This is a genomic window from Rathayibacter sp. AY1H2, assembly GCF_002931985.1.
GTDB lineage: Bacteria > Actinomycetota > Actinomycetes > Actinomycetales > Microbacteriaceae > Rathayibacter.
The window spans coordinates 1-55279 of sequence record NZ_PSUV01000007.1 but is presented as its reverse complement, the minus strand read 5'-3'; the positions used below and the strand labels follow the sequence as shown (position 1 = coordinate 55279).

The window sequence follows — 55279 nt, the reverse complement described above, 5'->3', positions numbered from 1 at the left end:
ACCGCCACCGACTCCCAGCCGGTCGCGCCGTCGGCGATGTCGATCCGGTAGATCTCGGCGACGCCCAGGCCGTTCAGCACGGTGGCGATCGGGAGGAGGAAGGGGTCGGCCGCCGGGGCCGCGAAGCGCAGCACGACGTGCACGGCGAGCACGAGCGCCGAGAGGCCGGCGCCCAGCGAGACCAGCGTGGTGTCGATCGAGCCGAGGGCGCCGAGCTGCACGAGCACGATCGCGCCGGCATCGATGAGGCACGCGCCGATCAGGAGCAGGAGCTCGAGATTGCGCAGCTTCTGGCGGAAGAAGCCCTGCCGCTCGGGGGCGGGGCGGGCGGTGGCCGTGGCGGCGTCCGTCATGGTGCTCCGTTCGCGTCCGTGAGGCGCTCGACGATGTCGACCGCGCCGGCGTAGGAGTCGGCGCTGATCGTCTGCTCCAGCTGCTCGACGTCGTAGGCGCGGAGGGAGTCGAGCGGGATGCCCGTGTCCTCCTTCACCTCCGAGAGCGAGAGCGGGCCGACCGACTGCTGGATGCCCTGGTAGATGATCACGGTGTCCCCGTCGGTGCCGACGTAGAAGCGCGACTGCGTCCAGTCGTAGGCGAAGAGGATCCCGAGGAATCCGATGATGAGCACGAGGGACAGGCCGACGAGCCAGGTGATGCGGCGGCGCAGGTGCCGGCGGCGGTCCTCCTCGATCAGCTCGTCGAGGTAGTCCTCGGACGCGGGCTCGAAGTGGGTGGGGCCCTGCGCGGCGGGAGCCCGGGTGTGCAGGCGGAGGCCGGGGATCCGGACGCGGTTCTGCGAGTCGTCGGTGCTGAAAGGCGTGGGCGCGGCGGCGGATCCGACGACCACCGGCTCCTCCACGGGGGCGAGGATGCGCGCGGTGTCGCCCGCCCCGGGGATGTCGAGGACGACGACGGTGACGTTGTCCGGGGCGCCGTGCGAGAGGCTGTCGCGGATCAGGCGGTCGGCCACCTCCTGCGCGGTCTCGTCGCGGCTGAGCTCCTTGAGGATCTCGTCGTGCGGGACGACGCCGGAGAGGCCGTCGGAGCAGATCAGCCAGCGGTCGTGCGGCTCGGTCTCGAGCGTGAGCGTGTCGATCTCGGGGTTGGTGTGCACGTCGCCGAGGACCCGCATCAGGACGGAGCGGCGCGGATGCGTCATCGCCTCCTCCTCCGTGATGCGGCCGGAGTCGACCAGGCGCTGCACGAAGGTGTGGTCGGTCGTGACCTGCTCGAGCCGGCCGTCGCGGAGGACGTAGATGCGGGAGTCGCCGATGTGCGCGATCGCCACCGACTCGCCGACGCGGGCGATGGCGCTGACGGTGGTGCCCATGCCGGTGAGCTCGGGGTGGTCGACCACGGCGTCGGCCAGCAGGGTGTTGGCCGCCAGCAGGGTGCGCTTGAGCTCGTCCTCGGCCTCGTAGGTGGAGGCGTAGACGCGGTCCGCCTCCGCGATGCGCTTGATCGCGATGGAGGAGGCGACGTCGCCGCCCGCGTGGCCGCCCATGCCGTCGGCGACGACGAAGAGCTGCCGGCCCGCGTAGCCGGAGTCCTGGTTGTTCGAGCGGATCCTGCCGACGTGCGAGACGGCGGCGCTCTCGCGCACCGCGCCGTGGCCGGAGCCGTTCTCCGGAGTGGGGGCCACGCGCTACGACCGCCGCAGTTCGAAGGTGGTGGTGCCGACCTTCACGGGCGTGTCCAGCGGCACCTTGGTGGGCGCGCCGACGCGGCGGCCGTCGAGGAAGGTGCCGTTGGTGGAGTCGAGGTCCTGGATCATCCACTCGTCGTTCCAGAGGAGCAGGCGCGCGTGGTGGGTCGAGGTGTAGTCGTCGCGGATGACCAGCGTCGACTCCGCGGAGCGGCCGATCGTCAGCGGGTCGCCGGTCAGCTCGAGCTCGGTGCCCCGCTTGGGGCCCGAGGTGATCACGAGGCGCTGCGCCGTGTGGACCGTGGCGGCGCCTCCCTGCTCGGCGCGCTCGGCGGCGGCCTCTCGGCTCCTCCGGGCCGAGGGGGCCGACGGAGAGGCGGGCTGCGCGGGCGTGGGAGCCGCGGCGGCCGCGGCGACCACGGGCTGGGCCGCCGTCACGAACGGGGCCTCGGGGGACGCGGCCTGCGCGCCGGGCGGCAGCTTGCGCACGCGCTGCCCGAACAGGTCGGAGCGCAGCGCGTAGACGATGCCGAACACGAAGAACCACAGCAGCGCGAGGAACGCGATGCGCAGGAGGAAGAGAGTGAGCTCGCTCATAGCCGGTCGTCCCAGAATCCCTCGGAGCCGCGTCCGGCTGCCCTGCCGGACGACGGGCGGTCGGTGCGTGCGGGCGCGGAGCCCTGCACGACGCGGTAGACGATCGAGGTGCGCCCGATCGTGATGGTCTGCTCGGGGGCCAGGGGCGCCTGCGTGACGGGCCGGCCGTCGAGCTTGGAGCCGTTCGTGGACCCGAGGTCGTGCACCTGGGCGCGGGAGCCGTCCCAGAGGATCTCGACGTGCTTGCGGGACGTGCCCGAGTCGTCGACGGTGATGTCGGCGTCACTGCCGCGGCCGATGACGGTGCGCGCCTTCGTGATCGGGTGGCGCCGGCCGTCGATGTCGAGGACGGGCGTGTAGGCGACGGTGCCCTTCACGCTGCGGGAGTCGACCTCGACCATGCCGTCGCTGAGCGCCGGATCGACGGCGAGGGAGATGTCGATCGGGCCGGGGAAGCGGAAGCCCTGCTTGGTGGCGTGCTCGGTGGCGACCGTGGTGAGCTCGTCGATCAGCGTGGCGCCGAGGCGCTGCATCCGGTCGAGGTCGGTCGCGGACATCCGCAGGACCAGGCTGTTGGGGACGAGGATGCGGTCGCGGCTGACCACGGCGGCGGTGGTGTCGAGCTCCCGGCGGAGGGCGGAGGCGAGCTCGACCGGCTGCAGACCCGACTTGAAGGTCCGCGCGAACGCGCCGTTGACGACGCGCTCGAGTCCCTTCTCGAAGTTGTCCAGTATGCCCACAGTCTTCCGATCTTCCGGTTCTTCGCCTTCTCGGCGGTCGCGCACGGATCGAGATGTCTGCGCGCCCGTCGCCGCTTCCTCTTCTTGGTCTGCGCCGCGCACGGCTACGGGCATGTTACTGGGATGGTCTGGATGCGCGATCCTCCGCAGTGGTTTCGCGGCAGGAGTGCCGTGTGCGCGCTCTCACCGGGGCGGCTCGGCGGCGGCTCCCGGGGGAGCGGCGGCCCGGGACGGTGAGCGCCGGTTCGGCTCGGGGGCCGGGGGATGCTACGATTTCTCGTCGGCGCTTCGGTGCCGCTGGTGAGCGCGAGTGGCGGAATAGGCAGACGCGCACGGTTCAGGTCCGTGTGCCCGAAAGGGCGTGGGGGTTCAACTCCCCCCTCGCGCACCAGAGTTCACGAGAACCGGAGTTCGAGAGAACCGGGTTCGAGAGAACCAGAGGAGAAGCCCCCGATCGGATGTCCGGTCGGGGGCTTCTCCCGTTCCCGTGTGCGGTGCGCCGCGGGGCGGGCTCCTGTCGTGTCGTTCTCGCGGACGGCGTCCCGCGGAGGCGCGGTGTTCACCGGGAGGTCGGCCGGAGGTCGTCCGGCGCGGGCACGCTCGCGGAGTGATCGCCCTCCGTGCCGACGTGTCCGCCCTCGATCCGCGGGCGCTGCCCGAGCTGCTCCGACGCCTCCGCCGGCACCGGAGCGTGCAGGTGGGGGAGCGCCAGTGGATCGCGGTGCTGCCCGGATCGGGCCCGGTGCTGCTGACCTCCGGCGACCGGCTGGTGCTCGAGCTGCTGATCGAGCGGCGCGCGCTGCTCCCCGTGGTGATCGACGCGCTCGAGGCGGAGCTGCGCAGCGGCGGCTTCCGCGAGCGGATCGCGCTGCGCTGGAGCACGCCGGACACGGTGCCCGTGCCGCTGCGCTGACGAGCCGCGGTCAGCGGCGGGTGAGCTCCACGACGGGGATGGTGCGGGTGGTGCGCTTCTCGTAGTCGAGGAAGCCGGCGGAGGCGGTGGTGAAGCGTGCCCAGCCGGCGTCGCGCTCCTCCCCGGCGAGGACGCGGGCCCGGACGTCGACGGTGCCGTCGTCGGGGGTCTCGATCGCCAGGTCCGGCTGGGCGATCATGTTGTGGAACCAGGCGGGGTGCTTCGGCGCACCGGCGGCGGACGCGGCGAGCAGCCAGACGTCGTCGGAGGGGTGCAGCGCCATCAGCGGAGTCACGCGCTCCTGACCGGAGCGGGCGCCGCGGTGGTGCACCAGCACGAGGCTCCTCCCGAAGCCGCCCGTGGTCACGGTCCCGCCGTTCGCGCGGAACTCCTCGATGATCGTGTCGTTCCAGTCGGCCATGCTCGTCCTCCTCGACGCGGTGCCGGCACTCGAGTGCCGGGGTCAGGCGCGGGCGCCCAGGGCGTCCTCGCGGCTGCTGCTCCCACCCGGCGGCTGCGCGCCCCCGGTGACGGCGGCGGGATCCGCCAGCGCCCGCCGCCAGGGTAGCTCCGCGGCGCCGACGAGTTCCAGCCTCGAGCGCAGGGCGGCCCGCTCGATCCGCACGCCGCGCGCGAGGTCGCTCAGGGCCCGGGCGGAGACGCGGGCGGCGAGGCGCTCGCGGTCGACGGTGAGCAGCGAGCCGAGGAAGCCGCCCAGCACGACCGCGGTGGGGTTGAAGAGGTTGATGTAGGTGGACAGGCCCTCCGAGAGCAGGTCGACCTGGCGGGCGACCTCGCCGAGGACGGCGGGGTCGCGGGAGGTGCCCAGGGCGATGTCGAGCTCGTCCTGGTCGAGGACGCGGGCGCCGAGGACGTCGAGGAGGGAGCGCATCCGGACCTCGGCCTCGAGGCAGCCGCGCCGGCCGCAGCCGCAGAGGCGGCCGTTCGTGGCGACGAGGGTGTGGCCCAGCTCGGCCGCGAACCCCGAGGAGCCCTGGAGCGGGACGCCGCCGATGATGACTCCTCCGCCGATGCCGCCCGCGCCGCCGGTGACGTAGACGACGTCGGCCACGCCGTGCGCGGCTCCGAAGAGGGACTCGCCGATGGCGCCGAGGGTCGCGTCGTTGCCGACGGCGACCGGGAGGTCGAGGGCGCGGCTCAGCTGGGTGGCGAGGTCGACGTCGCGCCAGCCCAGGTGCGGGGCGCGGTGGACGAAGCCGGAGTCGGCCTGGACGAGGCCGGGGACGGCGACGCCCGCGCCGACCAGCGTGCGGAGCGACTCCCGCTCGGAGCGGAAGCCCTCGACGATCCCGGTGACGACGCGGACCACCGTGGCCGGGCTCGCGGGCTTGGGGGTGTCGAAGCGGACGCGGCGCAGCAGCTCGCCGTGCAGCCCGACCAGGCCGACGATGATCGCATCGGTGTCGAGGTGGACGCCCACGGCCGCGAACCGGTCGCCGGGGACGACGGTGGCGCTGGGGCGGCCGATGCGGCCGTCCGGTGCGGTGGTCTCCTCCGCCACCCAGCCGAGCTCGCTCAGCTCGCCGACCAGGTTCGCGACGGCGGAGCGGTTCAGCCCGGTGAGGCGGCCGAGCTCGGCGCGGCTGGTGGGACCGGAGCGGTGCACCAGGGTCGCGAGGCTCGCGAGGTTCGTGCGGCGCAGCAGCGCGTTGCTGGAGGCTCCGACTGCTCCTGCCATGATCGCCTGCCTGTCGCTGGACCCCGACGGGTCTCGGATGCACTCGGGCGCGGCTCCCCCGAGGAGAAGCCGCGCCCGAGAACTGTAGAAGAGAAGGACGAGGAGCGCTGCTGGGCGGCGCCCGGCGTTCGCCTAGCGGCCGCCGGCGCGGCGCTTGTTGAAGATGTCGAACGCCACCGCGAGCAGGAGCACGAAGCCCTTGATCGCCATCTGCCAGGCCGCGTCGACCGAGAGGATGGACAGGCCCATGTTGAGCACGCCCATCACGAGTCCGCCGATGACGGCTCCGACGACGGTGCCCACGCCTCCCTGGACGGCGGCGCCGCCGATGAAGACCGCGGCGATCGCGTCCAGCTCGTAGTTCTGTCCGGCCGAGGCGACCGCACCGCCGGCGCGGGCGGTGCTGACGATGCCCGCGACTCCGGCCAGTGCGCCCATGTTGACGAAGATGAAGAAGTTGACCCACTTCGTCTTGACGCCGGACATCATCGCGGCGAACAGGTTGCCGCCCATCGCGTAGATGTGGCGGCCGAAGACCGTCCGGCCGAGCACGAAGCTGTAGGCGAGGATCAGCACGGCGAGCACGATCAGGATGATCGGGGTTCCGCTGTAGCCGGCGAGCAGCCAGGAGAGGGCCATGATCGCGATGACGGCGATGGCCGACTTCGCCACCAGCGAGCCGATGGGCTCGCGGGGCAGCTCGAGGCGGCGGAGGGTCGCACGGCTGCGGAGCTGCTGGGCCACGAGGACGACGCAGACGATCAGGCCGAGGACCAGGGTGAGCGCGTCGCGCCCGGCGATGCCGCCGAGGACGCCCGGGAGCCAGCCGGCGCCGATCGCGGTGAACTCGGTGGGGAGGCCGTTGATCGTTCCGCCGGTGAGGAGGACGAGGGTGAAGCCGCGGAAGATCAGCATGCCAGCGAGGGTCACGATGAATGCCGGTATGCCGACGAAGGCGACCCAGAAGCCCTGCCATGCTCCGACGGCGGCGCCGGTGACGAGGGCGACGACGACGGCCGCCCACCAGGGCAGGCCCCAGTTGTTCATCGCGATCGCCGAGATGGCGCCGACCATCGCCACGACCGAGCCGACCGAGAGGTCGATGTGGCCGGCGATGATGACCATCACCATGCCGATCGCGAGGATCAGCACGTAGGCGTTCTGCTGGATCAGGTTGTTGACGTTGCCGGGCAGGAGCAGGCGCCCGCCGGTCAGCACCTGGAAGAGCAGGATGATGATGGCCAGCGCGGCGAGGATGCCGTACTGCCGGAGGTTGATGTTCAGCCGGCGCGAGCGCTTGGGCGGGGTGGAGGGCGTGTTGGCGGGCGTGTCCGCCGGCGCTGTGGTGGTCGTGGCGCTCATCGGGCCTGTTCCTTTCCGGCGGTCATGTAGTGCATGAGGTGCTCCTGGGTGGCGTCGGCGCGATCGATCTCGCCCGTGATCCGTCCCTCGGAGATGGTGTAGATGCGGTCGGCGAGGCCGATCAGCTCGGGCAGCTCGGACGAGATGACGACGACCGCCTTGCCCTGGGCCGCGAGCTCGTTGATGATCCCGTAGATCTCGTACTTGGCTCCCACGTCGATGCCGCGGGTGGGCTCGTCGAGGATCAGCACGTCGGGACCGGAGAAGATCCACTTCGAGAGGACGACCTTCTGCTGGTTGCCGCCGGAGAGCTTCCCCGTGACGGCCGAGACGGTCGGCGCCTTGATGTTCATCTTCGATCGGTACGAGTCGGCGACCTTGTACTCGCGGTGCTTGTCGATCACGCCGAGCCGGGCCAGGCGCGAGAGCGCGGCGGCCGAGACGTTGACGGTGATGTCGCCGATGAGGTTGAGCCCGTAGCGCTTGCGGTCCTCGGTCGCGTAGGCGAGGCCGTTGCGGATCGCCTCGTCGACGGTGCGGGTCTGGATCTCCTCGCCGTCCTTGTAGACGCGGCCGGAGATGCCGGTGCCGTAGCTCCTCCCGAAGATGCTCATCGCGAGCTCGGTGCGTCCGGCGCCCATCAGGCCCGCGAAGCCGACGATCTCGCCGGCGCGGACGGTGAAGGAGGCGTCGTCGACGACCACGCGGTTGATGTCGACGGGGTGGTGGACCGTCCAGTTCTCGACGCGCAGCTTCTCCTCGCCGATCTGCGGGTCGCGCGGCGGGAACATGCTGTTGAGGTCGCGGCCGACCATCGCGCGGATGATCCGGCTCTCGGACGCCTCCTCGCCGGCCATCGGGAAGCTCTCGATGGTGCGGCCGTCGCGGATGATCGTGACGGTGTCCGCGATGGCGCGGATCTCCTTCAGCTTGTGGCTGATGATGATGCAGGTGATGCCCTGCTTGCGGAGCTGGTCGATCAGGCCGAGCAGGTGGTCGCTGTCCTCATCGTTGAGGGCGGCGGTGGGCTCGTCGAGGATGAGGAGCTTCACCTCCTTGGCGAGGGCCTTGGCGATCTCGACGAGCTGCTGCTTGCCGACGCCGAGCTCGAGGATCTTGGTCGCGGGGCTCTCGGCGAGGCCGACGCGGGCGAGCAGCTTGGCCGCCTCCGCGTTGGTCGCGTTCCAGTTGATGACGCCGCGGGTCGACTTCTCGTTGCCGAGGAAGATGTTCTCGGCGATGGAGAGGTAGGGGCTGAGGGCGAGCTCCTGGTGGATGATCACGATGCCGTCGGCCTCGCTGTCGTTGATCGACCGGTACTGCGCCTCCTCGCCCTCGAACTCGATGGTGCCCTCGAAGCTGCCGTACGGGTACACGCCGGAGAGGACTTTCATCAGGGTCGACTTGCCGGCGCCGTTCTCGCCGCAGATGGCGTGGACCTCGCCGGGCTGGACCGAGAGCGAGACGCCGTCGAGGGCGCGGACGCCGCCGCCGAACTCCTTGACGATGTCGCGCATGATGAGGATGGGACTGGCCAACAGGGCCTCACTTCGTTGGGGGGGAGTGGTGTGCGGACGGGGAGGCGGGGGCGGGGAGGATCGCTCCTCCCCGCCCCCGCCCGACGGATCAGAGTCCGACGTCGCCGGCCTTGAGGAAGCCGGAGTCGACGAGGACCGACTGGACGTCGTCCTTCGTGACGACCTGCGGCTCCAGCAGGTAGGACGGGACGACCTTCTCGCCGTTGTCGTAGGTCTCGGTGTCGTTGACCTCGGGCTCCTCGCCCGCGACGATCGACTGCACCATCTGGAAGACGCGGTCGCCGAGGGTGCGGGTGTCCTTCCAGACCGTCATGGACTGCTCGTCGGCGAGGATCGCCTTGACGTTGGCCTTGTCGGCGTCCTGGCCGGTGATGACCGGGTAGTCGGCGCCGGGGGTGTAGCCGGCCGACTTCAGCGAGGCCTCGATGCCGATGGCCAGGCTGTCGTTGGGGGAGAGCACGACGTCGACCTTCTGGCCTCCGGTGTAGAAGGACGAGAGGCGGTTGTCCATCTCGGACTGCGCCTTGTCGGAGGCCCAGCCCTGGATGCCGATCGAGGCCCAGTCGTCGTCCGATGCGGGCGACTTGCCCGAGGGGACGGTGAGCTTGCCGCTCTCGATGTAGGGCTGCAGGACGTCCCACGCGCCGGAGAAGAAGAACTTCGCGTTGTTGTCGTCGGGGCTGCCGGCGAAGGGCTCGAGGGTGAAGGGACCCGCGGCGTTCTTCAGGTCGAGGGTCGACTCGATGTACTGGCCCTGGAGCTGGCCGACCTTGTAGTTGTCGAAGGTCGCGTAGTAGTCGACGTCCGCGGTGCCGTTGATGAGACGGTCGTAGGCGATGACGGTGGCGTTCTGCTTCTTCGCCTCGGCGAGGACGGGCGCGAGCGCCTCGCCGTCGATCGCGGCGATGACCAGGATCTTGGAGCCGCCGGCGATCTGGTTCTGGATCTGCGAGATCTGCTGATCGGTCTTGTTGTCGGCGTACTGGAGGTCGACGGTGCAGCCGTCGCCCTCGAGCTGCGACTGGAGGCCTTCGCCGTCGTTGATCCAGCGCTCGAGACTGCGCGTGGGCATCGAGATGCCGACGGTGCAGTCGCCTTCCGCGCCGGCGCCGGCAGCGGCGCCTCCGGAGTTGGCGGGGCTCGCGGAACAGGCCGCGAGGCCGAGGGAGATGATGCCGGCGGCGGCCAGCGTGGTGATGCCGCGGGAGAACTTCATGGAGTGCATTCCTCTCTGAAAGCAGTGTCCGAGGGAGAGGACGACAAGAGGCGTGCACGTGTGGCGCACGTCGTCGTGTCGTCGCCCGGGAGGGCGGGAGAGCCCCGAGGGGCTTTGTCCACGGAGAGAACATATTCCCTTCGATCGGGGGGAGTAAAGCGCGGGCGGCGAATTTGTCCAGGCGATGCCGAAATGTGATCTTCGGGACGTCGACCCCCGCCGTTGCTGGGGGAGAACGCTCTCACCGCTCGGCTCCCGCCCGGCTCGCGCTCCTCCGCCGGGCGCCCGCCGCCGTCCGCGTGAGGGAAACGCGAGGACTCCGGGCCGGGCCGTAGGGGAACCGTGAGGACCGCTCCGAGGGGCCCCCGCGAGGTGTTGCATCGCTTCCTGTGCCGCTTCCCGGCAGGCGTCCGGTCCCGGGCGTCGTCCGCTCCCCGGATGGAGTCCTCCGTGCTCGACCTCGCCTACCTCCTCGGCGTGCTCGCCCTCTTCTCGCTCATCGCTCTCGCCGCGAAGGGGGTCGAGCGGCTGGGCGGACCGCCCCCCTCGGCGACCCGCGGGACCCGCGAGAAGGAGGCGGGCCGGTGATCGTCTTCGACGCCCTCGCGGCCGTGCTGGCGCTCGCCGCCGTCGTCTACCTCGTCGCGGCCCTGATCCGACCGGAGCGCTTCTGATGGATCCGCTCCTCGCCGTCCTCCAGGTCGCGACCGTCGGCCTGGCCGTCGCCCTCCTCCACCGCCCCCTCGGCGACCACATGTTCCGCGTCTACACCTCGACGCGCGACCTCGCCCTCGAGCGCGGCGTCTACCGCCTCATCGGCGTCGACTCCGCGGGCGAGCAGAGCTGGCGCGCCTACCTCCGGGCCGTGCTGGCCTTCTCTCTCGTCGGCGTGCTCCTGCTCTACGGGATGCAGCGCCTCCAGGCGGTCCTGCCCGGCTCCCTCGGCCTGCCCGCGGTGCCGGAGGGGCTGGCGTTCAACACCGCCGTCTCGTTCGTCACCAACACCAACTGGCAGTCCTACTCCCCGGAGGCGACCCTCGGCTTCGCGGTGCAGCTCGGCGGCCTCGCCGTGCAGAACTTCGTCTCGGCGGCCGTGGGCCTGGCCGTGGCGGTGGCGCTGATCCGCGGATTCGCGCGCCGCTCCTCCGGAACGCTCGGCAACTTCTGGGTCGACCTCGTGCGCGGCACGCTGCGCCTCCTGCTGCCCCTCGCGGTGGTGGCGGCGGTGGTGATGATCGCGGGCGGCGTGATCCAGAACCTGAACGGCCCGCTGACGGTGACCACGCTCACCGGCGGCGAGCAGAGCATCCCGGGCGGCGCGGTGGCCTCGCAGGAGGCGATCAAGCTGCTCGGCACCAACGGCGGCGGCTACTTCAACGCCAACTCCGCGCATCCGTTCGAGAACCCCTCGGCGTGGGTGTCGCTGCTGCAGATCGTGCTGATCCTCGCGATCCCGTTCTCGCTGCCGCGCACCTTCGGCCGGATGGTCGGCGACGTGCGGCAGGGCCGCGCGATCCTCGCGGCGATGGCGACGATCTTCGTCGTGTCGCTCGCGGCCCTCACCGCGCTGGAGGCGGCGGGCGGAGGATCCGCGGCACAGGCCGCCGGAGCCGCGATGGAGGGCAAGGAGACGCGCTTCGGCATCGCCGGCTCCGCCCTCTACGCGACCGCCTCGACGCTCACCTCGACCGGCGCCGTCAACGCGATGCACGACTCCTTCACCGCGCTCGGCGGCATGCTGCCGATGCTCAACATGATGCTCGGGGAGGTCGCCCCCGGCGGCGTCGGCTCGGGCCTCTACGGGATGCTCGTGCTCGCGGTGCTGGCCGTGTTCGTCGGCGGGCTGCTGGTCGGCCGGACGCCCGAGTACCTGGGCAAGAAGCTCGGCCCGCGCGAGATCAAGCTCGCGAGCCTCTACATCCTCGTGACGCCGACGCTCGTGCTGGCCGGCACGGCCCTGAGCTTCGCGATCCCGGCGGTGCGGGAGGACGTGGAGAGCACGTCGATCCTGAACCCCGGGCTGCACGGGCTCTCGGAGGTGCTCTACGCCTTCACCTCCGCGTCCAACAACAACGGCTCGGCGTTCGCGGGGCTGACGGCGAACACGCCCTGGCTCAACACGGCGCTCGGCGTCGCGATGCTCCTCGGCCGCTTCCTCCCGATCCTGCTGGTGCTCGCCCTGGCCGGCTCGCTCGCGGCGCAGTCGCCGGTGCCCTCCAGCGCCGGCACGCTGCCCACCCACCGGCCGCAGTTCGTCGGCCTCCTCGTGGGCGTCACGGTCGTCGTGACCGCGCTCACCTACTTCCCCGTACTCGCGCTGGGCCCCCTGGCGGAAGGACTGCGACTCCGATGACCACTGCACTCACCGAGGCCCCCGCGGAACCCGCGCGCCCCACCCGCGCCGCCCTCGGGCCGCGCCAGCTCGCCGCCGCCCTCCCCGGAGCGCTGCGCAAGCTCGATCCGCGCCTGATGTGGCGCAACCCCGTGATGTTCATCGTCGAGGTCGGCGCCGTGCTGACCACGGTGCTGGCGATCGCCGAGCCGTTCCTCGGGGGGCCGGAGGAGTCGGGCGGATCGACGGTGCCCGTCACCTTCACGGGCGGCATCGCGATCTGGCTCTGGCTCACCGTGGTGTTCGCGAACCTCGCGGAGTCGGTGGCCGAGGGCCGCGGCAAGGCGCAGGCCGAGAGCCTGCGCGCCACCCGGACCAGCACTCCGGCCCGGCGCGTGGCCGACTACGACCCCGCGGACCCCTCCGCCCTGTCGGCCCGCCTGGTCGAGGTCTCCTCGGCCGAGCTGCAGCTGGGCGACGTGGTCGTGGCGGAGGCGGGCGACCTCGTCCCCGGCGACGGCGACATCGTCTGGGGCATCGCCTCCATCGACGAGTCGGCGATCACGGGCGAGTCGGCGCCGGTCGTCCGCGAGAGCGGGGGCGACCGCAGCGCGGTGACGGGCGGCACGCGAGTGCTCTCGGACCGGATCGTGGTGCGCATCACCTCGCGGCCGGGCGAGACCTTCGTCGACCGGATGATCGGCCTGGTCGAGGGCGCGTCGCGGCAGAAGACGCCGAACGAGATCGCGCTCGACATCCTCCTGGCGAGCCTCTCGATCGTGTTCGTCGTGGTCGTGCTGACCCTGAACCCGATCGCGTCGTTCGCGGGAGCCTCCGTGAGCGTCCCGGTGCTGGTCGCCCTGCTCGTCTGCCTCATCCCGACCACCATCGGCGCCCTCCTCTCGGCCATCGGCATCGCCGGCATGGACCGGCTCGTGCAGCGCAACGTGCTCGCGATGTCCGGCCGGGCGGTGGAGGCGGCGGGCGACGTCACGACGCTCCTGCTCGACAAGACGGGGACCATCACCTACGGCAACCGCCGCGCGGTGGCGTTCCTCCCCCTCGACGGAGTGGCGCAGGCCGCCCTCGTCGACGCGGCCGCCTCCTCCTCGCTCAGCGACCCGACGCCCGAGGGGAAGTCGATCGTCGACCTCGCGGGCGACTCGGGCCGCCCCGCCGTCGAGCCCGCTCAGGCCGCCGTGGTGCCGTTCACCGCGCAGACCCGGATGAGCGGGCTCGACCTCCCCGACGGCTCCTCCATCCGCAAGGGCGCCGGCTCGGCCGTGCGCGCCTGGGTGGAGGAGGAGGGGCCGCTGCCGTCCGCGGTCGCGGCGCGCCTCACGGTGCTCGTCGACGGTGTCTCGGAGAGCGGCGGCACGCCCCTGGTCGTCGCGGTGAAGGACGCCCACGGCGCCCGCCTGCTCGGCGTCGTGCACCTGAAGGACGTGGTGAAGGACGGGCTCGTCGAGCGCTTCTCGGAGCTGCGCGCGATGGGCATCCGCACCGTGATGATCACGGGCGACAACCCGCTGACCGCGAAGGCGATCGCGGCGGAGGCGGGAGTCGACGACTACCTCGCCGAGGCGACCCCCGAGGACAAGCTCGCCCTGATCCGGCGCGAGCAGGAGGGCGGCGCGCTGGTCGCGATGACCGGCGACGGCACCAACGACGCCCCGGCCCTCGCGCAGGCCGACGTGGGCGTGGCGATGAACACCGGCACCTCGGCGGCGAAGGAGGCGGGCAACATGGTCGACCTCGACTCCGACCCCACCAAGCTCATCGACATCGTGCGGATCGGCAAGCAGCTGCTGATCACCCGCGGCGCGCTCACCACGTTCTCGATCGCGAACGACGTGGCGAAGTACTTCGCGATCATCCCGGCGATGTTCGCGGGGGTCTTCCCCGGGCTCGCGGTGCTGAACGTGATGCAGCTGCACTCGCCGGCCTCGGCGATCCTCTCGGCGATCGTGTTCAACGCGCTGGTGATCGTCGTGCTGATCCCGCTCGCGCTGCGCGGAGTGGCGTACCGCCCGGTCGCCGCCTCGCGCATCCTCAGCCGCAACCTCCTGGTCTACGGGCTGGGCGGAGTGATCGCTCCGTTCCTCGGGATCAAGCTCGTCGACCTGATCGTCGCCGCGATCCCCGGCTTCTGACCCACCCGTCCCGACCACTGAAGACAGAGAGAAGAGACCATGTTCCGTCCCTACGGTGTCGCGCTGCGCGCGATGATCGTGCTCACCGTGCTGCTGGGAGCGGCGTACCCGCTCGCGGTGCTCGGGATCGGGCAGCTCGCCCTGCCCGCCCAGGCGAACGGCTCGCTGCTGCGCCAGGACGGCGCGGTGATCGGCTCGTCGCTGATCGGCCAGTCGTTCACGGACGCCGACGGAGCGCCCCTGCCGGAGTGGTTCCAGTCGCGTCCCTCCGCCGCGGGCTACGACGCCGCGGCCTCGACCGGCAGCAACCTCGGCCCCGAGAACGCCGACCTGGTCGCGTCCGTCGAGGAGCGCCGGGCCGCGATCGCGGCCTTCGAGGGCGTCGACCCGGCCGCGGTTCCGGCCGATGCGCTGACCGCCTCCGCCTCGGGGCTCGACCCCGCGATCAGCCCCGCCTACGCGCAGCTGCAGGCGCCCCGCGTCGCCGCCGCCCGCGGGCTCGACGTGAGCGCCGTGCGCGCGCTGGTCGACGAGCACACCGCGGGCCGCGAGCTCGGGTACCTCGGCGAGCCGACGGTGGACGTGCTCGAGCTCAACGCCGCTCTCGCGCGGCTGTGACCGCTCCGGTGGCGCCTCCGGCTCGTAGAATCGCGATCGGCTCGTCGGGACCGTCCGATCGAGCGGATCGACGCCGGACCCGCGAGCCCGGGACGCCCCGGAGCCGCGAGCACGAGGGGAGGCCGGGAGCATGACGAAGGGCCGCCTGCGCGTGCTCCTCGGAGCCGCGCCCGGAGTGGGCAAGACCTACACGATGCTCGAGGAGGGCCGCCGGCTCGCCGCCGAGGGTCGCGACGTCGTGGTGGCCGTGGTCGAGACGCACGGCCGCTCCGCCACCGCCGCGATGGTCGAGGGGCTGGAGGTCGTGCCGAGGAGGGCCGTCGAGCACCGCGGCGTGCTGCTCGACGAGATGGACCTCGACGCGGTGCTGGCCCGCCGGCCCGACGTCGCGCTGGTCGACGAGCTCGCGCACACCAACGCCCCCGGCTCCCGGCACGAGAAGCGCTGGGAGGACGTGCGGACGCTCCTCGACGCCGGCATCACCGTCTTCTCGACCGTGAACATCCAGCACATCGAGTCGCTCAACGACGTCGTGCACGCGATCACCGGAGCGCCGCAGCGCGAGACGATCCCGGACGCGGTCCTCCGCGCCGCCGACCAGATCGAGGTCGTCGACCTGGCGCCCCAGGCGCTGCGCGACCGCCTCGCCGACGGCCGCGTCTACCCGCCCGAGCGCATCGACGCGGCGCTGTCCAACTACTTCCGGCTCGGCAACCTGACCGCCCTGCGCGAGCTCGCGCTGCTCTGGCTCGCCGACGAGGTCGACAGCGCGCTCCGCGACTACCGCGTCGAGCACGGCATCGACAGCACCTGGGAGGCGCGCGAGCGCGTGGTCGTGACCCTCACCGGCGGCCCGGAGGGGGAGACCCTGCTGCGGCGCGGCGCGCGGATCGCGGCCCGCGCCTCCGGGGGCGACCTGCTCGCCGTGCACGTGGTGACCCCCGACGGCCTCCGCACTCCCCGGCCGCACGTGCTCGAGGCGCAGCGGGTGCTGGTCGAGAAGCTCGGCGGCAGCTACCACCAGGTGGTCGGCGAGGACGTGCCGCGCACGCTGGTCGAGTTCGCACGCTCGGTGAACGCGACGCAGCTGGTGATCGGCGTGAGCAGGCGGAGCCGCCTCGCCTCGGCGCTGACGCCCGGCACCGCGTCGACGGTGATCCGCGAGTCCGGCAACATCGACGTGCACATCGTCAGCCACTCCGCCGCCGGGCGCACCGCGGTGCTGCCGAGGCTCGACGGGGCCCTGACGCTGCGGCGCCGCCTCCTGGGACTGGCCCTCGCCCTCGTGGGCGGCCCGCTGGTGACCTGGCTGCTCTCGACCCTCCGCAGCGACGAGTCGATCACGAGCGACGTGCTCTCGTACCAGCTGCTGGTGGTGGTGGTCGCGCTGGTCGGCGGGCTCTGGCCGGCCCTCTTCGCGGCCGTGCTCTCGGGGCTGACCCTCGACTTCTTCTTCGTCGATCCGCTCTACACGATCACCGTCGACGAGCCTCTGCACGCGCTGGCGCTGGTGCTCTACGTGCTCAACGCGGCGCTCGTCAGCGCCGTGGTCGACCGCGCGGCCCGGCGGGCGCGGGCCGCCAAGCGGTCGGGGGCGGAGTCGGAGCTGCTGGCGACGATCGCGGGCGGCGTGATCCGCGGGCAGGGGGCGCTGCAGGCGATCCTCGAGCGCTCTCGCGAGGCGTTCGGGCTGACCGGCGTGCGGCTGCTGCGCGGCGGCGAGCTCGTCGCGGCCGACGGCGAGCCGCAGCCGGAGGGCGATCCCGCGCGCATCGCGGTGGGCGAGGGCGCGGTGCTCGAGCTGCACGGCCGCGAGCTGGAGGGGAGCGAGCGGCGGCTGCTCCAGGTCGTCGCCGCCCAGCTGGACTCGGTGCTCGAGAACGCGGCTCTCAGCGAGACGGCCAGCTCCCTCGCTCCGCTGGCCGAGACCGACCGGGTGCGCAGCGCCCTGCTCTCGGCCGTCAGCCACGACCTGCGCCGGCCCCTCGCCGCGGCCACCGCGGCCGTCAGCGGACTGCGCTCGCCCGAGGTGGTCTGGAGCGAGCGCGACCGGGAGGAGCTGCTCGCCACCGCCGACGAGAGCCTCACCGTGCTCGCCGCGCTGGTCACCGACCTGCTCGACGTGACGCGGCTGGAGGCGGGGGCGCTCGCCGTGGCGCTCGCTCCGCTCGACGCCGCCGACGTGGTGCTCCCCGCGCTCGACGAGCTCGGGCTCGGTCCCGGCGAGGTCGACCTCGACCTCGATCCGGAGGGCCCGGCGCTGCTCGCCGACGCCGTGCTGCTGCAGCGCGTCGTGGTCAACCTGCTCGCGAACGCCGTCCGCTACGCGCCGTCCGGCACCCGGGTGCGCGTGGCCGCCAGCGCCTTCGGCGGGAGCGCGCAGCTGCGGATCGTCGACCACGGCCCCGGGGTGCCCGAGGAGCGCCGCGCCGAGATCTTCGTGCCGTTCCAGCGACTCGGCGACGACGACAACCTCACGGGCCTGGGCCTCGGCCTCGCGCTCTCGAAGGGGTTCACGGAGGGGATGGGCGGCACGCTCGAGACGGAGGACACTCCGGGGGGCGGGCTGACGATGGTGGTGACGCTGCCGCTGGCGAAGGAGACTGCTGCCGCTGCTCCTGCGGCTCACGTCGCTCCTGCCGCCCCGCACGACGGCGGGTCGGGCGCCGCCCCGCACGAGGACTCCGGAGGAGCCGCATGAAGATCCTGATCGCCGACGACGACCCGCAGATCCTGCGCGCCCTGCGCATCACGCTCACCGCCCGCGGATACGACGTGGTGACGGCCGGCGACGGCACCGAGGCGATCAACCGCGCGGTGGACGAGCATCCGGACCTCTACATGATCGACCTCGGCATGCCACGGCTCGACGGGGTCGAGGTCATCCACGGACTGCGCGGCTGGACGAGCGCGCCGATCCTGGTGGTGTCGGGACGGACGGGCGCGGCCGACAAGGTGGGCGCGCTCGACGCCGGCGCGGACGACTACGTCACCAAGCCGTTCTCGATGGACGAGGTGCTCGCGCGCATCCGGGCCCTCTCGCGGCGGGTGCAGCCGGCCGACGGCGAGCCGCTGGTCGTGATCGGCGAGGTGACCGTGGACCTGGTGGCCAAGAGCGCGACGCGGGACGGCGTCTCCGTGCGGCTGACTCCGACGGAGTGGCAGGTGCTCGAGATCCTCATCCGCAACGCGGGCAAGCTGGTCACCCGCCGCTCGCTGCTGGCCGAGATCTGGGGCCCCGCGCACGTCACCGACACCGGCTACCTGCGGCTCTACCTCGCGCAGCTGCGCAAGAAGCTCGAGCCCGACCCCGCGCATCCGCGGCACCTGCTGACCGAGGCGGGCATGGGCTACCGCTTCGTGCCCTGACCGGCCTGTGCTCGGCGGGGGGAACCCTGGACCGTCGAGGGGGCCCGCTGGCCGTGGCTCCGGCGACGGTCCGGGATCGCCTCGGCGGAGGGGGGCAGGTCACCAGTCGTGGACGGTGCCGTCGGCGAGTCGGTTGAAGGGCAGGTACGCGCGCACGTAGGGGTACTTCCCGGCGGCGTCGACGTCGAGCTCCACGCCCAGACCGGGGGCGTCGCCCGGGTGCAGCCGTCCCTCGCTCCAGGTGAACGACTGCTGGAAGACGCTGTCGGTCCGCTCGCCGTGCTTCATGTACTCCTGGATCCCGAAGTTGTGGATCGCCAGGCCGAGGTGCATCGCGGCCGCCATGCCCACCGGGGAGACGTCGGTGGGTCCGTGCATCCCGGACTTGATCTGGTACTGCGCGGCGTGGTCGAGGATCCTCCGGAGGTGGGAGACGCCTCCGGTGTGCGTGACCGCGCTCCGGATGTAGTCGATCAGCTGCTCGCGGATGAGGAGCTGGTAGTCCCAGACGGTGTTGAAGACCTCGCCGATCGCCAGGGGCGTGGTGGTGTGCTGCCGGACGAGGCGGAGGGCCTCCTGGTTCTCGGCGGGCGTGCAGTCCTCGAGCCAGAAGAGGTCGTACGGCTCGAGGGACTTGCCGAGGGCCGCGGCCTGGATCGGTGTCATCCGGTGGTGGCCGTCGTGGAGGAGGGGGAGCCCCGGCCCGAACTCGTTGCGGACGGCCTCGAAGACGCGGGGGACGTGGCGCAGGTAGGCGCGGGTGTCCCAGTCCTCCTCGGTCGGCAGGCCGCCGCGCTGCGCCGGTTCGTGGTCGTAGCGCACACCGGCGTTGCCCTCGAGGACGGCGTTGGAGGCGATGCCGTAGATCGAGGTCAGCCCCGGCACCGCGGTCTGCACGCGGATCGCGCGGTACCCCTGCTCCTGGTGCTCGCGGATGCTGTCGAACAGCTCCGCGTCCGTCCGCCCGGACGCGTGGCCGTAGGCGAGCAGGCCGGTACGGGACGCGCCTCCGAGCAGCTGGTAGAGCGGCATGCCGGCGGCCTTGCCCTTGATGTCCCAGAGGGCGGTGTCGACCGCCGCGATCGCCGCCATCGTGACCGGCCCGCGGCGCCAGTAGGACGACCGGTAGAGGAACTGCCAGGTGTCCTCGATGCGCGAGGCGTCGCGACCGAGGAGCAGCGGCACGACGTGGTCGGCGAGATAGGAGACCACGGCGAGCTCGCGGCCGTTGAGGGTCGCGTCGCCGAGGCCGGTCAGCCCGTCGTCGGTCGTGAGCTTGAGGGTGACGAAGTTGCGGTCGGGACTGGTGACGACGACCTCGGCCTTGTCGATCTTCATGGGATGCCTTTCGTGGTGGGGGATCGGGTCAGGGGTTCCGGCCGGGAGCGCGGTCCATCGAGAACGCGGCGGTCGAGAGGCCGGGCGCCACGGGCGCGGCCTGTCCCGTGCTCTCGCGGCGCTCGGCTATTTCGGCGACGATCTGCGCGTGCCGGCGGTCGGTCAGCGGGTAGAACGCCATGATCAGCACCGCGAGCAGGGCCGCGACGGCCGGGATGAGGCCGGCGGCGGCGCGGATGCCCCACTCGGCGTGCTCGCTCTGCTCCGCGGCCCCGGCCACGTAGCCGCCCCAGGCCAGCGCGTACGCGGCGAGGGCGCCTCCGACCGCCTGGCCGGTCTTGCGGGTGAAGGAGAACAGGGCGTAGATCGTGCCCTCGGAGCGGATGCCGGTCTTCCACTCCCCGTACTCGACGGTGTCCGCCTCGATCGCCCAGACGAGCATGTTGACGAGCTGAATGCCGACGTAGGCGAGGACCAGTCCGCCGAAGCCGACCGCCACCGCGTCGCCCGGGGCGAGGAAGACGACCGTTCCGCCGCTGATCAGGACCCCGACTCCGGCCATGTAGGCGTTGCGCTTGCCGAACCGCCGCACGATCGTCGGGACGAGGGCGGCCAGGCCGAAGGTCAGGGCGAGCTGGATCAGCGACATCGCGGCGTAGAGCTGGACCGATCCGAGCACGTCGCGCAGGTAGTAGAGCTGCACGGTCTGGAGCGCGAGCGTCCCGGTGAGGAACAGGAACGAGCTGAGGCAGAGGAAGAGCAGCGGCCGGTTGGAGCGGAGGGTCGTCATGCTCTGACGGAACGTGACGTGCGCGACGTCGCGCTGGACCCGCTCCTTCGCGGTCAGGATCGTGAAGAGGTAGAGCGCGGAGCCGACGACGACGAAGCTCAGCGTGACGATCGAGAAGAGCGACTGCAGATGGGCGCCGGGGACGACCAGCGGGGCCATGAAGGTGCCGAGCCCGGCCCCCACGATCGCGCCGCCGATGGCGCGGGCGCTGGCGAGCTTCGCGCGCTCGGTGCCGACCTGCGTCATCGCTCCGGCGAGCGAGCCGTAGGGGATGTTGACGAGGCTGTAGGCGAGGCCGAGCGCGGCATAGCTCAGGTAGGCGTAGAGCAGGGTTCCGCTCTCGCCGATCTGCGGGACGGAGAAGGTCGCGGCCGAGAGCAGCAGGAGCGGGACCGACCCGAACATCAGGAAGGGCCGGAACTTGCCGAAGCGCCTGCTGTAGGTGCGGTCCACGACCCGGCCGGCGAAGACGTCGGCGAACGCGTCGAAGATCCGCACGACGAGCAGCAGCGTGCCCGCCGCGGCCGCGGAGATCCCGGCGACGTCGGTGTAGTAGACGAGCAGGAACATCGTGGCGGTGGTGAAGGCGAGGTTGTTCGCCGTGTCGCCGGCGCCGTAGCCCACGATGCTCAGCTTCGAGAGCTTCTCAGCGGCGGGCGCTCCGGGCGCGGTGGTGCGGGGGGTCATGCGGGCTCCTTTACCCGGGCGCGGACCCGTCGGGGATCCGCGCCGCATCGAGACGGTGCGAGGGTGGCAATCGGTTGCCGACGGCGCCGGAAGGCGCCGCGCGGAGGGGCGGGGTGGAGGTCTAGGCCGCCTGAGCGGCGACCGCGGCGACGAGGGCCGGGTCGTCGGCGAGGCGCGTATCGACGAGCCGCAGCAGCGCCTCGACGGGTCGGGCGGAGCCGAGGGCGCGGTCGAGGGCGGGGCGCTGCGCGTCGGGCAGGCGGTCGCCCTGGAGCAGCAGTGCGATCCAGTCGGCGACGGCACGGAGGGAGGCGGCTCCGTCGTGTCCGCCCGCGCGCTCCGCGAGGAGCACGGGCGCGATCCGGATGCGGAGCTTGGCGGTCGCGTCGGCGCCGATCTGCTCGAGGCGGTGCTCGATCCGGGGGTTGCCGAAGCGCCCGAGGAGGGCGGCGCAGTAGGCGTCCGCGTCGAGACCGGCGGGGAGGCCGGCCGCCGCCTCCGCCCAGAACGCCTCGACGGCGCTCCGGCAGGCGGGGTCGGCGATCGCCTCCGCGACGGTGGCGAGACCCCGCCGGCGGCCGGTGGCGGCGAGGAGCGTGTGCGCGCCGTTGAGGAGTCGCAGCTTGCGCCGCTCGAAGGGCTCGATGTCGTCCACGAAGCGGGCTCCGGCGCGCTCCCAGGCGGGCCGACCGGCGGGGAAGCCGCCGCAGAGGACCCAGTCGCGGAACGGCTCGGTCACGACGGACGCGGCGTCGCTGATGCCGGTGAGCTCGGCTGCCGCCTCCCGGTCCGCCGCCGTGGTCGCCGGGGTGATCCGGTCGACGGAGGTCGACACGAACGAGACGGTGCGGTCGATCCAGTCGGCGAGCGACGGGTCGAGCCGCTCGGCGAGCAGGAGCAGTCCACGGCGCACGAGAGGGCCGTTGCCGGAGAGGTTGTCGCAGGGGACGACGGCGAGCGGGCCGGAGCCGGCGTCGCGCCGGGCCGCGAGGCCGAGGAGGAGGCGGCCGAGCGCGGTCGCCGGCGCTCCTCCCGATCGGAGGGCGGCGAGGTCGCTCCGGACGGCGGGGTCGTCCAGGTCGGGGCCGCCGTCCGCGGCGAGACGGTACCCGGCCTCCGTGATCGTCAGCGTGACGATCGCCGTCGCCGGAGCCGCGACGAGCTCGACGAGACGCGCGACCTCCGCGCCGTCGACCGCCTCGACGATGCTGCCCACGACCGTCGCCGAGTCGCCCTCCGGTCCGCGCTCGATCAGCGTGAACAGGCCGTCCTGCGCGGCGAGCTCCTCGGCCGCGCGGGGGCTCCGGCCGGTGAATGCGGCGATGCCCCACTCGTGGTCGTCGTCGACGGCGTGCGTGTACCAGGCCTGGTGCGCTCGGTGGAAGGCGCCGAGGCCGAGGTGGACGATGCGGACGGGAGCCGCCGGCAGGCCCGCGGACGCGCGATCGAGACCGCCTCCTCCGCCGTGCCCGCTCACAGCTTGAAGACCTTCCGCGGCTGGGCGTCGACGAGGTCCAGGATGACGGCGCTCGCCGTCTCGGAGTCGATGCGCCCCTCGGCGACCAGGCGCGCGAGGAACGCGGCGTCCAGCCTCCGCGCCATGTCGTGACGGGCCGGGATGGAGAGGAACGCGCGGGTGTCGTCGATGAAGCCGGAGCTCCGCGAGAAGCCGGCGGTCTCCGTCACGGCGGCGCGGAAGCGCAGCACCGCGTCGGGCGCGTCGAGGAACCACCACGGCGCTCCGAGGAACACCGACGGGTAGTAGCCGGCGAGGGGAGCGAGCTCGCGCGAGTGGGTGCTCTCGTCGATCCCGAAGAGGACGAGGTGGAAGCCCGGTGCGTTGCCGAGCTCCTGCAGCAGCGGGCGGAGGGGCTCGGCGAACCGGGTCGCGACGGGGATGTCGTGGCCGGTGTCGGGACCGAAGCGCTCGAAGGTCGGCCGATCGTGGTTGCGCAGCACGCCGGCGTGGACGGTCATCACCAGGCCGTCGTCGACGCTCATGCGGGCGGACTGCAGCAGCAGGTGGGCGGCGAGGACGCGGCTGCCCTCGGCGTCGATCGTGCCGGCGCGGGCGCGGGCGAAGAGGGACTGCGCCTCGGCGGGGTCGAGGTCGACGGTCAGCGGCTCCAGCACTCCGTGGTCGGCGGAGACGGCGCCGTGGTCGAGGAAGTGCCGGCGCCGGGCGCGGAGGGCCTCGAGGAATCCGGGGAAGCTGGACTCCTTCGTTCCGGTGGCGGCGGCCAGGGCGGCGACGCGCTCGGGCCAGCCGGGGGCGGAGGGATCGAGGTAGGCGTCGGGGCGGAAGGTCGGCAGCACGCGGCCCGGGAACGCCGGATCCTCCGCCAGAGCCCGGTGGACGGCCAGGTCGTCCAGCGGATCGTCGGTCGTCGCCAGCACCTCGATCCCGAACCGCTCGAAGAGCGCCCGCGGGCGGAAGGCGGCGGACGACAGCCGGGCCCCGATCGCCGCGAAGAGGGCGTCGGCGGTGGAGGCGTCGGGCTGCTCGGTGATGCCGAACTGCTCGGCGAGGATCGACTGGAGCCAGTAGCCCGAGGCGGTTCCCGCGAAGATCCGCCAGTGCGCGCAGAACGTGCGCCACACCTCCTCCGGGCCGGCGAGGCGCTCGCCTCCGGGGATGCCGAGATCGCCGAGGTCGATCCCGGCGGAGTGGAGCAGCCGGGTGACGTAGTGGTCGTGCCGGAGGAAGAGCTCGGATGCGTCGGCGAAGGGGCGGTCCTCGAGCAGGAGGCGCGGATCCACGTGCCCGTGCGGGGAGAGGATCGGCAGGTCGGCGACGCTCGCGTGGAGATCGCGGGCGATCGCCCGGGTCGTCGGGTCGATCGGCAGGAGTCGGTCGGGATCGTTCAGCAGCTTCGTCGGCACGGGGCCATCCAAGTATGGGTGCCGAGAAGTGTCAACCGATTGCCAGAGGTGTCGCACCGGATGGCGCGCCAGGCGCGGACCGGGGTCAGGAGTCGCGGCGGGGCCCCGTTGAGGCGCGCGGGACGAACTCCGTCGGCAGGTCGTCGGCCCGCTCCGGAGGCTCCTCGTCGCCGAGCACCCGGCGGACCGCCCGCTCGCCCATCCGGCCCAGCGGTGCGCTGATGGTCGACAGTGGCGGCGAGGTGAAGTCGCTCCCGAAGATGTCGTCGAAGCCGATGATGCTGAGCTGCTCCGGGATCGCGACGCCCGACTCCTGAGCCGCGCGCATCAGTCCGATGGCGACCAGGTCGTTGTAGGCGATCACCGCGCCGACGCCGGAGGCGGTCACCCTCGCGAGCGCGCTCCTCCCGCCCTCGAGGGTCGAGACGCCCGGCCCGATCTCGACGACCGTCATGCCCCGCTGCGGAGCGCGGTCGAGGAGGAGCTCCCATCGCGCGGCGCTCATCCACGAGTCGGGCGGACCGGCGATGAAGGCGAGGGAGCGGTGGCCGAGGGCCGCGAGGTGGTCGAGCGCGGCGTCGATCCCGGGGGCGAGATCGGGCACGATCCCCGCGACGCCGGGGACCACGCGGTTGAGGACGACGACCGGGATGCGCCCGGCCAGCGCGATGATCTCCTCGTCGCTGAGGCGGGTGCTGACGAGGACGAGCCCGTCGGTGGAGGCGGCGATGCGGTCGGCCGCCTCGGCCTCGCGCTCCCCGGACTCCTGCGACTCGGCGAGGATCATCGTGAAGCCGCGGAGCGACGCCGCCCGCTCCGCTCCGCGCACGGCGGGGAAGAAGGCCGGGTTGGTGATGTCGGCCACCAGCAGCCCGAGGGTCGAGGTGCGGCCCGTCGGCAGCGCGCGCGCCATCGGGTTGAGCCGGTAGCCCAGCTCCTTCGCGGCGGCGCGGATCCGCTGCTCGGTCGCGGCGTTCAGCCGTCCGGGCGTGCTCAGTCCGCGGGAGACGGTGGAGGGGGCGACGCCGGCGAGTCGGGCGACGTCGTAGATCGTCGTCGCGGAGCGGCCGCGGCGTCTCCCGGCGGAGGGGCCGGTGGGCGCGTCTTCGCTGGGCACGATCGCGGTCTTCTCTCGAGGGGCACGGCGGCGGACGGGGCGCCGTCCGCCGCCCATGCTGCCACAGGGCCGAGAAGCCCGCCCGGCCCGTCGCTCGCGTCCGGGTCGCGCCGGATCGGGGAGCCCGCGCTCCGGGAGGCCGCCGTCGCCGGCCGGCCGCCCACCGCTCCGGTCCCGTCCAGCGCGGCTCCGCGCGGCTCCGCCCCGTCAGCTCCGCTCCGGGAACGCCCCCTCCTCGCGGATGCGCTCGTTGAGCGCCGCCAGGAACACGCCCTCGTCGAGGTCGAGCGGTACCTCGCGTCCCGTCCAGCTCGAGTAGTGGATGGCGTTGGCGAGCCGGACCCCGAGGATCCCCTCCGCCCCGGGTGCGAGCAGCGGCGTGCCGTGCAGGATGCTGTCCGCGAAGTCCTGCAGGACGGCCGTGTGCTGCTCGCCCCAGACCGACGCCGACTCGATCCGCTCCGTCGTGGAGAGGCCCGCGGTGTCGTAGCGACCGCTGAGCAGGAGGCCCACGTCCTCGGCGCTGAGGGCGGCGCTGACCTCGCGCTCGGGGGCGTTCAGCCGGGTGATGGTTGCGACCCGGGAGTCGTCGACGACGATCCGGCCGCGGTCGCCGACGATCTCGAGGCGGTCGGTGCCGATCGGGTCGTGCGTCGTGGTGACCAGCACTCCGGTCGTGCCCCCGCCGAAGTCGGCGAGCACCGTCACCTCGTCCTCCACCGCGATGTCGCGGCACCGCCCGTAGCCGGCCTTGGCGACCACCGACTCCGGCACTCCGCACAGCCACTGCCACAGGTCGAGCTGGTGGGGCGCCTGGTTGACCAGGACGCCTCCGCCCTCGCCTCCCCAGGTCGCGCGCCACGCGCTCTGGTCGAAGTAGGCCTGCGGCCGCCACCAGGTCGTGATGATCCAGTTCGAGCGCAGGATCCGGCCGATCCCGCCCTCGTCGACGACCTCCTTGAGCCGGCGGTAGAGCGGGTTCGCCCGCTGGTTGAACATGATCGCGAAGCGCTGACCGGGACGGGCGGCGGCGGCCTCGTTCAGCTCCGCGACCTGCGCGGCGTAGACGCCCGCCGGCTTGTCGACCAGCACGTGCAGCCCGTGCTCGAGAGCGTCGATGCCGATCCCGGGGTGGAGGTAGTGCGGAGTGCAGACGACGACGGCGTCGACCTCCCCGCTCGCGAGGAGGGAGCGGTGGTCGGCGTGGAAGGACGCTCCGTGTGCGAGCGCGGCGGCCGCCGCCTCCCGGGCGGGGTCGACGTCGGCGACGGCGGTGACGACGAGGTCGCGCACTCTGCCGTCGGCGAGGAAGCGGGCGTAGGAGGAGCCCTGGGCGCCGAATCCGATGATGCCGAGGCGGACGGTGGTCATGGGAGGAGTCCTTCGTTCGGGGTGGAGTGGGGGATCCGCGCGGGCGCGCTCGGGGCGTAGGCGGCCTGGACGATCGCGAGCGACCTCGCCGCCTCGCGGGGCGAGATCCAGAAGGGCTCGTCCTCGCCGAGGCGGGCGTAGAAGTCGTGCACGAGCAGCTCGTGCGAGGCGCCCCAGTACGACCGCCCGCCGGATCGGCGCTCCGTGTCCGGGACGACCTCGACGGATCCGTCGTCGCGCCGCACGGTGAGGGCACCGCGCAGCGAGACGGTGGCGCGCTCGGTGCGCAGGCGGAGCTCGACCGGCTCGTCCCACGCGTTCGCCACGGTCGCGTAGAGGACGCTGCGCGCGCCGGAGGCGTGGGTGAGCACCAGGTCGGCGGTGTCCTCGACCTCGATCGGAAGCAGGCGCGTGGAGGCGGAGCCGCTCACCGCGACCACCTCGCCGAGGAGCCACTGCAGGAGGTCGACGGTGTGGATCGCCTGGTTCATCAGCATCCCGCCGCCGCCCTCGGCCCGCATCCCGCGCCAGGGGCGGTCGAGGTAGTAGCCGGGAGTGCGGTGCCAGAGCACGGTCGCGGCCGCACCTGTCACGGCGCCCAGGGAGCCGGACACCAGCAGCTCGCGGAGGCGCTGCACGGGCGGGTTGTAGCGGTTCTGGAAGCAGACGCCGATGCGCGCCCCGCCCCGCTCGGCCGCGGCGATCACCTGCTCGCCCTCGGCGACGGAGGAGGCGAGCGGCTTCTCGAGGAGCACCGCGACGCCGCGGTCCAGGGCCGCGACCGCCAGCGCGGCGTGCGTGCTGTGCGGAGTGCAGACGTGCACGACGTCAGGGCGGACGGAGTCGAGCATCCGGACCGCCTCGGGGAAGCCCGGCACCGCGTGCCTCTCGGCGGCCGCGGCGAGCCGGCCCGGGTCGGTGTCGCAGACCGCCACCAGCTCCGCGCCGGGTGCGGTGCCGATCGCCGCGAGGTGGACGGAGGAGATGTCGCCGCAGCCGATCACCGCCGCGCGGACGGTCATCGCAGGTCGATCCCGAGCGAGGAGGCGAGCCCCCGGAAGGCCCGAGCGGCCACTCCGAACGACTCGGGGCCGGAGAATCCGCCGAGGGCGTCCGTGATCGCGAGGTGCGGCTCCAGCGAGGCGACGCCCGTCCAGCCGTCGTCGCGCAGGGCGGTGAGCGTCTCGCGCAGCTGGCCGTCGCCCTCGCCGGCGGGCACCACGGTGCCGGTCGCGGCCACCGCGTCCTTCACCTGCAGGTAGTCGACGTAGGGCCGCAGCGCCGTCCAGCCGTCGTCGAAGGGCCGCACCCCGCACTGCACGAAGTTCGCGTTGTCCCAGGCGAGGCGCAGGGCGGGCGAGCCGACGGACTCGACCAGGTCGAGGATCCGCTCGGGGACGTCGCCGTAGATGTCCTTCTCGTTCTCGTGCAGCAGCACCACGCCCTCGCGCTCGGCGCGGTCGGCGAGCATGCGCAAGCGCAGCAGGACGTCGTCGCGGATGCTCTCGACCCGCACTCCCTCGCCCCGGTAGAACGAGAAGACGCGGATGCTCGGCGTGCCGAGGGCGTGCGCGGCGCGGATGACGCGGTCGAGGCGCGCGACCTCGAGCTCGGGATCGAGGGCGACGTCGACCTTGCCGATGGGCGAGGCGACGGCCGAGACGGACTGGCCGCCGCGCTCGAGCACGGCGGCGAGGCGGGCGAGGCGCTCGTCGTCGAGGTCGACGACGTTCCGGCCCCAGGCGCTTCGCACCTCGATGCTGTGCGCGCCGAGCGCTCGGAGGACGGCGACCTGGACGACCGGGTCGGGGTCTATCTCGTCGCCGAAGCCGGAGAGGGTCCAGGGCGCGGGGTTCTCGGATGCGGTCGTCGCGGGTGCGGTCGTCGCGGGTGCGGTGGTCACGGTGGTGCCTCGTTCTCGTCGTCGGGAACCGGCGGGCAGGAGCGCCGCCGTGCCACGACCATACGCGTATTGGCAACCGATTGACAAGATCGGAGGCGCGCCTCTACCGTCGGGGGCGTTCCGGGCCGCGGAGACGCCGGCCCCCACCGCGACCGGGAGGACTGCCGTGACCAGGATCGGCGTGCAGGCGATGATGCTGAAGGACGCGTTCGCCTCGGCGGGCGCCTTCGCGACGCTCCGGGAGGTCCGAGCGATCGGCTACCGGTCGGTGGAGATCTCGCAGATCCCGCTGACGGCGGCCACCGTGACCGAGCTGCAGCGGGCGCGGGACGAGCTCGGCGTGGAGATCGCGGCGATCTCGGCGGGCCTGGCACCGGGGGACTCCCCGGGCGCCGCGCTCGAGGGCGGGCTCGCCGGGATCGTCGCCGACGCCCGTGCGCTCGGCACGCGCACGGTCCGGATCGGCATGCTGCCCGCCTCCGCGGCGGCCTCGCCGGCCGCTCTGCTCGACTTCGCCGACCGCTGCCAGGCCGCCGCGGCGAGGCTCCGCGACGACGGGCTGCGGCTGCTGCTCCACAACCACCACCACGAGTTCGCGCGGCACGGCGGCCGCCTCCTGCTCGACGTCGTCGCCGACCGGGCTCCGCTGCTGGGGCTCGAGCTCGACGTGCACTGGGTGCAGCGGGGCGGGCTCGATCCCGTGACGACGCTGCGCCGGTACGGGGAGCGCGTCGCCCTGGTGCACCTGAAGGACTACCGGGTCGGGCCGCCCGCCGATGTGTCCGGCGGGTGGTCCGTGCACGCCTTCACCTCGAACGTGCAGTTCGCCGAGGTGGGGGAGGGCAACCTCGACTTCCCGGGGATCATCGGGACGAGCCTCGCGCTCGGCGTCGAGCACCTCCTCGTCGAGCAGGACGAGCGCTACGGGCGGAGCGCGCTCGACTGCCTGCGGACCTCGCACGCGAACCTCGTCGCGATGGGCTTCTCGGACCTGTTCTGAGGAGCGGCCGAGGCTCCTCCCCAGGGACCGGAGCGGCCCGTTCTCCACCGCTCAGGGGCCCGGGTCCCCGCCGCGTCGGGCGCAACGGCACGCTGGCTCTCCGTGCCCGACCAGTCCGTGGTCGAGTGGACCGAGGACGCCGCCCCGCACGCCGAGGAGGAGGAACGACGACCGGGAAGACGACTGCGAACGACGGCTCGATGGCCCTCGGCTACCCGCCCGCGTACGGCCGCCCCGCTCCGGCCACCCTCCGCCCGGTCGATCGGGGATCTCCGTTCCGTCCTCGCATCCGGGCGCAGCCCCGGAGAAGAAGCAGCCGGATCCGCCGGGGTCCGCCTCCGCTCCGCGGAGCGGAGGACAATGGAGGGACCCCCAGCGAAGGAGACCACCGTGGATCAGCCGCGCATGAACGTCGAGTCGTTCAACCTCGACCACCGCACCGTCGCAGCGCCGTACGTGCGCCTCGCCGACGCGAAGACGCTGCCCGGAGGCGACCACCTCGTCAAGTACGACGTGCGCTTCACCCAGCCCAACCGCGGGCACCTCGAGATGCCCACCGTGCACTCGCTCGAGCACCTGTTCGCCGAGAAGTCCCGCAACCACTCCGACCGCGTGATCGACTTCTCGCCGATGGGCTGCCAGACCGGCTTCTACCTGCTCCTCTCGGGCGAGCCCGAGCTCTCCGAGGTGCTCGGCCTGGTCGAGGCGACGCTCCAGGACATCACCGAGGCCGACGAGGTCCCGGCCGCCAACGAGACCCAGTGCGGCTGGGGCGCCAACCACTCCCTCGAGGGGGCGCAGGAGGCGGCGCGCACGTTCCTCGCGCACCGCTCGGAGTGGGAGACGGTCACCGCGTGAGCACGGCGATCGTCCTGGTCGCGATGGACGAGGAGGCCTCGCCGTTCCTCGCCGCCGCGTCCAGAGCCTCCGAGCCGCGCGCTGTCGGCAACGCGCTGCAGTGGGAGCTCGAGCTCGACTCCCGCGCAGTGCTGCTCGTCCGGACCGGCATCGGCCTCGTCAACGCGGCCGGCGGTCTCACCGCAGCGATCCTGCGGGAGGCCGGCGAGCGGCCGCTCGTGGTGAGCGCGGGGACCGCCGGAGGCCTGGGCGCCGACGTCCGCGTGGGCGAGGTCGTGATCGGCGCCGAGTACGTGCAGACCGACGCCGATGCGCGGGCGTTCGGCTACGCGCTCGGGCAGGTCCCGGGGATGCCCGCCCGCTACTCCGGGGACGACGCGGCGCTCGCCGCGGAGCTCGAGCTGCTGGAAGGGCCGCCGGTGCGCCGCGGCCTGATCGTCTCGAGCGACGTCTTCGTCTCGAGCGCCCACGTGGACCGCGTGCGGAACGACTTCCCCGGCGCGCTCGCCACCGACATGGAGTCCGTCGCCCTCGCGCAGACGGCGCACGTGCACGGGCTGCCGTTCGTCTCGGTCCGCGGGATCTCGGACCTCTGCGCCCCCGGCGAGTTCGAGGCGCACGTCGACGACGCGGCCGATCGCTCCGTCGCCGTGGTGCGGGCGCTGCTGCGCGGGCTCGGCGACCGGGACTGATGGACGGGCGGCCCTCCGCGACAGCGCGGAAGGGCCGCCCGGCGGTCAGTCGTTGCCGACGTGCTGGTCGCCGGCCTCCTGGGCCTTGTCGACCACGCCGGCGAACTTCCCGCCGGTCGCGGAGTCGGCGGCGTCGCCCGCCTTGTCGAGTCCCTTGTCGGTCAGCTCCTCGCCCTTGTCGCTGTTCACGGCGTTCTTCGCCTTGTCCGCGAGTCCTCCGAGATCCACCATGGGGTCGTTCCTTCCGTCGATGAGCGCCCGTCGAGCAACGGGCCGCCGCCAGTCTCCGCCGCTCGGCGAGGATCTGCGCGGGGTTGCGTCTCACGGCCGCGCCGAGGACGATGCGCCTCCGGCCCGGCCCGTCAGCCCGCTGCGCCGAGCCCCGTCACCGCACCGGCGATCGCCGTCGTCTCCTCGCCGTCCGGCCAGCGCAGCCGCACGCCCGGCTCCGTGACGACGCTCCCCACCGCGGCCGTCGCGGTCCAGGGTGTGCCCATCCTCGACTCCCCCCGCCGGTCGGCGGTGATCATCGCGAAGCCGGGGAAGCAGCCGAGCCAGTCGGCGGTGCCGGCCGCCTCGGGGACGGGGACCGCCGCGAGGTCGATCACCGCTCCTCCTCCGCTGGCCTCGGCGAGCATGCCGACCGTCCCCACCAGCCCGGCCATGCTCACGTCCTTCGCCGCCCTCGGCCGCGCGAGTCCGACGGAGGCGGCCATCGCCCGGAGCTCCTCCGCGCGCCGGGACGACGTCGAGTCCCACTGGGCGCCCGCGAAGCCGGGCCGCCAGCCGCCGCCGAGGTCGGCCGTCAGCGAGAGCTCGTCGCCCGGAGCGGCGGCGCCCGGCACCGGCGCCGCGGTACGGCCGAGACCGGTGACGCTCAGGGCCGCCGGCACTCCGAGCTGGGTGTGCCCGCCGAGCACGGGGACGCCCCAGGCGGCGGAGGCGGCCCGCAGACCGCTCACGATGCGCGCGGCGGCGGCCGCGTCGCGAGCGCCGATCGCGTCCATCAGCCCGATGCCGGTCGCGCCCATCGCGGTGAGGTCGTTGACGTTGACCAGCACCGAGCACCACCCCGCCCACTCCGGGTGGCGCTCCACCATGGACGGGACGATCGCGTCGCAGACGGCGATCAGGTCGCTGCCCGGGACCGGTGCTCCGTCGTCGCCGACGAAGCCCGCCCCACCGAGGCCCCCCTCGGCCGCCAGCGGAGCCAGCAGGGCGCCGAGGGCCGCCTTGGCCGCGGTCGCCGCCCGGTCGAGCCGGTCGATCGGCCAGCGCATCCGGGCGTGCTCGACTCCGGCGACGGTGCTCGTGCCGATCCTCCGCCAGCCGAGCCGCCGGAACAGCACCTCGTTGCGCAGCTGCACCGAGGCCTCGAAGCGGAGCACCCCGCGCGCCTCCGCCTCGGCGCAGGCCGCGCGCACGAGGGCGGCGCCGATCCCGGAGCCGCCCCGCGCCTCGCGCGCCACCACCAGGCGGCTGCCGGTCCACCAGCCCAGATCGCGTCCGCCGCCGACAGGCGCGATCCGGACCCCGCCGAGCACCGCGCCGTCCGGAGCCACCGCGACGAGCACCACCGAGCGCGGATCGTCGTCGGCGTCGTCGTGGTCGTCGCCCGCGAACAGCCCCTGCTCGGCGACGAAGACCTCGCGCCGCAGGGCCCGGTGCGCGGCGAGCTCGCGCTCCTCCGCCCGCACCACCGTGAACGCAGGCGCGACCCGAACACCCTCGAGGATCGAGAGCTCCACCATCAGGCGCCGGCCGTCTTCAGGACGCCGCAGGCCCCGCACGCCGCGCAGCCCGCACTCTGGCCGCTGCTCAGCATCCCGGCCTCGATCAGGAGCGCGGCGACCTCGGCGCTGACCCGCTCCAGCAGTGACCCGGCCGGCGGGAGCACGTGGTCGACCTCGGTCGCCAGGGTCCCGCGCAGCGGACGGAAGGGCACCACGAAGGGGTAGACCCCCATCCCGATCAGCTCGCGGGCGCTCGTGACCAGCTCGTCCGGGTCCTCGCCGAGGCCCACCAGGAGGTAGGTCGAGACCTGGTTGCGGCCGAAGATCCGCACTGCCTCGCGCCACGCCCAGCGGTACTCGTCCAGGCTGACCCGCGCCTTGCCCGGGGTCCAGCGCTGCCGCACCGCGTCGTCCATCGACTCCACGTGGATGCCGATCGAGACGGCGCCCGCGTCCTTCAGCGCCTGCAGCGCCGAGACGTCGGAGGGCGGCTCGCACTGCACCTGGATCGGCAGCCCGGGGACCGCCGCGAGCACCGCGCGGACGCAGCGCGCGAGGTGGGCCGCTCCGCGGTCGCGGCCCTTGGAGGTGCCGGTGGTCATCACCATCTGGCGCACGCCGTCGAGGCGGACCGCCGCCTCCGCGACCTCGGCGAGCTGGGCCGGGGTCTTGACCGCGATGGTCGCACCGGCTTCGAGCGAGGCCTCGATCGCGCAGAAGCGGCAGCGCTCCGCCTCGTCGTAGCGCATGCAGGTCTGGACGACGGTGGTCGCGAGGATGTCACGGCCGTGCAGCCGGGCGATCTTCTCGTAGGAGACGCCGTCGGCGGTGTCGAGATCGTAGAAGCGCGGGCGGCGGACGGGAGTCACGTCCAGGCCGATGTCGGCGCCCTCGAGCAGGAGGCGGTTCCCGCTCACCACGTAGGGGCTGTCGGGGTTCACCGGGATCGCGGCGCCCAGGCCGCCGAGCATCACGTGCCCGTCGTCGCTCGGGCCGGCGCCGGCCTCGCGGTGCACCGGTGCCTCGACGCGGATGCCCTGCAGGGCGATGTCGACGCGAGTGCGGAGGGCGGAGGGGCCGGTGCGGCGGATCCCGGTCGAGTGCGCCCCGCCCGGGGAGTGCGCCCCGCCGACCGGGTGCGGGCCGGCGGCCGGGTGCGCCGCACTGGTTGCCGGCGGCGAGGACGCGGGGGAGGGACTGCGGAGATCGGTCACGAGGACTCCTTCGTGGCACCGCGGAGCGGGCCGGACGGGCCGCGCACAGCGGCGGCCGGGATGTCGGTGCGGTCGTCTCACCCCCCAGTCAAGGCGCCTCGTGTTTCGCCCTCGTGACGGGAGGAACGCGGTCTCGTTACGGATCCGCCGTCACGGGAGCTTCTTCCGGTGGAAACCACTCCGAAACATCCCGGCCGTTGACTGGACGCGTTCCACTCCGCACCACTGCTCCACCCCGGCGGACGTCGTCCCGCGTCGTCTCAGCGCATCCCGCCGGAGCCATGCACTCGCACGCCGCTTCGGCGGACCGACACCAGGAGGAACCATGTCCGTCTCCCAGGAGATCGAAGACCAGGTCAGCGCCAACATCGAGATGTCGCGCTCCGAGATCGCCCACCCGGCGCTCCCGAAGGGCAGCAACCTCTACGGCTCCACCAAGGTCTTCCCCGACTACCAGGCCGAGCCCGGGGAGTCGTACCTGACCCTCGTGCACGGCATCGCCCACGAGTCCTCGGTCAGCTTCGTCGCAGTGCTCCAGGCCACCCGCGCGGCGCGGAAGGGCTACGAGTCCGCGCTCTACTTCTACGGGCCCGGCACCATCAACGCGATGGCCACCCGCGGCTTCCCGACGGTCGGCGACTCCGGATTCCCCGGCGAGCAGAACCTCAACAACGCCATCGAGACCTTCATCCAGGAGGGGAACCGCGTCTTCGTCTGCCGGTTCGGCATGGCGCTGCACGGCCTCCGCGAGGAGGACCTGATCGAGGGCTGCATCCCCTGCCACCCGCTCGACGTGCAGGACGCGCTCATCCACTACGCCCGCAAGGGCGCGATCATCAACTCCACCTACAACCTGTAGGCGATCGCGATGACCCTCGTCGGATCGGTCGCGGCGAACTTCACCCGCGACCTGGATCAGAACTACGCGCTCATCGCCTCCCTGGCCGAGGAGGCCCGCGAGAGGGGAGTGCGCTTCCTGGTGCTCCCCGAGGCCGCGATCGGCGGCTACCTCTCCTCGCTCGGCAACCACGGCGACACGGTCGCCACCACCCGCCGCTCCCTCCCGCCGGCGGTGCGCCTGGACGGGCCGGAGCTGCGGCGGGTGCAGGAGATCGTCGGCGACCTGGTGGTGGCGATCGGCTTCTGCGAGCTCGACGACGACGGCGAGACCCGCTACAACGCGGCCGCGCTCCTGGACGGCGGGCAGGTCTACGGCAGCTACCGGAAGGTGCACCAGCCGCTGGGCGAGCACCTCTCGTACTCGCCGGGCCCGGGCTACGGCACCTTCGAGACGCCGGTCGGCCGGGTGGGCCTGCAGATCTGCTACGACAAGGCGTTCCCCGAGGCGGCGCGGTCGATGGCGCTGGACGGCGCCGAGATCATCGCCTCGCTCTCGGCGTGGCCGGCCGCTCGGACGGCGACGGCCGAGAACCTGCAGGAGGACCGCTGGACGTACCGGTTCAATCAGTTCGACATCGCCCGCGCCCTCGACAACCAGGTGTTCTGGCTCGCCTCGAACCAGTCGGGGACCTTCGGCTCGCTCCGCTACGTCGGGAACGCGAAGGTCGTCGATCCCGGCGGCAACGTGCTCGCGACGACGCTGCTCGGAGCAGGCATGGCCGTCGCCGACATCGACGTGCGCGGCGCCTTCGAGGCGATGCGCGGCGGGATGTTCCACCTGCGCGACCGGCGGCCCGGCGCCTACGACATCGACCGGGTCTGGAACGGAGGACTCGTCCATGCCTGAGATGACCTTCCACGTCCGCTGGCCGGACGGCTCGGAGGAGCGCTGCTACTCGCCGAGCCTGGTCGTGCACGAGTTCCTCGGGACCGGGACCGCCTATTCGCTCGAGGACTTCGTCGCCCGTTCGAGTGAGGCGCTGCGCATCGCGTCGGACCGGGTGCGGGAGCGGTTCGGGTTCGCCTGCACCTCCGCGATGCAGCAGGAGTCCGACATCCTCCGCACGGCGCAGCGCTTCGAGGGCGGCACGGTCAGGGTGCTCGCGATGGAGCCGCCCGCTCCGGCCGGGCAGCGGGTGCGGCCGTGAGCGCCGCTATCGAGCCCGGGCGCCACGTCGAGGTCGCGGTGGTCGGAGGCGGGCAGGCCGGGCTCTCGATCAGCCGGCACCTGGTCGACGACGGCATCGAGCACGTCGTGCTCGAGCGCGCGACCATCGGCCACGACTGGATCGACCGCCGCTGGGACGCCTTCACCCTCGTCACGCCGAACTGGCAGTGCCGCCTCCCCGGGTACCCCTACGACGGGCCGGACCCGGACGGATTCATGACGCGCGACGAGGTGCACGCGTGGGTGCGCCGCTACGCGCAGAGCTTCGACGCCCCCGTGGTCGAGGGCGTGGAGGTGAGCCGGCTCCGCGAGCGCGCCGGGGGAGGGTTCGAGCTGATCACGAGCGCGGGCGCGATCACGGCCGACCAGGTCGTCGTGGCGACCGGCGGCTACCACCGCCCGGTCCTCCCCGCCGTCGCCGCGCGGCTGCCGTCGGACGTGCTGCAGCTCCACTCCGCCGACTACCGCTCGCCGGAGGCGCTCCCGCCCGGCGGCGTGCTCGTCGTCGGATCCGGGCAGTCGGGCGCGCAGATCGCCGAGGACCTCTTCCTCGCCGGGCGCGACGTCCACCTCGCCCTCGGCAGCGCACCGCGGGTGGCGCGCTTCTACCGGGGCCGCGACTGCGTCGCCTGGCTCCAGGACATGGGCGTGTACGACGTGCCCGTCCACGCGCAGGTCGGCGGGCTCACCAAGCGGGAGTCGACCAACCACTACGTGACGGGGCGCGGGGGCGGGCGGGACATCGACCTGCGCGCCTTCGCCCGCGACGGGATGCACCTCTACGGCCGGCTGGCCGAGGTGGAGGGGTCGCGGCTGCGCTTCGCCCCCACGGCGGAGGCCTCGCTCGACTACGCGGACTCGGTCGCGGAGTCGATCAAGGACGACATCGACCGCTACATCGCGGCGCACGGCATCGACGCTCCCGAGGAGGCCCGCTGCCGTCCGGTCTGGCGGCCGGAGTCCGAGGCGACCGAGCTCGACCTCGCGGGCATCGGCAGCGTCGTCTGGGCGGTCGGGTTCCGCTCCGACTACCGCTGGGTCGAGATCGGCGTGTTCGACGGCTCCGGCCATCCCACCCACCGGCGCGGAGTGACGAGCGTGCCGGGCCTGTCGTTCCTCGGGCTGCCGTGGCTGCACACCTGGGGGTCCGGTCGCTTCGAGGCCATCGCCCGCGACGCGGGGCACCTGGCGGAGGAGGTCCGTCGCGTGCGCGAGGCGGGGCGCTTCACGCGCGAGCACGAGCCGGATCTCGCCGGATAGCCTCCTCGCATGACGGAGACGGTGATGGGTGCGGTCGCAGCGCACTTCGGCCGCGACATCGACCGCACCCTCGCCAAGCTCGCCGGCATCATCGCCCACGCGCGCGAGCGCTCGGTCGACCTGCTGGTGCTCCCGGACGCGACCCTCGGCGGCTACCTGCTCGACCTCCAGCACCCCGGGCCGGACCTGCCGCCGAGCCTCGAGCTCGACGGGCCGGAGGTCGCCCGCGTGGCCGAGCTGGCAGGCGATCTCACCGTGTGCTTCGGGATCGCGGAGCGGGCGCTCGAGGGCGGGCGCGAGCTCCGCTACGACACCGCGGTGTGCGTGCACGGCGGGCGCGTGATCGGCACGCACCGCAAGGTCCACCTGCCGCTGGGCGAGTCCGAGGCGTACCTGCCGGGCAGCGGCTTCGCCGCCTTCGACTCGCCGATCGGGAGGATGGGGATGCTGATCGACTTCGACAAGACCTTCCCGGAGTCCTCGCGCTCGCTGGCCCTCGACGGCGCGGAGGTGCTGGCCTGCCTCAGCGCGTGGCCCGCGAGCGTGACCGACCGCTCCGATCGGATCCGCAACGACCGCCAGGCCCACCTGTTCGATCTCTACGACTGCGCCCGCGCCGCCGAGAACCAGGTCTACCTCGTCTCCTCGAACCAGACCGGCGTGCTCGGCGGCCTGCGGTTCCTCGGGCAGGCGAAGGTCGTGGATCCGGCGGGAGAGATCATCGCGAAGACCTGGGCGAAGGGCGGGCTCGCGCTCGCCTCCGCTGACGTCGCCGGCTCCGTCGCCCGCGCCCGCCGCACGATGCACCACCTCCGCGACCGCGCGGAGCACGCCTACCGGAGCTGAGATGCGGATCTGCCTGCTGACCTACTCCACCCGGCCGCGCGGCGGGGTGGTGCACACCCTCGCCCTCGCCGAGGCGCTCGCGCGCGCCGGACACGACGTCACGGTGCGCACGCTCGCCCGGGGCGGCGACGACTCCTTCTTCCGCCCCGTCGATCCGTGCGTGACCGTGCGGGTGGTGCCCTTTCCGCACCGCGAGGGCGAGCCGGTCGGCGCCCGCATCGTCCGGTCCATCGCCGCGATGGCCGAGGCCCTGCGGGGCGAGGACGCCCCGGTCGTCCACGCGCAGGACTGCATCTCGGCCAACGCGGCGCTCGCCGCCGGACTCGCGCCGATCCGCACGATCCACCACCTGGACGACTTCACCACCCCGGAGCTGCGCGCCTGCCACGACCGCGCCGTCCGGCTCCCCCTGACCCGGCTGTGCGTGTCCGCTGCGGTCGCCGAGGAGGTGCGCGCCGGCTGGGGGCTGCTGCCCGACGTGATCCCGAACGGTGTCGACGCGGCGCGGTTCGCGGCCGCCGTCGACGATCCGCTGACCGGGGGGTGGCGGGCCGAGCTCGGCCCGTACCTCCTCGCCCTCGGCGGCATCGAGCCGCGGAAGGGCAGCATCGAGCTGCTCGAGGCGTGGGCTCTGCTGCGCGAGCGCGGCCACGACGTCGCGCTGGTGTTCGGCGGCGGCGAGACCCTGTTCGACTACCGCGAGTACCGGGCTGCCTTCGACCGGAGGGCGGCCGAGCTCGGGATCGCTCCGGTGATCCTCGGCACCGTTCCGGAGGAGAGGCTCGCTCCGCTCGTCGCCGGCGCCTCCGCGCTGGGCTTCGTCTCGGTGAAGGAGGGGTTCGGGCTGGCGGCGATGGAGGCGCTCGCCGCGGGGGTGCCGGTCGTGGCGCGGGAGCTGCCGGTGATCCACGAGGTGTTCGGGGACGCGGTCCGCTACGGGCGGGACCCCGCCTCCTTCGCCGACGCGCTGGAGGAGGCCCTGACGCTGCCCTCGCCGGACGGCCGGGCCCTGGCCGCCTCGCACTCCTGGGACGACGTCGCGGCCGCGCATCTGCGGTTCTACGAGCGGGTGCTCGACGGCTCGGTTCAGAGCTCAGGAGGAACTCCTCCGGACGGGCCGGGATCCGCGCGAGCAGGCGTGCCCGGATGACTCCGTCCTGCCGCCTGGACACGATCGGGCGCCGCCGGTGACCCGCCGGTCGATCTCGCGCATCGTCACCGGTCTCGCCGACGCCGATCCCGACCGGATCGTCGCCGTGGCCGACGAGGGCGCGCTGACGGCGGGGGAGCTCGACCGCGAGAGCACCCGCCTCGCCCGCGCCTACCGCGATCTCGGCGTCCGGACCGACGACCTCGTCACCGTCTCGCTCTCGAACTCGCTGGACGCGCTCGTCGTCTGCGCGGCGGTCTGGAAGGCGGGCGCCGTGCCGCAGCCGGTCTCGACCGGGCTGTCGGCGGCGGAGCGCGCCGAGGTGGAGCGGATCGCGCGGCCGGCGCTCGTCATCGGCGCGCCCTCCTCCTCCGCTGTCCCGTGGCGCGCGGGCGACTGGCGGCCCGGGCCGGAGGTGCCGGCCGGCTCGCTCGAGGACCGGTGGGCCTCGTCCTGGAAGGCGCCCACCTCCTCCGGCAGCACGGGGCGGCCGAAGGTGGTGCTGGCCGCGGGCCCGGCGCTGCTGGATCCGGACGCGCCGGTCGCGCCGTTCCTGCCGCGCGAGGGCGTGCAGCTGGTGAGCGGCCCGCTGATGCACTCGGCGACCTTCACCTACGCCTTCCGCGGGCTGATGACCGGGCAGCGCCTGGTGCTGCTGCCGCGGTTCGACGCCGCCCGGGTCCTCGCGGCGATCGAGGAGCACCGCGTCACCTGGACCCTGCTCGTCCCGACCACGATCCGCCGCCTGCTGGTTGCGCCCGAGCGGTCGGGGGCGGACGTGTCCTCGCTCGCGACGGTGCTGCACCTCGGAGCGCCCTGCGCGCCCGCCGACAAGCGGGCGCTGATCGGCTGGCTCGGCCCGGAGCGGGTGGTCGAGGTCTATGCGGGCAGCGAGTCGAACGGACTGACGATGATCACGGGCCGGGAGTGGCTGGAGCACCCGGGCAGTGTCGGACGGCCGATCAGCGGGACGACCCTGCGCATCCTGCGGGAGGACGGCACGGAGGCTCCGACCGGCGAGCTCGGCCGCATCTGGCTGCACCGCGGCGAGGCCCCCGCCTACCGCTACCTCGGCGCGGGCTCGCGGCGGACGGAGGAGGGCTGGGACACGCTCGGCGACGTCGGCCGCGTCGACGGGGACGGGTGGCTCTGGGTGGTCGACCGCGCCGACGATCTGATCCTCCGGGGCGGAGTGAGCGTCTGGCCGGCCGAGGTCGAGCGGGTGCTGGAGGCCCTGCCCGGAGTCCGCGGGGCGGTCGCCTTCGGCGTGCCGGACACGGAGCTGGGGCAGGCGGTGGAGGCGGTCGTCGACGTGGGCGACGCGGGCGTGGACCCGGCCGGTCTGCTCGCTCGGGCGAACGCCGAGCTGGGCGCTGAGCGGCGCCTCCGGGCCCTCCGGATCGTGCACGAGCCCGTTCGGAGCGACGCGGGCAAGGTCCGTCGCTCCGCGCTCGCCCCCGTGGCGCAGACGCTCGGGACCCACCGTTCCGCCGGCACCCCGGATGGGCCAGAGTAGGCCCTGCGCCCCCGCGCACCGACCCCAGGGAGACCCGATGAAGTACATGCTGATCATGCGCGCGACCGATGCGGCGAAGGAGGCCTACGCCTCCATCCCGTTCGACGAGATCATCACCCGGATGGGGCAGTACAACGAGGCGATGATCGAGGCGGGCGTGCTGCTCTCGGGCGACGGCCTGGCCGACGACGTCGCCTCCTCCGGCTTCGTGGTCGACTTCTCCTCCGAGCCGCCGACCGTCGTCGACGGCGCCTACGGCCCGACCGAGTCGCTCTTCAACGGCTTCTGGATCATCGGGGTCGACTCGAAGGAGCAGGCCCGCGAGTGGGCGCTGCGCTGCCCGCTGGTGCCCGGCAACCGCCTCGAGGTGCGCCGGATCACCGACGAGAGCGACTTCGCGGAGTTCGCCGACAACGAGTACGTGCAGAAGGAGGCCGGCTGGCGCGAGGACGAGGCGGCGCGCGCCTCCGGGGACTGACGCGGCGGCGGGCGTCACGCCTCCGTGACGACGCCCGCCTCGACGTGCCAGTGCCGCGTCAGCTGCACCGTCTCGAGCATCCGCCGGTCGTGGGTGACCAGCAGCAGGGTGCCCTCGTACGCCTCGAGCGCCTCCTCCAGCTGCTCGATGGCGACGAGGTCGAGGTGGTTGGTCGGCTCGTCGAGCACCAGGAGGTTCGTGCCGCGGGCCTGGAGGAGCGCCAGGGCGGCCCGCGTCCGCTCGCCCGGCGAGAGCTCGCCGACGCGGCGGCCGACGTGGTCGGCCTTCAGCCCGAACTTCGCCAGCAGGGTGCGGACCTCGGCGGTCGGCCACTCGGGCACCAGCGCCTCGAACGCGTCCGCGAGCGGCACCTCGGCGGCGAGCATCCCGCGGGCCTGATCGATCTCGCCGATCGCCACGCTCGCTCCGAGGGAGGCGCCGCCCTCCTCCGGCTCGGCGCGGCCGAGGAGGAGCGACAGCAGCGTCGACTTGCCGGCGCCGTTGGGCCCGGTGATGCCGATCCGGTCGCCCGCGTCGACCTGGAGCGACACCGGCCCGAGCGTGAAGGCGCCGCGGCGGGCGACCGCGCCGTTCAGCGTCGAGACGACCGAGCTCGAGCGCGGGGCGCTGCCGATCGTGAAGGCGAGCTGCCACTCCTTGCGCGGCTCCTCGACCTCCTCGAGCCGCGCGATCCGGCTCTCCATCTGGCGCACCTTCTGCGCCTGCTTCTCGCTCGACTCCGCCGAGGCCTTGCGGCGGATCTTGTCGTTGTCGGGGGCCTTCTTCATCGCGTTGCGCACGCCCTGGCTCGACCACTCCCGCTGGGTGCGGGCGCGGGAGACCAGGTCGGCCTTCTGCTCGGCGAAGTCCTCGTACTTCTCGCGGCGCTGGCGGCGCGCGGTCTCGCGCTCCTCCAGGAACGCGTCGTAGCCGCCTCCGTAGACCCGGTTGGTGCCCTGCGCGAGATCGAGCTCGAGCACGCGGGTGACGCTGCGGGCGAGGAACTCGCGATCGTGGCTCACGAGGACCGCGCCGCCGCGGAGCCCGCGGACGAAGGCCTCCAGGCGCTCCAGGCCGTCGAGGTCGAGGTCGTTGGTCGGCTCGTCGAGCAGCACCACGTCGAAGCGCGAGAGCAGCAGTGCCGCGAGGCCGACCCGCGCCGCCTGCCCGCCGGAGAGGGAGGTCATCGTCGAGGAGGCGGCCGCGGCGCCGAGCGACAGGCCCAGGTCGGCCAGGACGACCGGGGTGCGCTCGTCGAGGTCGGCCGCGCCGCTCGCGAGCCAGCGGTCGAGAGCGAGGGCGTACCGGTCCGCGATCGAGCCGTCGGGATCGGGGTCGGCCAGGGCGGCGGCGGCGGCGTCGAGCTCGGCGGAGGCCTCGGCGCAGCCGGTGCGGCGCGCGATGTAGCCGGCGACGGTCTCGCCCTCGCGGCGCTCGTGCTCCTGCGGCAGCCAGCCGACGAAGGCGTCGCCCGGCGAGAGCACGACGGAGCCCTCGAGCGGAGCCGTCTCGCCCGCGAGGATGCGCAGGAGCGTCGACTTGCCGGCTCCGTTCGCCCCGACGACGCCCACCACGTCCCCGGGGGCGACCGTCAGGTCGAGTCCGTCGAACAGGGTGCGGTGCGCATAGCCTCCGGAGAGGCCCTTGGCGACGAGGGTGGCGGTCACCGGTCCAGCGTAGGCGCGGGCGACTCGCTAGACGGCCTGGTGATCAGCCGGTCTAGGATGTGCGGATGAGCGACACGAGCCTGCGGAGCGGCGCCGGGTACTGGTACCCGGACGAGTCGTCCACCCGCCGCGCTGTCGAGGTGCTGAGCGCGATGCGCACGTACCGCGTCTCCGAGGTCTCGATGCGCCGCCGCACGCGTGAGCGGATGGCGATGGGCGAGACGGACCTGATCGCCATCCAGTACCTGCTCCGCCAGCAGCGCAAGGGCGAGCTGGTGACCGGCAAGGACCTGGCCTCGCACCTCTCCATCTCGTCCGCGTCGACCACGGTCCTCATCGACCGCCTGGTCCGCAGCGGCCACCTCGTGCGCAAGCCCAACCCGACCGACCGGCGCGGGATCGTCGTGGAGGCGACCGTCGACAGCGACGACGAGGTGCGCGCCACGCTCCAGGAGATGCACCGCCGGATGCTCGAGATCGCCGAGGACCTGGACGCCCCCGAGGCCGAGGTCGTCGTCAACTTCCTCCGCCGGATGAGCGCGGCCGTCGACGAGATCGACGCGGAGCACGGCGACGGGCACGATACGGACGAAGCCGACCCGGCGGAACCCTCCGCGGCGAAATAGCTAGACTGACTAGTAATAAGCCGAGGGGCCTATAGTCTGGCGGCATGGGTCAATTCCTCTACGGCACTCCTCCCGCCGTCATCGAGATCGAGGACCGGACCCTGGCCCACCTCCAGATCGTGATCTACGCGAAGTTCCGCCGCGACGAGCGCTTCAGCCTCACCCTCGACTCGATGCCCGAGGGCGCGCGCGGCCGCCACTCCTTCTGGATGAACCCGAACATCGCCCTGCAGTTCCATTTCGCGGGGAGCCGGCAGCCGACGATCAACCCGACCTGGGTCGAGCTCCTGATGGACGCGGCGAACAGCGGCGGCGGGCTGCGCCTGCTCCCCGAGCCCCCGTCGTGACCCGGTCCCGGTGAGGCCGACCCGGCCCGGACGACCGCGGAGCTCCCTCCACGACGGTGGATCCGCACACCGGCCTCCTGCGACAGCGCACGTGCCCCCGGCCGCCCCGTCTCCTAGGGTGGAGCGGGCGCCGCGGGGCGCGCGGAGGGCGGGGGACATGCGCAGGACGGTCATCGGAGCGACGGCACTGGCCGGTGTGCTCGCGCTCGCGGGGTGCTCGGCGCCCGCTCCGGCTCCGACGGTCACGGTCACCGTGTTCGCCACGGCGACGCCGACTCCGGTGCCGGACCCGACCGTCACGGCGGCGCTCCCGCAAGCGACGGCCACGGTCTTCGCGCCGGTCCCCGAGGCGACGGTCACCTTCACGCCGAACGCGACACCGGACATCCCCGAGACCGCCTTCGCGGTCGACAACGGCGCGGTTCCCGGGGCGAACGGCGAGCCGACCCGCGATGGGGAGGGGGACATCGTGAGCTACACCGTGGTGCAGGGCGACACGTTCTTCGACATCGCGCAGCGCTTCGGGATCCCGGTGCAGCAGCTGCTCCGGATGAACCCGACGATCGCCGGAGCCGGCGAGGCGGTCTACATCAATGCAGTCATCAACCTCGACGCGAGCACGCTGGGCTGAGCGGAGCGGCGAGCCGCGGAGGCGGCCGCTCAGAGCGACCCGGCTACTGCGACTTCGGCAGGACGTGGAACGCGACGGCGAGCGATCCCGAGATCATCAGGATGCCGCCGACGAAGAGGAATCCGGCGATGTCGGGCAGCAGGAACGAGTTGCCGAGAACGAGGATCCCGCCGAGGAACAGCACGAACGAGAGGACGACGCCCAGACCAGTCATGCCCTCATCGTACGCAGGTCACGGGAGCAGGAGGTCCGCGAGCTCCTCGGCGCCGGACACCAGCGCGATCGTCCCGACCGCCTCGAGCGGCGATCCGTAGCCCCACTCGACCATGATCGTCGGCACGCCGTGGGCGGCGGCGCCCTGCACGTCGTGCTCGCGGTCGCCCACCATCACCGGCGCCGAGAGGTCGACGCCGAGCTCGCGGAGCCGGCGCAGCGCCTCCTCCACGACGTCGGCCTTGGCGCTGCGGACCTCGTCCTCGGAGGCGCCGCAGATCACCGTGAAGTACTGCGCCAGTCCGTAGTGCTCGAGGATGCGCGTGGCCGCCGACTCCGGCTTGGAGGTCGCGAGCGAGAGCGGCACGCCGGCCTCGGCGATGCGCGCCAGCACCTCGGGCAGCCCCGGGTAGACCGAGGAGTCGAACAGCCCGCCCGCGTTGTAGCGGCGGCGGTAGACCACGAGCGCGGCCTGCGCCTCCTCGACGGTCATCCCGCCGAGCTCGCGGAACGCCTCGAGCAGCGGAGGGCCGACGTAGGCCAGCAGCTCGGCCGGAGCGGGCACGGGGCGGCCCAGCTCGACGAAGGTCTCGACGAGGGTGCCGGTGATGCCGGGGGCCGAGTCGGTGATCGTGCCGTCGAGGTCGAACAGGATGCAGGACCAGGTGCCGGCGCGCGCGTCGAGGCCGGTGGCGGCGAGGGTCGTGTCGGACATGGCGGGCTCCTGACCTCGGAGGACGGGGTGACGCCGGCGCTGCCCCGCCGGGGGCCACACTCTACGGCCGTTCGGCGTCCAGAGCCCGTTCGACGAACGAACGGGTGACGACCTGGGCGATCGAGCCGGGGTCGAGCTGCACGGCGACGAAGTCGGCGGTGCGGATCAGCGCGAAGGCCTCGCGTCCGGGGAGGACCAGCATCTGCACCTGCGGATGCTGCTGCCGGGGGACCGCGGTGCGCACCTCGTCCGTGGAGGTGAACAGCGGCAGGACCTGCTCCCCGGTGGTCGTCGCGACGGTGCGGACGTGCGGCACGCCTCCGGGCTGGGAGCCCGTGACGTCGACCACGAGGGAGCCGTCGAGGCAGGCCTCGAGCAGCCGGTCGACGGCCTCGGCGGTGGGAGCGGCGACGAGCGCCTCCAGTGCTTCCCGAGCCTCCGCATTGCGGTACGGACCGGGTCGCGCCGGGCGTGCAGGGGGTCCGCCTCGTCGTGCCATGACTCCACGCTAACGAAGACCGGGGCGTGATCGGAATCGCCGGGTCCGGTTCCCGGGAATGCGCGCGATCGGTGTCCGGAATCGTTACGGCCGTCTGCGGACACCGTGTCCTCTATTCGACGGCTGGTGGCGAACAGCTCGATTCCGCCCTGATTGCCTCCGCTTATCCTGAACATTCCCCTCGACATGGCGCGAGAAAGGGACGAATGGCGCCATTCATGGCGCACTCGATTGTGAAAGGGGGTAATGTCTCTTCCGGTCCGGGTCGAGACAGTCCGGTCCCGCGAACTCCAGGAGGAAAAGTGGCCCAGAAGATCACGCTTGTCGACGATATCGACGGAACCCTTATCGATTCCGGTGACGGCGGTACCGTCCGCTTCAGCATCGAGGGCGCCAACTACGAGATCGATCTCGGCCCCGACAACATCGCCGAGCTCCACTCGGCGCTCGAGAAGTTCGTCTCGAGCGCCCGCCGCGTCGGCTCGCGCCCCGCGGCCGCCACGAGCGTCGCGACCGCCTCCAAGAGCGACCCCAAGCAGCTCAAGGCCATCCGCGAGTGGGCGAACGCCAACGGCCACCCCGTCTCCGACCGCGGACGCATCCCCTCCGAGGTCCAGGCCGCCTACCAGGCCGCCCACAAGTAGCGGCCGCCGGGCTCTCGGCCCGGTGAGACGCCGCATTCCCGGGCCTCGCGCCCGGTGAGCGGAAGGCCCCCGTGATCCGATCGCGGGGGCCTTCGCCGTGCCTGTCGCCGTGTCTGTCAGAACAGGCGCGTGTGGGAGTCGTCGGTGCCGCGCATGGCCTCGTAGTCGAGCACCACGCAGCGGATTCCTCGGTCCTCGGCGAGAGTCCGCGCCTGCGGCTTGATCTCCTGAGCGGCGAAGACTCCCGTCACCGGGAAGAGGTGCGGATCGCGATTCATCAGCTCGAGATAGCGGGTGAGCTGCTCCACTCCGTCGATCTCGCCGCGGCGCTTGATCTCGACGGCGACGGCGGCTCCCGAGGAATCGCGGGCGAGGATGTCGACCGGGCCGATCGCGGTCATGTACTCGCGCCGGACGAGAGTGTGCCCCTCTCCGAGGAGGCCGATCTGCTCAGCGAGAAGGCGCTGGAGATGCGACTCCACTCCGTCCTTGACGAGTCCCGGATCGACGCCGAGCTCGTGCGCCGAATCGTGCAGCACCTCGTGGATCGAGACGACGAGAGCGTCGCCGGTCTTGCGGTGCGCGACGGTCCACTGCTGCGTCACTCCCGCGGCGCGCGCCTCCTCGTCGGGCTCGCCCGTGATCAGCGTGCAGGGCGGGCTCATCCAGTTCAGCGGCTTGTAGGAGCCGCCGTCGGAGTGGATGAGGACGCTCCCGTCGGCCTTGACGAGCAGGAGGCGGGTGGCGAGCGGGAGGTGGGCGCTGAGACGGCCGGTGTAGTCGACGGAGCAGCGCGCGATGACGAGACGCACCCGTCGAGGATAGACGGCGCGGCTCCGGCGGGCTCCCGGCTCAGCGCGCGGCGACGGGAGGCCGGCGGCCGAGCGGAGGAGCGGGCGGCGGCACCGAGAGCGAGGCGCGCAGCGCGACCGCGAACTCGGCCGGCGCCTCCGCCCACGGGTGGTGGCCGCTCGACTCGATGACGGCCAGGCTCGCCTGCGGCAGGAGCGCGGTGAGCGCCTCCAGAGCGGCGACGCCCGTCACCGGATCGTCCTCGCCGCCGAGGACGACCGCGGGGCAGTCGAGGCGCTGCAGAGCGTCGCGGATCGCCGCGGTGTCGTCGGAGCCGGCGGGAGTCGTGTGACCGGCAGCCCGGTCGTCGATCCCGAGCCAGGCGGTGCCGGGGGCGATCAGGAGCAGGTGGGCGACGCGCTCGGGCGCGTCCACGGCGGCGAGCAGGACGGCGCGGCAGCCGGAGTCGTGCGCGGCGAGATCGAGCTCGTCGACGCCGAGGTGGCGGCGCAGGTCCTCCACGTCGGCGGCCGTCGTGGCCGGGGGAGCGGGAGGCAGCTCCGCGGAGCCGCCCACGCCGCGCGGGTGCAGCACGAGTACGCGGCGCGTGCAGGCGATCGAGGCGAACGAGCCGAGATAGGAGGGGTGGCGCTCCGGCTCGCCGGGGACGACCACCAGGGGCCGCCCCTGACCGGCTCCGTGCTCGTCGACGTGGAGCAGGGCGCCGTCGCGCGCTCGGTACCGCATCCGCTCCCCCTCCGCCGCCGTCCTGGGAAGCCTAGGGGGAGGCGCGTCGGGGCGCCCGGGCCGCACGGGGGCTTGCGGCGGCGTCGAGGGCGCGGCGGTCAGCTCCGTCGGCTGCGGGCGGCGGGGGAGGCGAGCCCGGCCACGACCACCAGGGCCAGAACCAGGAAGAGGGCGTTCAGCAGGCCGTAGTGCTCGCCGAGGAAGCCGATCGCCGGCGGTCCGACCAGGAACGCGACGTAGCCGAGCATCGCCACCGCGCTGACACGGGCGGCCGAGTGCGGCCCCTCCGCCGCGGCCGACATGCCCACCGGGAAGCCGAGCGAGCAGCCCAGACCCCAGGCGACCGCGCCGACGACGACGAGCGCGTCGACCGGGGCGAGGATGAACAGCAGGATGCCGACGATCGCGAGCCCGGCGGAGGCGCGCAGCACCGGGACGCGGCCGAAGCGGTCGAGCACGGGCCCGCCGATCACGCGTCCGACGGTCATGGCGGCGACGAACACGCCGAACACGACGGCGGCGGTCGTCTTGTCGGTGCCGTGGCCGTCGACCATCGCCAGGGTCAGCCAGTCGTTCGCGGAGCCCTCGGCGAAGGCCATGCCCAGCATGATCAGGCCGATGAGGACGAGGCGGCCGTCGCGCCAGACGCCGAGGGAGGCGGCGACGCGCTCGCGGACCGGCGGCTTCACCGTGGTCGCCGCGCCGGAGGTGTCGAGCTCCTCGCGGACCGGGACGAAGCGGATCGCGATCACCGCGGTCACGGCGATCACCACGGCGATCGCGCCGAGGTGGACGGCGACGGGCACGGCCAGGGCGGAGGCGCCCGCGCCGATCAGCGCGCCGGCCACGGTGCCGAGGCTGAAGAAGGCGTGGAACAGCGGCAGGAGCGTCTTGCCGAAGGCCTTCTCGTTGGCTGCTCCCTCGACGTTCATCATCACGTCGACCGCTCCGTTGCCGAAGCCGAGCATCGCCATGCCGGCGAAGGCCGCTGGGAGGACGCCGATGACGTCGGCCGAGACGCCCAGCACCGCGAGCCCCGCCGCCGAGACGGTGAGGCCGAGCGCCATGCCGCGCCGGGCGCCGATCGCGCCCATGACCGGCGTCGAGAACGCGAGTCCGACGATCGCGCCGATCGACATCGAGAGGATCAGCAGGCCCACTCCGGCGGTCGAGAGCTGGAGCTCGTCGCGGATGGCGGGGGTGCGCGAGACCCAGGTGGCGATGGAGATCCCGCTGAGGACGAAGATCGTGAAGACGGCGTTGCGCCAGGCGACCAGCTGCGGGCGCGTGAGCGCGGACGTCGAGGTCATGGCGGTTCTCCTGGTGCGGGCGGGATCCGGACACCGGATCGAGAGGCACGGTCGAATCGATTCGAAGCGAGCCGGTCTAAGCTATCCGGAACCCCGGGGACGGTCAACCGACGACGAGCGCGCCGCCCCCACGAGGAGGAACGTGGAACCCCGCAAGAGCCCCCGGCCGACGCTCGCCCGCGTCGCGAGCCGGGCCGGAGTGTCCCCCTCCACCGCCTCGCTGGTCTTCAGCGGCTCCGGCCCCGTCTCGGAGGCCACGAAGGAGCGGGTGCTGCGCGCGGCGTCCGAGCTCGACTACGCCGGCCCCGACCCGCGGGCGCGCTCGCTCCGCCGCGGCCGCTCGGGGATCGTGGGGGTCGTCGTGGACGAGCGGATGCTGCACGCGTTCCGCGACCCGATCAAGATCGCCATGCTCGACGGGATCGCCGACGTGCTCGGCGGGGTCGACGCCGGGATCCTGCTGCTCACCGAGACCGGCGACGGCGCGGGCCTGCTGGCGACGGCCCCGGTCGACGCGATGATCCTGGTCGGCTGCAGCCCGTCGGTCGACGACTCCGTCGCCGTGCTGCGCCGCCGGGGGGTGCCGGTCGTCGTGGTCGAGGGCCTCTCGGAGCTGGGCGGCGCCGTGATCTCGCTCGACAACCGCGAGGCCAGCCGGACCCTCGCGGAGCACCTGCGCGAGCTCGGCCACGAGCGGGTCGCGGTGGTCGCGCTCCCGTTCGCGAAGGACCGCCGCCGCGGCGCGATCCCGGCCGGCTGGCGCTCGAGCCCCAGCATCACTCCGGTCGACCGCCTCCTCGGCGTGCAGGACGTCTTCCCGGAGGCGTCGGTCGTCGCCGCCGCGGCGAGCTCCGTCGACGAGGGCGTCGCCGCGGGCCGCACGCTGCTCGAGGGGGCGGAGCCGCCGACCGCGGTCGTCGCGCAGAGCGATCTGCTGGCCGCGGGCGTGATCCTCGCGGCGGAGGAGCGCGGGCTGCGCGTGCCCGAGGACCTCTCGGTGGTCGGCTTCGACGGCGTGCAGGTGCCCGGTCTCGCGGCCGAGTACGACCTCACGACGATGGCCCAGCCCGCGGTCGAGAAGGGCCGTGCGGCGGGACGGGCCGCGGTCGCGCTCCTGGCCGACGAGGAGGCGGAGGCGGTCTGCTTCCACGCCGTCTTCCACCGCGGGAACACCAGCGCACCGCCGCGCTGACCGGAGTTGTCCACAGGCTTCTCCACAGGGGAGGAGCGCGATCAGCGGAGCCAGACGTCGCTGCGGACCCGGAGCCCGAGGGTGACCGCGCGGGCGCCGAGGAAGCCGACGGCGAAGGCGAGCCAGAGCGCGAGGAGGCGCCATTCGGCGGGCGCGGCGGGGGCGAGCAGGGCGAGCGGGACGAAGACGGCGAGGTTCGCGAGGCCGCTGAGCGCCAGGTAGCGGCCGTCGCCGGCGCCGATCAGCACGCCGTCGAGCACGAAGACGTAGCCGCCGAGCGGAGCGGTGAGGCCCACGACGGCGATCGCCGCGGGCAGCAGCCGCAGCACCTCCGGGTCGCTCGAGAAGACGTACGGCAGGACACCGCTCAGGCCGGTGACCAGCGCTCCGAGCACTACTCCTGCACCGATTCCCCAGGTCACGCAGCGTTTCGTGACGGCTCGGGCCTGCTCGGCGTCGCCCGCGCCGAGGAGGCGGCCCAGCATCGCCTGCGCGGCGATCGCCACCGCGTCGAGGGCGAAGGCGACCGTCGAGAACAGCGTCATCGCCACCTGGAAGGCGCCCAGCTCCTCCGCCCCGAGCGAGGTGGCGGTCGCGACCGCGAGCAGGATCGCCGCGCGGAGGCTCGCTGTGCGCAGCAGCATCCAGCCGCCGGATCCCGCGGAGGAGGCCAGGCCCGCGAGGTGCGGCCGCAGCGGCGCGCCGACCCTCCGGGCGAGCCGCAGCGCGACTCCCGCGTAGGCCGCGAGCATGGCCCACTGCGCGATCACCGTCCCCAGTGCGGAGCCGGTTATCCCCAGGCCGGCCGGGTAGATCAGCACGGCGTTGAGAGCGGCGTTGAGGGCGAATCCGCCGGCGGCGATCACCAGCGGAGTGCGGGTGTCCTGGAAGCCGCGGAGGAGCCCGGTGAGCGCGAAGACGCCGAGCATGGCGGGGATCCCGGCCATGCTCACCGCCAGGTACCGCACGCCCGCCTCGGCCACCGCCGGCTCCGCGCCGAAGAGCGCCACGACGGCCGGAGCGGTCAGCGCGCCCATCACGGCGATGCCGGCGCCGAGGAGCAGGGCCAGCCAGCCGCCGTCGATCCCGGCCGCCACGGCCCTCCGCTCGTCGCCCTCGCCGAGGGCCCGGCCGACCCGCGGAGTCGTGCTGTACGCGAGGAAGACCATCAGGCCGACGATCGTCTGCAGCACCGTGCCGCCCAGCGCGAGCCCGGCGAGCGGGACGGCGCCGAGATGGCCGACCAGGGCGGAGTCGGTGAGCAGGAACAGCGGCTCGGCGACCAGCGAGCCCAGCGCCGGGACGGCGAGCCGGAGGATGCTGCGGTCGAGGGCGGAGGTCACCGCTCGACGCTAGCGGCTGCCGCAGCTCCGGGACGGGCGTACCGTGGGCGGGATGCAGCGCTTCGGGATCGGGCTGGCGGCCGTGGGCCGGCCGGCGTACATCACGGCAGGGCGCGACGACGACCTCGGCCCCGCGGCCGAGCGGAGCGTCGACGCGCTGCGCGAGCGCACGCACCTGCTGCTCGACGCGGCGTGGGACGCCGGCGTCCGCTTCCTCGACGCCGCGCGCTCCTACGGGCGCGCGGAGGAGTTCCTCGGCGGCTGGCTCGCCCGGCATCCGGAGCGGCGGGCGGCGCTCACGATCGAGTCGAAGTGGGGCTACGAGTACGTCGGCGGGTGGGCGATGGATGCGCCGGTGCACGAGCGCAAGGAGCACTCGGTCGCGATGCTCGACCGCCAGTGGCCGCTCACGCTCGACGCGCTCGGCTCGGCGCCTGACTCCTACCTCGTCCACTCGATCACTCCCGAGAGCCCGGCCCTCACCGACCGCCCGCTGCTGGACCGACTGCGCGGCCTCGCCGGCTCCGGAGTGCGCGTCGGCCTCTCCACCAGCGGACCCGAGCAGGCGCGCGTGATCGAGCTCGCCCGCGCGATCCCGGAGTCGCCGTTCAGCGCGGTCCAGAGCACCTGGAACCCGCTCGAGCAGTCCGCGGGCCGGGCGCTCGCCGCCGCGCACGACGACGGCTGGCTGGTGGTGGTCAAGGAGGCCCTCGCCAACGGGAGGCTCGTGGCGCACCCGATCGAGCACGCCGGCGCCGCGCCGGACGCCGTCGCCCTGGGGGCCGTCCTCGCGCAGCCCTGGGCCGACGTCGTGCTGAGCGGCGCGGCGACTCCGGAGCAGCTGCGGGCCAACCTGCGCGCGCAGCCCCGGGAGCTCCCGGACCTCCCGGCGCTCGCCGTGGATCCGGCCCGCTACTGGGCCGAGCGCTCCGCTCTCGACTGGACCTGAGAGCACTCGAACGAAGTGAGGCGTGCGCTCCGGCGCCGCACGGGATAGCGTTCCTCTCAGCGCCCCGTCTGCCCTCTCTGCGAGGGCTGGCGCGCGGATCGGCCCTCGTGATATCGCCCGAGGGGATCCGCCCCGGCCCGCCACCCCTCTTCGAGTGCGGGCGAATCGAGCTTCCGATTCTCAGGCGATCCGCAGGTTACGGGCGGGGCGACGGCAGCGCCAGAGGAAGCGGGGCGCGCGGGCTTAACGGGGGGTGACGCATCGGCGGGCTATTGCCGGGGAGGCCGGACGGCCGTGGTCCGAGGGGTCGATCCGGATGGCGCACTCGAGGAGCTCGGCGCTCCTCCACAGGGCCTGGATCGGCGCGGGCATCCCCGAGAGCGATCGTCACGATCCCGAGCCCTCAGGACTCGGAGCCCCGCCGGACCCGCAGCCGCGTCTCCTCGAGGTCGAGCAGCGACTGGGCGTCGCGGAGGATGCGCTGCGGGTAGGCCCGGCGCGAGCGCGCGTCCAGCAGCGCCTCCCGCTCGGCGGCGACCACGGCGAGCCGCAGGGCCCGGTAGAGGCGGTGCGGAGTGTCCGCGACCGACCGCTCCGTGCCGCGCGAGCGCTCCCAGGCGGCCTCGGAGCGGAGGAACGACGTCTGGCGCACCCGCTCCAGGACGTCCGGAGCGACGTCGTCGGCGCCCTCGACGGCGTCGCCCGGGTGCTCCAGCACCGAGAGGCCCTTCTCGGTGATCTCGTCGAGCAGACCCGCGAGTGCGCGCTGGTCCTCGGGCACGTCGATCCCGCGGATGCCCAGCGCCCGGATCAGCAGCGGCAGCGTGCTGCCCTGGATCAGCAGGGTCGCGACAGCCACGGTGAAGGCGATCAGCACGAGCTGCGGGCGGTACGGGATGTCCTCGGGCAGCGACTGCGCGGCCGCGAGGGTCACCACTCCGCGCATCCCGGACCAGCCGAGCACCAGACCGCCGCGCCAGCCGATGCCGTTGCGGCTGAAGTGCCGGTAGTCGCTGCGCCGCAGCAGGTAGCGCCGCTTCGCCCGGCCGCGCTCCTCCTTCGGCAGCTCCTGCGCCTCGGGCGACTCGAGCAGCTCCTTCTGCTCGCGAGCCCGGCGCTCGGCCCGGCGGGTCTGCCAGCGCTCGCCGAGGAGGACCGGGCCGACCCAGAGGAAGCGCACGACGATCAGCCCGACCACCGCGATCAGCCCGATCCCGACCGCTCCGGGCACCGAGAGGCGCGCGCTGTCGGCGTCGTGGATCAGCGAGCGGATCTCGAGCCCGATCAGCAGGAACACGCCGTTCTCGAGCAGGAACTGCACGGTCCGCCAGTTGATCCGGTCGTTCACCCGCGACTGCGCGGTGAAGGCGCGGGAGGAGGCGTGTCCGGTGTGCAGGCCGGCGACGACCACGGCGAGCACGCCCGAGGCGCCCAGGCCCTCGGCGGGGATGAACGCGACGAAGGGGACGATGAAGGAGAGGACGGTGTTGAGCACCGGGTCCTCGAGCCGCGAGCGGACGAAGACGGTGACGACGCTGGCCACGAACCCGACCACGACGGCCACGACGACCGCGTAGAGGAAGTCGCCGATCGCGGCCCACGGCGTCGCGAGCGTCCCCGCGGCGGCGGCGAGGGCCGAGCGGAGGAGGACCAGCGCGGTCGCGTCGTTGATCAGCCCCTCGCCCTCGAGCAGGGTGAGCAGCCGCGGCGGGAGGCCGAGCCGCCGGCCGACCGAGGTCGCGGCGACCGCATCGGGCGGGCTGATGATCGCGCCCACGGCGATCGCCAGGCCCAGCCCGAGCTCGGGGAGGAGGAGGAAGAGGAGCGCGCCGACGCCGGCCGCCGAGATCAGCACCAGAACGACCGACAGGCCGGTGATGGTGGTGAGGTTCCGGCGGAAGTCGATGAACGGGACGCTGAGCGCCGCCGCGTAGAGCAGCGGCGGCAGCACGCCGTCGAGCACCCACTCGTGCGGGACGACCACCTCCGGCACCCCGGGGATGTACGAGAGGCCGACGCCGGCGAGCACGAGGACGATCGGGGCGGCGACGCCGAGGCGCCGCGAGAAGACGGCGACCGCGACGAGGACCGAGACGCCGACGATCGCGGCGATGCCCAGCTCCATCAGCGGAGGCTCTCGAGGGCGCAGAAGGGCATGGTCTCGTCTCCAGGGGGTAGCGGGCGATCGCCCGGGACGAGTCTGCGCCTCTCGGCGGACGCGGGGCAGGGGGTTGCGAGCACCCGGCGTCCCGCGCCGGGGTCAGCCGTCGTCGCGAGCGGCGCGGCGGTCGAGCAGGCGGGCGAGCGCGAGGAGGAGCGCCATGGCGCCGAGCGCCGCGACGGCCAGGGCGAGCGCGGCGCCGGGCTCGAGCGTGATCCCGCGCTCGACGACCTGCGCGCGCAGCACCGGGTCGGCCGAGACGACGAGCAGGCCGATCGAGGCGGCGGCGAGGACGAGTCCGTAGAGGACGGCGCCGACGCAGATCCGCGGGCGGGCGGTGGCGGGGGTGGGCGTGGT

55 protein-coding genes and 1 tRNA gene (1 of these 56 cut by a window edge) are annotated in these 55279 nt (G+C 73.2%); 26 read left to right on the top strand and 30 right to left on the bottom strand.

What is annotated here, in order from left to right; all coding sequences use genetic code 11:
• The 4 genes in view from C5C29_RS07145 to C5C29_RS07130 are tightly spaced (at most 3 nt apart) and all read right to left on the bottom strand, a layout consistent with a single transcriptional unit that may run on beyond the window.
• Nucleotides 1–353, bottom strand: the beginning of a protein-coding gene (locus C5C29_RS07145; protein ID WP_104222660.1) for an FtsW/RodA/SpoVE family cell cycle protein. Its footprint begins 1030 nt before the window's first position; 353 of the gene's 1383 nt are visible here — the first part of the coding sequence; its start codon is at nt 351–353; the stop codon falls past the left edge of the window.
• The gene (locus C5C29_RS07140; protein ID WP_258062186.1) at nt 350–1642 is read right to left on the bottom strand and encodes a Stp1/IreP family PP2C-type Ser/Thr phosphatase; all 1293 of its coding nucleotides are present in this window, start codon (nt 1640–1642) and stop codon (nt 350–352) included. Before C5C29_RS07140 ends, C5C29_RS07145 begins: the two co-directional genes overlap by 4 nt.
• 3 nt (nt 1643–1645) lie before the next feature.
• Nucleotides 1646–2242 (bottom strand): FHA domain-containing protein, encoded by a 597-nt coding sequence (locus C5C29_RS07135; protein WP_104222659.1) that lies wholly within the window; start codon nt 2240–2242, stop codon nt 1646–1648.
• Nucleotides 2239–2982 carry a DUF3662 and FHA domain-containing protein gene (locus C5C29_RS07130; protein ID WP_104222658.1) on the bottom strand — a complete coding sequence of 248 codons (744 nt, stop codon included), beginning with the start codon at nt 2980–2982 and terminating at the stop codon, nt 2239–2241. The genes C5C29_RS07135 and C5C29_RS07130 overlap by 4 nt, the downstream gene beginning before the upstream one ends.
• Before the next feature lie 304 nt (nt 2983–3286).
• On the opposite strand from C5C29_RS07130, the gene C5C29_RS07125 reads away from it, so the two are divergent.
• Together C5C29_RS07125 and C5C29_RS07120 are read left to right on the top strand one after the other, a co-directional pair.
• Nucleotides 3287–3373 (top strand) — tRNA-Leu (locus C5C29_RS07125).
• A 216-nt stretch (nt 3374–3589) separates the two neighbouring features.
• Nucleotides 3590–3895 carry a hypothetical protein gene (locus C5C29_RS07120; RefSeq protein ID WP_104222657.1) on the top strand — a complete coding sequence of 102 codons (306 nt, stop codon included), beginning with the start codon at nt 3590–3592 and terminating at the stop codon, nt 3893–3895.
• A gap of 10 nt (nt 3896–3905) precedes the next feature.
• On the opposite strand, the gene C5C29_RS07115 is transcribed toward C5C29_RS07120, so the two are convergent.
• From C5C29_RS07115 to chvE, 5 genes are all read right to left on the bottom strand, one after another.
• Nucleotides 3906–4316, bottom strand: coding sequence for a nitroreductase/quinone reductase family protein (locus C5C29_RS07115; RefSeq protein ID WP_104222656.1), 411 nt, complete (start codon nt 4314–4316; stop codon nt 3906–3908).
• 42 nt (nt 4317–4358) lie between these two features.
• Nucleotides 4359–5594: an ROK family transcriptional regulator gene (locus C5C29_RS07110; protein ID WP_104222655.1), complete on the bottom strand. Its 1236-nt coding sequence runs from the start codon at nt 5592–5594 to the stop codon at nt 4359–4361.
• A gap of 132 nt (nt 5595–5726) precedes the next feature.
• The gene (gene mmsB, locus C5C29_RS07105; RefSeq protein WP_104222654.1) at nt 5727–6956 is read right to left on the bottom strand and encodes a multiple monosaccharide ABC transporter permease; all 1230 of its coding nucleotides are present in this window, start codon (nt 6954–6956) and stop codon (nt 5727–5729) included.
• Nucleotides 6953–8473, bottom strand: a complete 1521-nt coding sequence (mmsA, locus tag C5C29_RS07100; protein WP_104222653.1) for a multiple monosaccharide ABC transporter ATP-binding protein — start codon at nt 8471–8473, stop codon at nt 6953–6955. The genes mmsB and mmsA overlap by 4 nt, the downstream gene beginning before the upstream one ends.
• A gap of 109 nt (nt 8474–8582) precedes the next feature.
• Nucleotides 8583–9710 carry a multiple monosaccharide ABC transporter substrate-binding protein gene (gene chvE / locus C5C29_RS07095; protein ID WP_374952918.1) on the bottom strand — a complete coding sequence of 376 codons (1128 nt, stop codon included), beginning with the start codon at nt 9708–9710 and terminating at the stop codon, nt 8583–8585.
• A gap of 438 nt (nt 9711–10148) precedes the next feature.
• Between chvE and C5C29_RS17100 the strand changes: the two genes are divergently transcribed.
• The 7 genes from C5C29_RS17100 (at nt 10149) to C5C29_RS07065 (ending at nt 18182) form a co-directional block, all read left to right on the top strand.
• Nucleotides 10149–10298, top strand: a complete 150-nt coding sequence (locus C5C29_RS17100) for a hypothetical protein (protein WP_167299012.1) — start codon at nt 10149–10151, stop codon at nt 10296–10298.
• Nucleotides 10295–10384, top strand: coding sequence for a K(+)-transporting ATPase subunit F (gene kdpF, locus C5C29_RS07090; protein WP_068209492.1), 90 nt, complete (start codon nt 10295–10297; stop codon nt 10382–10384). Before C5C29_RS17100 ends, kdpF begins: the two co-directional genes overlap by 4 nt.
• Complete coding sequence (gene kdpA / locus C5C29_RS07085) at nt 10384–12063, top strand: potassium-transporting ATPase subunit KdpA (protein WP_104222651.1); 1680 nt, start codon at nt 10384–10386, stop codon at nt 12061–12063. The genes kdpF and kdpA overlap by 1 nt, the downstream gene beginning before the upstream one ends.
• Entirely contained in the window at nt 12060–14195 is a 2136-nt protein-coding gene (kdpB, locus tag C5C29_RS07080) for a potassium-transporting ATPase subunit KdpB (protein ID WP_104222650.1), read from the top strand. Before kdpA ends, kdpB begins: the two co-directional genes overlap by 4 nt.
• Nucleotides 14196–14234: 39 nt before the next feature.
• Nucleotides 14235–14813 carry a K(+)-transporting ATPase subunit C gene (gene kdpC, locus C5C29_RS07075; RefSeq protein ID WP_104222649.1) on the top strand — a complete coding sequence of 193 codons (579 nt, stop codon included), beginning with the start codon at nt 14235–14237 and terminating at the stop codon, nt 14811–14813.
• 130 nt (nt 14814–14943) lie between these two features.
• Complete coding sequence (locus tag C5C29_RS07070) at nt 14944–17514, top strand: ATP-binding protein (RefSeq protein ID WP_104222648.1); 2571 nt, start codon at nt 14944–14946, stop codon at nt 17512–17514.
• Nucleotides 17511–18182 (top strand): response regulator, encoded by a 672-nt coding sequence (locus tag C5C29_RS07065; protein ID WP_104222647.1) that lies wholly within the window; start codon nt 17511–17513, stop codon nt 18180–18182. Before C5C29_RS07070 ends, C5C29_RS07065 begins: the two co-directional genes overlap by 4 nt.
• 99 nt (nt 18183–18281) lie before the next feature.
• On the opposite strand, the gene manD is transcribed toward C5C29_RS07065, so the two are convergent.
• From manD to C5C29_RS07025, 8 genes are all read right to left on the bottom strand, one after another.
• Complete coding sequence (gene manD, locus C5C29_RS07060; protein ID WP_104222646.1) at nt 18282–19520, bottom strand: D-mannonate dehydratase ManD; 1239 nt, start codon at nt 19518–19520, stop codon at nt 18282–18284.
• A 28-nt stretch (nt 19521–19548) separates the two neighbouring features.
• Nucleotides 19549–20997, bottom strand: a complete 1449-nt coding sequence (gene uidB, locus C5C29_RS07055) for a glucuronide transporter (protein ID WP_104222645.1) — start codon at nt 20995–20997, stop codon at nt 19549–19551.
• Between the two features lie 121 nt (nt 20998–21118).
• Nucleotides 21119–22474 (bottom strand): mannitol dehydrogenase family protein, encoded by a 1356-nt coding sequence (locus C5C29_RS07050; protein ID WP_258063509.1) that lies wholly within the window; start codon nt 22472–22474, stop codon nt 21119–21121.
• Nucleotides 22471–23880 (bottom strand): glucuronate isomerase, encoded by a 1410-nt coding sequence (uxaC, locus tag C5C29_RS07045; RefSeq protein WP_104222644.1) that lies wholly within the window; start codon nt 23878–23880, stop codon nt 22471–22473. Before uxaC ends, C5C29_RS07050 begins: the two co-directional genes overlap by 4 nt.
• A gap of 85 nt (nt 23881–23965) precedes the next feature.
• Entirely contained in the window at nt 23966–24997 is a 1032-nt protein-coding gene (locus tag C5C29_RS07040) for a LacI family DNA-binding transcriptional regulator (RefSeq protein WP_181065528.1), read from the bottom strand.
• Nucleotides 24998–25204: 207 nt separating this feature from the next.
• Nucleotides 25205–26368, bottom strand: a complete 1164-nt coding sequence (locus C5C29_RS07035; RefSeq protein ID WP_104222642.1) for a Gfo/Idh/MocA family protein — start codon at nt 26366–26368, stop codon at nt 25205–25207.
• Nucleotides 26365–27390 (bottom strand): Gfo/Idh/MocA family protein, encoded by a 1026-nt coding sequence (locus C5C29_RS07030; RefSeq protein ID WP_104308172.1) that lies wholly within the window; start codon nt 27388–27390, stop codon nt 26365–26367. Before C5C29_RS07030 ends, C5C29_RS07035 begins: the two co-directional genes overlap by 4 nt.
• Entirely contained in the window at nt 27387–28271 is an 885-nt protein-coding gene (locus tag C5C29_RS07025) for a sugar phosphate isomerase/epimerase (protein WP_104308171.1), read from the bottom strand. Before C5C29_RS07025 ends, C5C29_RS07030 begins: the two co-directional genes overlap by 4 nt.
• A 166-nt stretch (nt 28272–28437) precedes the next feature.
• Here C5C29_RS07025 and C5C29_RS07020 point away from each other — a divergent pair, with 166 nt between their 5' ends.
• The 3 genes from C5C29_RS07020 to mtnN all read left to right on the top strand — a co-directional run bounded on the left by C5C29_RS07020 (nt 28438) and on the right by mtnN (nt 30821).
• The gene (locus tag C5C29_RS07020; RefSeq protein WP_258069473.1) at nt 28438–29271 is read left to right on the top strand and encodes a sugar phosphate isomerase/epimerase; all 834 of its coding nucleotides are present in this window, start codon (nt 28438–28440) and stop codon (nt 29269–29271) included.
• Between the two features lie 405 nt (nt 29272–29676).
• The gene (locus C5C29_RS07015) at nt 29677–30129 is read left to right on the top strand and encodes an S-ribosylhomocysteine lyase (protein ID WP_104222722.1); all 453 of its coding nucleotides are present in this window, start codon (nt 29677–29679) and stop codon (nt 30127–30129) included.
• Nucleotides 30126–30821: a 5'-methylthioadenosine/S-adenosylhomocysteine nucleosidase gene (gene mtnN, locus C5C29_RS07010; RefSeq protein WP_258069472.1), complete on the top strand. Its 696-nt coding sequence runs from the start codon at nt 30126–30128 to the stop codon at nt 30819–30821. Before C5C29_RS07015 ends, mtnN begins: the two co-directional genes overlap by 4 nt.
• A gap of 45 nt (nt 30822–30866) precedes the next feature.
• Here the strand turns inward: mtnN and C5C29_RS07005 are convergent, their stop codons facing one another.
• From C5C29_RS07005 to C5C29_RS06995, 3 genes are all read right to left on the bottom strand, one after another.
• Complete coding sequence (locus tag C5C29_RS07005) at nt 30867–31052, bottom strand: antitoxin (protein ID WP_104308170.1); 186 nt, start codon at nt 31050–31052, stop codon at nt 30867–30869.
• Between the two features lie 131 nt (nt 31053–31183).
• A complete protein-coding gene (locus C5C29_RS07000; RefSeq protein ID WP_104308169.1) occupies nt 31184–32572 on the bottom strand; it encodes an MSMEG_0567/sll0787 family protein in 1389 nt (462 codons plus the stop codon).
• On the bottom strand, nt 32572–33768 hold the full coding sequence (locus tag C5C29_RS06995) for an MSMEG_0568 family radical SAM protein (RefSeq protein WP_258068881.1): 1197 nt from the start codon (nt 33766–33768) through the stop codon (nt 32572–32574). The genes C5C29_RS07000 and C5C29_RS06995 overlap by 1 nt, the downstream gene beginning before the upstream one ends.
• 325 nt (nt 33769–34093) lie before the next feature.
• Here C5C29_RS06995 and C5C29_RS06990 point away from each other — a divergent pair, with 325 nt between their 5' ends.
• From C5C29_RS06990 to C5C29_RS06955, 8 genes are read left to right on the top strand one after another with little or no spacing between them, the layout of a single operon-like run.
• The gene (locus tag C5C29_RS06990) at nt 34094–34627 is read left to right on the top strand and encodes an MSMEG_0572/Sll0783 family nitrogen starvation response protein (protein ID WP_104222636.1); all 534 of its coding nucleotides are present in this window, start codon (nt 34094–34096) and stop codon (nt 34625–34627) included.
• 9 nt (nt 34628–34636) lie between these two features.
• Nucleotides 34637–35515 (top strand): carbon-nitrogen hydrolase family protein, encoded by an 879-nt coding sequence (locus C5C29_RS06985; protein WP_104250270.1) that lies wholly within the window; start codon nt 34637–34639, stop codon nt 35513–35515.
• Complete coding sequence (locus C5C29_RS06980; RefSeq protein WP_104222634.1) at nt 35508–35816, top strand: MSMEG_0570 family nitrogen starvation response protein; 309 nt, start codon at nt 35508–35510, stop codon at nt 35814–35816. Before C5C29_RS06985 ends, C5C29_RS06980 begins: the two co-directional genes overlap by 8 nt.
• Complete coding sequence (locus tag C5C29_RS06975) at nt 35813–37096, top strand: MSMEG_0569 family flavin-dependent oxidoreductase (protein ID WP_219813772.1); 1284 nt, start codon at nt 35813–35815, stop codon at nt 37094–37096. Before C5C29_RS06980 ends, C5C29_RS06975 begins: the two co-directional genes overlap by 4 nt.
• 9 nt (nt 37097–37105) lie before the next feature.
• Nucleotides 37106–37942 (top strand): carbon-nitrogen hydrolase family protein, encoded by an 837-nt coding sequence (locus C5C29_RS06970; RefSeq protein WP_104308168.1) that lies wholly within the window; start codon nt 37106–37108, stop codon nt 37940–37942.
• 1 nt (nt 37943) lies between these two features.
• Nucleotides 37944–39092: an MSMEG_0565 family glycosyltransferase gene (locus C5C29_RS06965; protein WP_104222632.1), complete on the top strand. Its 1149-nt coding sequence runs from the start codon at nt 37944–37946 to the stop codon at nt 39090–39092.
• Nucleotides 39093–39129: 37 nt separating this feature from the next.
• Nucleotides 39130–40608, top strand: coding sequence for an AMP-binding protein (locus C5C29_RS06960; protein ID WP_104262592.1), 1479 nt, complete (start codon nt 39130–39132; stop codon nt 40606–40608).
• A gap of 37 nt (nt 40609–40645) precedes the next feature.
• On the top strand, nt 40646–41086 hold the full coding sequence (locus C5C29_RS06955) for a YciI family protein (RefSeq protein WP_104222630.1): 441 nt from the start codon (nt 40646–40648) through the stop codon (nt 41084–41086).
• A 14-nt stretch (nt 41087–41100) separates the two neighbouring features.
• Here C5C29_RS06955 and C5C29_RS06950 read toward each other — a convergent pair whose 3' ends face one another.
• Nucleotides 41101–42753 carry an ABC-F family ATP-binding cassette domain-containing protein gene (locus C5C29_RS06950; protein ID WP_104308167.1) on the bottom strand — a complete coding sequence of 551 codons (1653 nt, stop codon included), beginning with the start codon at nt 42751–42753 and terminating at the stop codon, nt 41101–41103.
• A gap of 65 nt (nt 42754–42818) precedes the next feature.
• Here C5C29_RS06950 and C5C29_RS06945 point away from each other — a divergent pair, with 65 nt between their 5' ends.
• The 3 genes from C5C29_RS06945 to C5C29_RS06935 all read left to right on the top strand — a co-directional run bounded on the left by C5C29_RS06945 (nt 42819) and on the right by C5C29_RS06935 (nt 44357).
• Nucleotides 42819–43379 (top strand): MarR family winged helix-turn-helix transcriptional regulator, encoded by a 561-nt coding sequence (locus C5C29_RS06945; RefSeq protein ID WP_104256423.1) that lies wholly within the window; start codon nt 42819–42821, stop codon nt 43377–43379.
• Nucleotides 43380–43423: 44 nt separating this feature from the next.
• Nucleotides 43424–43726, top strand: a complete 303-nt coding sequence (locus C5C29_RS06940; protein ID WP_104225758.1) for an ATP-dependent DNA ligase — start codon at nt 43424–43426, stop codon at nt 43724–43726.
• 157 nt (nt 43727–43883) lie between these two features.
• Nucleotides 43884–44357 carry a LysM domain-containing protein gene (locus C5C29_RS06935; RefSeq protein WP_104222627.1) on the top strand — a complete coding sequence of 158 codons (474 nt, stop codon included), beginning with the start codon at nt 43884–43886 and terminating at the stop codon, nt 44355–44357.
• Nucleotides 44358–44400: 43 nt separating this feature from the next.
• Here the strand turns inward: C5C29_RS06935 and C5C29_RS17095 are convergent, their stop codons facing one another.
• The 3 genes from C5C29_RS17095 to C5C29_RS06925 all read right to left on the bottom strand — a co-directional run bounded on the left by C5C29_RS17095 (nt 44401) and on the right by C5C29_RS06925 (nt 45784).
• Complete coding sequence (locus tag C5C29_RS17095; protein WP_159911733.1) at nt 44401–44571, bottom strand: hypothetical protein; 171 nt, start codon at nt 44569–44571, stop codon at nt 44401–44403.
• Nucleotides 44572–44589: 18 nt separating this feature from the next.
• Nucleotides 44590–45285 (bottom strand): HAD hydrolase-like protein, encoded by a 696-nt coding sequence (locus C5C29_RS06930; RefSeq protein WP_104222626.1) that lies wholly within the window; start codon nt 45283–45285, stop codon nt 44590–44592.
• A 61-nt stretch (nt 45286–45346) separates the two neighbouring features.
• Complete coding sequence (locus tag C5C29_RS06925; RefSeq protein WP_104262595.1) at nt 45347–45784, bottom strand: SseB family protein; 438 nt, start codon at nt 45782–45784, stop codon at nt 45347–45349.
• A gap of 302 nt (nt 45785–46086) precedes the next feature.
• Here C5C29_RS06925 and C5C29_RS06920 point away from each other — a divergent pair, with 302 nt between their 5' ends.
• Complete coding sequence (locus C5C29_RS06920; RefSeq protein ID WP_104222624.1) at nt 46087–46428, top strand: Lsr2 family protein; 342 nt, start codon at nt 46087–46089, stop codon at nt 46426–46428.
• Between the two features lie 116 nt (nt 46429–46544).
• Here C5C29_RS06920 and nucS read toward each other — a convergent pair whose 3' ends face one another.
• The 3 genes from nucS to C5C29_RS06905 form a co-directional block, all read right to left on the bottom strand.
• On the bottom strand, nt 46545–47240 hold the full coding sequence (gene nucS / locus C5C29_RS06915) for an endonuclease NucS (protein ID WP_104222623.1): 696 nt from the start codon (nt 47238–47240) through the stop codon (nt 46545–46547).
• A gap of 40 nt (nt 47241–47280) precedes the next feature.
• Nucleotides 47281–47967, bottom strand: coding sequence for an alpha/beta fold hydrolase (locus tag C5C29_RS06910; protein WP_104308166.1), 687 nt, complete (start codon nt 47965–47967; stop codon nt 47281–47283).
• 98 nt (nt 47968–48065) lie between these two features.
• On the bottom strand, nt 48066–49277 hold the full coding sequence (locus tag C5C29_RS06905) for an MFS transporter (protein ID WP_104225755.1): 1212 nt from the start codon (nt 49275–49277) through the stop codon (nt 48066–48068).
• 142 nt (nt 49278–49419) lie between these two features.
• Here C5C29_RS06905 and C5C29_RS06900 point away from each other — a divergent pair, with 142 nt between their 5' ends.
• On the top strand, nt 49420–50469 hold the full coding sequence (locus C5C29_RS06900; RefSeq protein WP_104335426.1) for a LacI family DNA-binding transcriptional regulator: 1050 nt from the start codon (nt 49420–49422) through the stop codon (nt 50467–50469).
• A gap of 41 nt (nt 50470–50510) precedes the next feature.
• Here C5C29_RS06900 and C5C29_RS06895 read toward each other — a convergent pair whose 3' ends face one another.
• On the bottom strand, nt 50511–51812 hold the full coding sequence (locus tag C5C29_RS06895) for an MATE family efflux transporter (protein WP_104308165.1): 1302 nt from the start codon (nt 51810–51812) through the stop codon (nt 50511–50513).
• 52 nt (nt 51813–51864) lie between these two features.
• Here C5C29_RS06895 and C5C29_RS06890 point away from each other — a divergent pair, with 52 nt between their 5' ends.
• Entirely contained in the window at nt 51865–52761 is an 897-nt protein-coding gene (locus C5C29_RS06890) for an aldo/keto reductase (protein WP_104225753.1), read from the top strand.
• Between the two features lie 403 nt (nt 52762–53164).
• On the opposite strand, the gene C5C29_RS06885 is transcribed toward C5C29_RS06890, so the two are convergent.
• Nucleotides 53165–54886, bottom strand: a complete 1722-nt coding sequence (locus C5C29_RS06885) for a sodium:proton antiporter (protein WP_104308164.1) — start codon at nt 54884–54886, stop codon at nt 53165–53167.
• A gap of 135 nt (nt 54887–55021) precedes the next feature.
• On the bottom strand, nt 55022–55279 hold a 258-nt coding region (locus C5C29_RS17090), incomplete at its 5' end, for a hypothetical protein (RefSeq protein WP_181128777.1).

Excerpts from the sequence above, each read along its gene's own strand:
- C5C29_RS07135 (WP_104222659.1), bottom strand. The coding sequence starts at position 2,242 with ATGAGCGAGCTCACTCTCTTCCTCCTGCGCATCGCGTTCCTCGCGCTG.
- C5C29_RS07115 (WP_104222656.1), bottom strand. The coding sequence starts at position 4,316 with ATGGCCGACTGGAACGACACGATCATCGAGGAGTTCCGCGCGAACGGC.
- C5C29_RS07110 (WP_104222655.1), bottom strand. The coding sequence starts at position 5,594 with ATGGCAGGAGCAGTCGGAGCCTCCAGCAACGCGCTGCTGCGCCGCACG.
- mmsB (WP_104222654.1), bottom strand. The coding sequence starts at position 6,956 with ATGAGCGCCACGACCACCACAGCGCCGGCGGACACGCCCGCCAACACG.
- mmsA (WP_104222653.1), bottom strand. The coding sequence starts at position 8,473 with ATGCGCGACATCGTCAAGGAGTTCGGCGGCGGCGTCCGCGCCCTCGAC.
- chvE (WP_374952918.1), bottom strand. The coding sequence starts at position 9,710 with ATGAAGTTCTCCCGCGGCATCACCACGCTGGCCGCCGCCGGCATCATC.
- C5C29_RS17100 (WP_167299012.1), top strand. The coding sequence starts at position 10,149 with ATGGAGTCCTCCGTGCTCGACCTCGCCTACCTCCTCGGCGTGCTCGCC.
- kdpA (WP_104222651.1), top strand. The coding sequence starts at position 10,384 with ATGGATCCGCTCCTCGCCGTCCTCCAGGTCGCGACCGTCGGCCTGGCC.
- kdpB (WP_104222650.1), top strand. The coding sequence starts at position 12,060 with ATGACCACTGCACTCACCGAGGCCCCCGCGGAACCCGCGCGCCCCACC.
- kdpC (WP_104222649.1), top strand. The coding sequence starts at position 14,235 with ATGTTCCGTCCCTACGGTGTCGCGCTGCGCGCGATGATCGTGCTCACC.
- C5C29_RS07070 (WP_104222648.1), top strand. The coding sequence starts at position 14,944 with ATGACGAAGGGCCGCCTGCGCGTGCTCCTCGGAGCCGCGCCCGGAGTG.
- C5C29_RS07065 (WP_104222647.1), top strand. The coding sequence starts at position 17,511 with ATGAAGATCCTGATCGCCGACGACGACCCGCAGATCCTGCGCGCCCTG.
- manD (WP_104222646.1), bottom strand. The coding sequence starts at position 19,520 with ATGAAGATCGACAAGGCCGAGGTCGTCGTCACCAGTCCCGACCGCAAC.
- uidB (WP_104222645.1), bottom strand. The coding sequence starts at position 20,997 with ATGACCCCCCGCACCACCGCGCCCGGAGCGCCCGCCGCTGAGAAGCTC.
- C5C29_RS07035 (WP_104222642.1), bottom strand. The coding sequence starts at position 26,368 with ATGACCACCGTCCGCCTCGGCATCATCGGATTCGGCGCCCAGGGCTCC.
- C5C29_RS07030 (WP_104308172.1), bottom strand. The coding sequence starts at position 27,390 with ATGACCGTCCGCGCGGCGGTGATCGGCTGCGGCGACATCTCCTCCGTC.
- C5C29_RS07015 (WP_104222722.1), top strand. The coding sequence starts at position 29,677 with ATGAACGTCGAGTCGTTCAACCTCGACCACCGCACCGTCGCAGCGCCG.
- C5C29_RS07005 (WP_104308170.1), bottom strand. The coding sequence starts at position 31,052 with ATGGTGGATCTCGGAGGACTCGCGGACAAGGCGAAGAACGCCGTGAAC.
- C5C29_RS07000 (WP_104308169.1), bottom strand. The coding sequence starts at position 32,572 with ATGGTGGAGCTCTCGATCCTCGAGGGTGTTCGGGTCGCGCCTGCGTTC.
- C5C29_RS06990 (WP_104222636.1), top strand. The coding sequence starts at position 34,094 with ATGTCCGTCTCCCAGGAGATCGAAGACCAGGTCAGCGCCAACATCGAG.
- C5C29_RS06985 (WP_104250270.1), top strand. The coding sequence starts at position 34,637 with ATGACCCTCGTCGGATCGGTCGCGGCGAACTTCACCCGCGACCTGGAT.
- C5C29_RS06980 (WP_104222634.1), top strand. The coding sequence starts at position 35,508 with ATGCCTGAGATGACCTTCCACGTCCGCTGGCCGGACGGCTCGGAGGAG.
- C5C29_RS06970 (WP_104308168.1), top strand. The coding sequence starts at position 37,106 with ATGACGGAGACGGTGATGGGTGCGGTCGCAGCGCACTTCGGCCGCGAC.
- C5C29_RS06965 (WP_104222632.1), top strand. The coding sequence starts at position 37,944 with ATGCGGATCTGCCTGCTGACCTACTCCACCCGGCCGCGCGGCGGGGTG.
- C5C29_RS06955 (WP_104222630.1), top strand. The coding sequence starts at position 40,646 with ATGAAGTACATGCTGATCATGCGCGCGACCGATGCGGCGAAGGAGGCC.
- C5C29_RS06945 (WP_104256423.1), top strand. The coding sequence starts at position 42,819 with ATGAGCGACACGAGCCTGCGGAGCGGCGCCGGGTACTGGTACCCGGAC.
- C5C29_RS06940 (WP_104225758.1), top strand. The coding sequence starts at position 43,424 with ATGGGTCAATTCCTCTACGGCACTCCTCCCGCCGTCATCGAGATCGAG.
- C5C29_RS06935 (WP_104222627.1), top strand. The coding sequence starts at position 43,884 with ATGCGCAGGACGGTCATCGGAGCGACGGCACTGGCCGGTGTGCTCGCG.
- C5C29_RS17095 (WP_159911733.1), bottom strand. The coding sequence starts at position 44,571 with ATGACTGGTCTGGGCGTCGTCCTCTCGTTCGTGCTGTTCCTCGGCGGG.
- C5C29_RS06930 (WP_104222626.1), bottom strand. The coding sequence starts at position 45,285 with ATGTCCGACACGACCCTCGCCGCCACCGGCCTCGACGCGCGCGCCGGC.
- C5C29_RS06925 (WP_104262595.1), bottom strand. The coding sequence starts at position 45,784 with ATGGCACGACGAGGCGGACCCCCTGCACGCCCGGCGCGACCCGGTCCG.
- C5C29_RS06910 (WP_104308166.1), bottom strand. The coding sequence starts at position 47,967 with ATGCGGTACCGAGCGCGCGACGGCGCCCTGCTCCACGTCGACGAGCAC.
- C5C29_RS06905 (WP_104225755.1), bottom strand. The coding sequence starts at position 49,277 with ATGACCTCGACGTCCGCGCTCACGCGCCCGCAGCTGGTCGCCTGGCGC.
- C5C29_RS06890 (WP_104225753.1), top strand. The coding sequence starts at position 51,865 with ATGCAGCGCTTCGGGATCGGGCTGGCGGCCGTGGGCCGGCCGGCGTAC.
- C5C29_RS06885 (WP_104308164.1), bottom strand. The coding sequence starts at position 54,886 with ATGGAGCTGGGCATCGCCGCGATCGTCGGCGTCTCGGTCCTCGTCGCG.